Source organism: Rhodococcus sp. NPDC054953 (assembly GCF_053609225.1).
In genome coordinates this window covers 1-40447 of the sequence record NZ_JBSGXD010000030.1, presented here as the reverse complement: position 1 = coordinate 40447, position 40447 = coordinate 1, and the positions used below count along the sequence as shown (strand labels likewise).

General features: G+C 71.4%; 35 protein-coding genes, 2 tRNA genes and 1 other RNA gene. 13 read left to right on the top strand and 25 right to left on the bottom strand.

Annotated elements, in window-relative coordinates:
• Positions 1-102 precede the first annotated feature (102 nt).
• Together ACWF62_RS18280 and ACWF62_RS18275 are read right to left on the bottom strand one after the other, a co-directional pair.
• The gene (locus ACWF62_RS18280) at positions 103-852 is read right to left on the bottom strand and encodes a DsbA family protein (RefSeq protein ID WP_378571149.1); all 750 of its coding nucleotides are present in this window, start codon (positions 850-852) and stop codon (positions 103-105) included.
• A gap of 70 nt (positions 853-922) precedes the next feature.
• Positions 923-1429, bottom strand: coding sequence for a MauE/DoxX family redox-associated membrane protein (locus ACWF62_RS18275; RefSeq protein ID WP_452630874.1), 507 nt, complete (start codon positions 1427-1429; stop codon positions 923-925).
• A 65-nt stretch (positions 1430-1494) separates the two neighbouring features.
• Here ACWF62_RS18275 and ACWF62_RS18270 point away from each other — a divergent pair, with 65 nt between their 5' ends.
• Positions 1495-2256, top strand: coding sequence for a VIT1/CCC1 transporter family protein (locus ACWF62_RS18270; RefSeq protein WP_378571145.1), 762 nt, complete (start codon positions 1495-1497; stop codon positions 2254-2256).
• Here ACWF62_RS18270 and ACWF62_RS18265 read toward each other — a convergent pair.
• The 6 genes from ACWF62_RS18265 to ACWF62_RS18240 form a co-directional block, all read right to left on the bottom strand.
• A complete protein-coding gene (locus ACWF62_RS18265; RefSeq protein ID WP_452630873.1) occupies positions 2173-3444 on the bottom strand; it encodes an MFS transporter in 1272 nt (423 codons plus the stop codon). The two genes, ACWF62_RS18270 and ACWF62_RS18265, sit on opposite strands and share 84 nt — an antisense overlap.
• Positions 3445-3541: 97 nt before the next feature.
• Complete coding sequence (gene pgm / locus ACWF62_RS18260; protein ID WP_452630872.1) at positions 3542-5182, bottom strand: phosphoglucomutase (alpha-D-glucose-1,6-bisphosphate-dependent); 1641 nt, start codon at positions 5180-5182, stop codon at positions 3542-3544.
• Positions 5183-5225: 43 nt separating this feature from the next.
• A complete protein-coding gene (gene crcB, locus ACWF62_RS18255; RefSeq protein WP_452630871.1) occupies positions 5226-5615 on the bottom strand; it encodes a fluoride efflux transporter CrcB in 390 nt (129 codons plus the stop codon).
• A complete protein-coding gene (locus tag ACWF62_RS18250; protein WP_452630870.1) occupies positions 5612-5968 on the bottom strand; it encodes a DUF190 domain-containing protein in 357 nt (118 codons plus the stop codon). The genes crcB (ACWF62_RS18255) and ACWF62_RS18250 overlap by 4 nt, the downstream gene beginning before the upstream one ends.
• A gap of 1 nt (position 5969) precedes the next feature.
• Entirely contained in the window at positions 5970-6383 is a 414-nt protein-coding gene (gene crcB / locus ACWF62_RS18245) for a fluoride efflux transporter CrcB (protein WP_378571136.1), read from the bottom strand.
• A 22-nt stretch (positions 6384-6405) separates the two neighbouring features.
• Complete coding sequence (locus ACWF62_RS18240) at positions 6406-7044, bottom strand: LON peptidase substrate-binding domain-containing protein (RefSeq protein ID WP_452630869.1); 639 nt, start codon at positions 7042-7044, stop codon at positions 6406-6408.
• A gap of 73 nt (positions 7045-7117) precedes the next feature.
• Here ACWF62_RS18240 and ACWF62_RS18235 point away from each other — a divergent pair, with 73 nt between their 5' ends.
• On the top strand, positions 7118-10342 hold the full coding sequence (locus ACWF62_RS18235) for an arabinosyltransferase domain-containing protein (protein ID WP_452630868.1): 3225 nt from the start codon (positions 7118-7120) through the stop codon (positions 10340-10342).
• Between the two features lie 190 nt (positions 10343-10532).
• On the top strand, positions 10533-11720 hold the full coding sequence (locus ACWF62_RS18230) for a lipase family protein (protein ID WP_378571130.1): 1188 nt from the start codon (positions 10533-10535) through the stop codon (positions 11718-11720).
• Here ACWF62_RS18230 and ACWF62_RS18225 read toward each other — a convergent pair whose 3' ends face one another.
• Both ACWF62_RS18225 and ssrA read right to left on the bottom strand, forming a co-directional pair.
• Positions 11721-12053 (bottom strand): hypothetical protein, encoded by a 333-nt coding sequence (locus ACWF62_RS18225; protein WP_452630867.1) that lies wholly within the window; start codon positions 12051-12053, stop codon positions 11721-11723. It abuts the gene before it with no gap.
• Between the two features lie 72 nt (positions 12054-12125).
• Positions 12126-12496: a transfer-messenger RNA gene (ssrA, locus tag ACWF62_RS18220) on the bottom strand.
• A 188-nt stretch (positions 12497-12684) separates the two neighbouring features.
• Here ssrA and ACWF62_RS18215 point away from each other — a divergent pair.
• Both ACWF62_RS18215 and ACWF62_RS18210 read left to right on the top strand, forming a co-directional pair.
• Positions 12685-14775, top strand: coding sequence for a peptidase (locus tag ACWF62_RS18215; protein WP_452630866.1), 2091 nt, complete (start codon positions 12685-12687; stop codon positions 14773-14775).
• Between the two features lie 111 nt (positions 14776-14886).
• A complete protein-coding gene (locus ACWF62_RS18210; protein ID WP_452630864.1) occupies positions 14887-16938 on the top strand; it encodes an elongation factor G in 2052 nt (683 codons plus the stop codon).
• Here ACWF62_RS18210 and smpB read toward each other — a convergent pair.
• The 6 genes from smpB to prfB form a co-directional block, all read right to left on the bottom strand.
• A complete protein-coding gene (smpB, locus tag ACWF62_RS18205) occupies positions 16935-17411 on the bottom strand; it encodes an SsrA-binding protein SmpB (RefSeq protein WP_378507012.1) in 477 nt (158 codons plus the stop codon). The two genes, ACWF62_RS18210 and smpB, sit on opposite strands and share 4 nt — an antisense overlap.
• Positions 17412-17479: 68 nt before the next feature.
• Positions 17480-18385 (bottom strand): permease-like cell division protein FtsX, encoded by a 906-nt coding sequence (gene ftsX, locus ACWF62_RS18200; RefSeq protein ID WP_378507011.1) that lies wholly within the window; start codon positions 18383-18385, stop codon positions 17480-17482.
• Between the two features lie 43 nt (positions 18386-18428).
• On the bottom strand, positions 18429-19118 hold the full coding sequence (ftsE, locus tag ACWF62_RS18195) for a cell division ATP-binding protein FtsE (protein WP_378507010.1): 690 nt from the start codon (positions 19116-19118) through the stop codon (positions 18429-18431).
• 67 nt (positions 19119-19185) lie between these two features.
• Positions 19186-19770 (bottom strand): hypothetical protein, encoded by a 585-nt coding sequence (locus ACWF62_RS18190; protein WP_452630863.1) that lies wholly within the window; start codon positions 19768-19770, stop codon positions 19186-19188.
• Positions 19767-20657, bottom strand: coding sequence for a mechanosensitive ion channel family protein (locus tag ACWF62_RS18185; protein WP_378507008.1), 891 nt, complete (start codon positions 20655-20657; stop codon positions 19767-19769). Before ACWF62_RS18185 ends, ACWF62_RS18190 begins: the two co-directional genes overlap by 4 nt.
• Positions 20658-21761, bottom strand: coding sequence for a peptide chain release factor 2 (gene prfB / locus ACWF62_RS18180; protein WP_378507007.1), 1104 nt, complete (start codon positions 21759-21761; stop codon positions 20658-20660).
• A 70-nt stretch (positions 21762-21831) separates the two neighbouring features.
• On the opposite strand from prfB, the gene hisN reads away from it, so the two are divergent.
• Together hisN and ACWF62_RS18170 are read left to right on the top strand one after the other, a co-directional pair.
• Positions 21832-22614: a histidinol-phosphatase gene (hisN, locus tag ACWF62_RS18175; RefSeq protein ID WP_378507006.1), complete on the top strand. Its 783-nt coding sequence runs from the start codon at positions 21832-21834 to the stop codon at positions 22612-22614.
• Between the two features lie 317 nt (positions 22615-22931).
• Positions 22932-24470 carry a multicopper oxidase family protein gene (locus tag ACWF62_RS18170; protein ID WP_378507054.1) on the top strand — a complete coding sequence of 513 codons (1539 nt, stop codon included), beginning with the start codon at positions 22932-22934 and terminating at the stop codon, positions 24468-24470.
• Positions 24471-24477: 7 nt separating this feature from the next.
• Here the strand turns inward: ACWF62_RS18170 and ACWF62_RS18165 are convergent, their stop codons facing one another.
• The 5 genes from ACWF62_RS18165 to ACWF62_RS18145 form a co-directional block, all read right to left on the bottom strand.
• Positions 24478-25119, bottom strand: a complete 642-nt coding sequence (locus tag ACWF62_RS18165; RefSeq protein WP_378507005.1) for a response regulator — start codon at positions 25117-25119, stop codon at positions 24478-24480.
• On the bottom strand, positions 25116-26288 hold the full coding sequence (locus ACWF62_RS18160; RefSeq protein ID WP_452630862.1) for a sensor histidine kinase: 1173 nt from the start codon (positions 26286-26288) through the stop codon (positions 25116-25118). The genes ACWF62_RS18165 and ACWF62_RS18160 overlap by 4 nt, the downstream gene beginning before the upstream one ends.
• Positions 26289-26364: 76 nt before the next feature.
• Positions 26365-27852 (bottom strand): DUF4153 domain-containing protein, encoded by a 1488-nt coding sequence (locus ACWF62_RS18155; RefSeq protein ID WP_452630861.1) that lies wholly within the window; start codon positions 27850-27852, stop codon positions 26365-26367.
• A gap of 97 nt (positions 27853-27949) precedes the next feature.
• Positions 27950-28963 carry a HAMP domain-containing sensor histidine kinase gene (locus ACWF62_RS18150; RefSeq protein WP_378507002.1) on the bottom strand — a complete coding sequence of 338 codons (1014 nt, stop codon included), beginning with the start codon at positions 28961-28963 and terminating at the stop codon, positions 27950-27952.
• Positions 28960-29640, bottom strand: coding sequence for a response regulator transcription factor (locus ACWF62_RS18145; protein WP_378507001.1), 681 nt, complete (start codon positions 29638-29640; stop codon positions 28960-28962). The genes ACWF62_RS18150 and ACWF62_RS18145 overlap by 4 nt, the downstream gene beginning before the upstream one ends.
• Positions 29641-29789: 149 nt before the next feature.
• Between ACWF62_RS18145 and ACWF62_RS18140 the strand changes: the two genes are divergently transcribed.
• The 4 genes from ACWF62_RS18140 (at position 29790) to ACWF62_RS18125 (ending at position 34652) form a co-directional block, all read left to right on the top strand.
• A complete protein-coding gene (locus tag ACWF62_RS18140) occupies positions 29790-31190 on the top strand; it encodes an acyl-CoA dehydrogenase family protein (protein WP_452630883.1) in 1401 nt (466 codons plus the stop codon).
• Positions 31191-31218: 28 nt separating this feature from the next.
• Positions 31219-32424: an acyl-CoA dehydrogenase family protein gene (locus ACWF62_RS18135; RefSeq protein WP_378507000.1), complete on the top strand. Its 1206-nt coding sequence runs from the start codon at positions 31219-31221 to the stop codon at positions 32422-32424.
• Positions 32425-32565: 141 nt separating this feature from the next.
• Positions 32566-32919, top strand: coding sequence for a VOC family protein (locus ACWF62_RS18130; RefSeq protein WP_378506999.1), 354 nt, complete (start codon positions 32566-32568; stop codon positions 32917-32919).
• Between the two features lie 104 nt (positions 32920-33023).
• Positions 33024-34652, top strand: coding sequence for an acyl-CoA synthetase (locus ACWF62_RS18125; RefSeq protein WP_378506998.1), 1629 nt, complete (start codon positions 33024-33026; stop codon positions 34650-34652).
• On the opposite strand, the gene ACWF62_RS18120 is transcribed toward ACWF62_RS18125, so the two are convergent.
• The gene (locus ACWF62_RS18120; RefSeq protein WP_378506997.1) at positions 34638-35594 is read right to left on the bottom strand and encodes an NAD(P)/FAD-dependent oxidoreductase; all 957 of its coding nucleotides are present in this window, start codon (positions 35592-35594) and stop codon (positions 34638-34640) included. The genes ACWF62_RS18125 and ACWF62_RS18120 overlap by 15 nt on opposite strands.
• A gap of 132 nt (positions 35595-35726) precedes the next feature.
• Positions 35727-36530, bottom strand: a complete 804-nt coding sequence (locus ACWF62_RS18115) for a CPBP family intramembrane glutamic endopeptidase (RefSeq protein WP_452630859.1) — start codon at positions 36528-36530, stop codon at positions 35727-35729.
• 162 nt (positions 36531-36692) lie between these two features.
• Here ACWF62_RS18115 and ACWF62_RS18110 point away from each other — a divergent pair, with 162 nt between their 5' ends.
• Positions 36693-38867 (top strand): LuxR C-terminal-related transcriptional regulator, encoded by a 2175-nt coding sequence (locus tag ACWF62_RS18110; protein ID WP_452630858.1) that lies wholly within the window; start codon positions 36693-36695, stop codon positions 38865-38867.
• Between the two features lie 64 nt (positions 38868-38931).
• On the opposite strand, the gene ACWF62_RS18105 is transcribed toward ACWF62_RS18110, so the two are convergent.
• Both ACWF62_RS18105 and ACWF62_RS18100 read right to left on the bottom strand, forming a co-directional pair.
• Positions 38932-39005: transfer RNA gene (locus ACWF62_RS18105), tRNA-Met, on the bottom strand.
• Between the two features lie 225 nt (positions 39006-39230).
• Positions 39231-39304 (bottom strand) — tRNA-Met (locus ACWF62_RS18100).
• A 503-nt stretch (positions 39305-39807) separates the two neighbouring features.
• Here ACWF62_RS18100 and ACWF62_RS18095 point away from each other — a divergent pair.
• The gene (locus ACWF62_RS18095; protein ID WP_452630857.1) at positions 39808-40401 is read left to right on the top strand and encodes a transglycosylase family protein; all 594 of its coding nucleotides are present in this window, start codon (positions 39808-39810) and stop codon (positions 40399-40401) included.
• Positions 40402-40447: the final 46 nt, after the last annotated feature.

Sequence of the window (40447 nt, the reverse complement as noted above, 5' to 3'; positions counted from 1 at the left end):
CCTGCACTATTGAGCGCGCTAGCATCTTCAGCTATGCATGGGCGACCGGGCTGCTCGTGCAGGGCCAGACCGTTGTCTTGGGCCCCCCCACCCGGTCGGCGGTCAGTTCAGCTTGGAGACCCAGTTCGGGTCGCCGAGCGCGTCGACGACGGTGCCGTCGCTGAGGACCACCGCGGGGGTGCCCGCTGCGCCGGTCGCGGCGAGGGCCTCCCGGCCGGTCTGCGCGGCAGCGGCACCCTGCTCCACCTTCGCGCCGTCGGCGATGCAGGCGGCGGTCGGCTCGTCGGCGCCCGCGTCCTTCGCGAGCTGCGCGAGGTCGGCGTTGCTGTGATCCGTCTTGCCGTTCTCGGCAGGCTGATTGTCCGGCGAGAACAGCGCGGTGTGGAACGCCGAGAACGCGATCGCGTTGCCGCTGTCCGCGACGCACAGCAGTGCCCCCGCGGCGCGCGACGAGTAGTCGCCGCTCGCCGAGAGCCGGTTCAGAAAGTCCAGGGTGTGGTATCGGACCGCGAGCTGGCCCTCGTCGATCTTCTGGGCGACCTCCTGCCCGTTGGTGTGCTCGAGTTCCGCGCAGTACGGGCACATCGGGTCCTCGAACAGGTCGATGGTGGTGGGCGCGTCGGGGACGCCGAGCCGGACGACGCCCTCGGCGTCGGTGCTCACCTGCACCGCCGCGTTGGACACTCCGCCGTAGCCCTCGTTGCGCGGCTTGCTGCGGTTGCTGCTCCACAGCACGCCGCCGATCACGACCGCGGCGATCACCAGCACCGCGATCCCGCCGAGGATGTAGGTCGATCGACTCGACGTCGCCTGCGGCGCCGCCGTGACGGGCTTGGTCTTCTTCGTGCTCACTGCTGCGGTCCTCCGGGGATAGTCCGTGTGACAGGCGTCGGTGCACCCGCCGCCACGTCACAGTGTGGCCTTACTCTGCCACCTTCGGCTGAACGGGAACTGAGTGTCCGGCCCTCGAGCCGGGACCCAACGCGAGGGGGCTGCGGGGATAAATGATCAGCCACGCCGCGAGCACCAGGAACCCGACGTCGCGGAGGATCTCGCGGCCGTAGTCCCAGCCGTCGACGTCGGCGGCGCCGCCCCCACCGAAACAGCCGCAGTCGATCGACAGCCCCCGCGCCCACACCGAGACGATCACCGCGATCAGCAGCAGCAGCAGCGCCGCCGACGCGACCGCCGTCCAGCGCACCGCCAGCCCGACCAGCAGCAGCAGACCCAGCGCGATCTCGGCCATCGGCAGGACGGCGGCGACCGGCCGAACGAGCCCCTCGGGCAGCAGCTGGTAGGCGCGCACCGCGACCACCGTCTGGGTGGGATCGGCCAACTTGATGCCACCCGAGATCAGCCACACCGCGGCCAGCGCGACCCGGGCGAGCAGGCTGACGATCGACGTCCAGGGAACTGCACGGTTCGACACGGCCCTCACGCTACCGCCGGCGCGCATCCGGCACCGCCATCGTCGCCGCGCGTAGATTCACGGTCATGAGCGATGCGCCGCACCCGCGCGCCGGCGAGCCCGGATCTCCCCTGCCCCACGGTGCGCTTCCGCACGAGTTCGATCACCGGCACGCCAACGTGTCCGGTGGGTGGTTGCGGGCGGCCGCGTTCGGGGCGATGGACGGCCTGGTGACGAACACCTCGCTGCTCGCGGGTGTCGGCGGCGCGGGTCTGGATGCGCACGCGATCGTGTTGAGCGGGGTCGCCGGGTTGGCGGCGGGCGCATTCTCGATGGCGTTGGGCGAGTACGCGTCGGTGTCGACGGCGAACCAGCAGATCGACGCCGAGGTGCGGGTGGAGGCGCGGGCGCAGCGCAAGCATCCGGTCTCCGAGCAGACCGAACTGGTGGGCACATTCGTGGAAATGGGGATGTCGGAGGCGACCGCGCGGGCGGCGGCCGAGGAGGTGCACCGCGATCCCGAGCAGGCAGTGACGATCCATTTGACACACGAGTTGGGTGTCGACCCGACCGAGAAGCCGTCCCCGTTGGTCGCGGGCGCGTCGTCGTTCCTGATGTTCGCGATCGGGGCGATCATCCCGCTGATTCCGTACCTGCTCGGCTTCGAGTCGCTGATCGCCGGCCTGACGGTCGGGTGCGTCGGCCTGCTGGTGGTCGGTGCGACGACCGCGCACCTGACGTCGCGGCCGCTGGTGTGGGGCGGGCTACGACAGTTGCTGTTCGGGCTCATCGCGGTCGGGGCGACGTACCTTGTCGGCCTGGTGATCGGGGTGGGTGTGCCCGGCTGATCGACCGGCCAGCAGCCAGGCCGCGATCGCGGGGACCGTCAGCGCGCCGGTGACGGCGAACGCGGTGCCGTAGGTCAGTTGCTCGGCGAGCACCCCGGCGACGAGCGGGCCGACGACGGAGCCGACGTCGGATGCCATCTGGAAGGCGGCGAGGACCGGCCCGCCGCGGGCCTTGGATCCGATGACGTCGGCGACGGCGGCCTGCTGCGCGGGGTTCATCAGTCCGGATCCGACGCCCGCGATCGCGGACAGCGCGAACAGCACCCACAGGTTGGGGCTGAACCCGAGGCCCGCGGTGCACAGTCCGCTGACGACGAGCCCGGCGAGGACGAACGGTCGCCGCCCGTACGCGTCGGAGAGGCGCCCTGCCTGGATCTGGACGAGCGCGTTGCCGACCGCGAAGACGGTCAACGCGATGCCCGCGTAGCCGTCGCTGGCGTGCAGCGCCTGCACCACGAACAGCGGCACCAGCGCGACCCGCACCCCGAAGACCGCCCAGCCGTTGGCGAAATTGGACAGCAGCGCCGCCCGGTACACGGGCAGCCGCACGGCCTGACGGAAGGTCATGGTTGCCGCGTCGCTCGACGTCTCGGGGGTGGCGAGCGCGGAGTTCTTGAGCCGGAAGTACACGACGGCCGCCGCGATCAGCAGGGCAACCGCGTAGATGAGGAACGGCACCCGCAGCCCGAACCCGACGAGGGCGGCGCCGACAAGGGGGCCGCCGATGCTGCCGAACAGGAACGAGGTCGCGTACAGGCCGGAGACCCGGCCCCGGATGTGCGGCGGGGTGATCCGGATCAGCAGCCCGAGCGCGGAGACGGTGAACATGGTGGAGCCGATGCCGCCGATCCCCCGGAAGATCAGCAGTTGCCAGTAGCTCGACGCGAACGCGACCGCCCCGGTGGACGCGGCGACGATCAGCAGCCCGGTCAGATAGGTGGGGCGTTCGCCGATCCGCTGCACCAGCGACCCGCTGGCCGGCGCGAACACCAGGCGCATGAACGCGAACGACGAGATCACGACCGTCGCGGCGAACGCGCCGACGCCGAAGCTGACCGCGAACTGCGGCAGCGCGGGCGCGACGATGCCGTAGCCGAGCGCGATGACGAAGCTCGCGCTCACGAGAACCCAGATCTCGCTGGGGAGTCGGGTGTCCCGGGAGTCGGGGGCGGATTCGGCTGCAGTCATGACCGATCCAAACTAGTCCGTCGACCGGCGGGTTCCGTAATGTCACATTCGGTCACGTGGCGACCGCCAATGTGACATTACGGAACCAACGGCGACGTCAGCCCTCGCCCAGCGCGCGGGACACCAACTCCCGCGCCGCGTCCTGCACCTGTCTGAGGTGGTCCGCGCCGAGGAAGGACTCGGCGTAGATCTTGTACTTGTCCTCGGTGCCGGACGGCCGGGCCGCGAACCAGGCGTTCGCGGTGCACACCTTCAGCCCGCCGATCGGTGCTCCGTTGCCCGGCGCCGCGGTGAGGGTCGCGGTGATCGCCTCGCCAGCGAGGTCGGTCGCGGTCACCGCGTCCGGCGTGAGCGCGGCGAGTGCCGCCTTCTGCGTGCGGTCGGCGGGCGCGTCGACCCGCGCATACACCGGGTCCCCGTACCGGTCGGCGAGGTCGCGGTACCGCTGCGACGGGGTGCGGCCGGTGACGGCGAGGATCTCGGCGGCCAGCAACGCGAGCGCGATCCCGTCCTTGTCGGTGGTCCAGACGCGGCCGTCGCGGCGCAGGAACGACGCGCCCGCGCTCTCCTCCCCGCCGAACCCGAGCTCACCCGACGCCAGGCCCGGCACGAACCACTTGAAGCCGACCGGCACCTCCGTCAGGTCGCGGCCCACCCCGGCGGCGACGCGGTCAATCATCGAGGAGCTGACCAGGGTCTTGCCGACCCTGGCCCCCGCGTCCCAGGCCGGGCGGTGCGGGTACAGGTAGTCGATCGCGACGGCCAGGTAGTGGTTCGGGTTCATCAGCCCGGCGTCGGGGGTGACGATGCCGTGCCGGTCGGCGTCGGCGTCGTTGCCGGTCGCGAGGTCGTAGCGGTCGCGGGCCCCGATCAGCGAGGCCATCGCGTCCGGGGACGAGCAGTCCATCCGGATCCGGCCGTCGGTGTCGAGGGTCATGAACCGCCACGTCGCATCGACGGCGGGGTTGACGACGGTCAGATCGAGGCGGTGCCGCTCCGCGATCGCACCCCAGTAGTCGACCGCGGCGCCGCCCATCGGGTCGGCGCCGATCCGGATGCCCGCGGCCCGGACGGCGTCGAGGTCGACGAGGTTCGGCAGGTCGTCGATGTAGGTGGCGAGGTAGTCGTGCGGGTGCGCTGCGGTCGCGAGTGCGGTCGCTAGCGGCACCCGGCGCACCCCGGTGAGGCCCGCGGCGAGCAGTTCGTTGGCGCGGCGCTCGATCACCGACGTCGCGTCCGAGCTGGCGGGCCCACCGGTCGGCGGGTTGTACTTGAAACCGCCGTCGCGGGGCGGGTTGTGCGACGGGGTGACGACGATTCCGTCGGCGAGGGCGGACGGCGCCTGCGCGTTGTGACGCAGGATCGCGTGGCTGACGGCGGGGGTCGGGGTGTACCGGCCCGCGGCGTCGACGAACACGTCGACGCCGTTGCCCGCGAGGACCTCAAGGGCACTGGTCCATGCCGGTTCGGACAGCGCATGCGTGTCCCGGCCGAGGTACAGCGGTCCGGTGTGGCCGCGGCTCGCCCGGTACTCGACGATCGCCTGCGTCGTCGCGAGGATGTGGGCCTCGTTAAACGCACCGTCGAGGCTCGACCCGCGATGCCCGGAGGTGCCGAACGCGACCCGCTCGTCGGGGTTGCCCGGGTCCGGGATCCGGCTGTAGTAGGCCGTCACCAGGTGGGCGAGGTCCTCAAGGTCCTCGGGGCGTGCGGGGGTGCCAGCGCGGGGGTGGGCCATGGCGTCAATTCGACCATGCGGTCCGTTCGCGGGCGGCATTCGATCAGGCGAGCAGGTGGCCGAGGGTGAACCCGACGGCCGCCGCGCCGACCCCGGCGACGACGGTGACCACGACGTTGACCACCGCGTACAGCCGCGCCCGGTCCTCGAACAGCCGGACGGTCTCGTAGCCGAAGGTGCTGAACGTGGTCAACGCGCCGCAGAAGCCGGTCCCGAGCAGCGTCCACAGCGCACTGTCGTGAGCGGTCGCGGCGCCGGCGAGGACACCGAGGATCAGCGATCCGATCACGTTGACGCACAGCGTCCCCCACGGGAAAGCGCTGTCGTGCCGGGACTGCACCGCCCGGTCGAGGAGGTAGCGGGCCGGTGCCCCGAGCGCCCCGCCGAGCAGGACGAGCAGGACCGGGGCGAGCGATGCGCCGGGCGCGGTCACTCCGGTCGGTCGCTCATGTGCAACCGTTCGACCCGGTCGACGGTGACGGTCGCCCGGGTGAGCAGTTCGGCGACGGCCGCGACGAACGCGCGGATGCGGGGCTCGTCGTCGACGACGACCACCAGCACCGGCAGCCCGTCGGCGAGGTCGAGGAGGCGGGTGGTGTGAATGCGCGAGGACGCGCCGTAGCCCTCGATGCCGCGCCAGACGCTGGCGCCTGCGAGTCCCGCGTCGCGGGCGCGGCGGACGATCTCCTGGTACGTCGGGCGGTGGTGCCACAGGTCGTCGAGCCCGAGGATGATCGACAGCCGCAGTTCGGACCGGGAGTGCACGGTGTGCCGGTCGGTGGTCATGTCAGGTTCCCTTCCCGACGCGCGCGCCGACGACGGCCCGCGCGATCCACAGGCCGGCGAGGACCGCGGCCAGTGCCGCGAGGACGCTGCCGGCCAGGTAGGTGACGGCGAGCGGGGTGCGCCCGCCCGCGAGCAGTTCCCGGACCTCCACCGCGTAGGTGGAGAGGGTGGTGTAGCCGCCGAGAACACCGACCCCGAGGAACGGGCGCAGCAGCCGATGCCCGGTCCACACCTCGGTGACGACCACCATCAGGATCCCGATCAGGAAACAGCCGGTGACGTTCGCGATCGCGGTCGCCACCGGCAGCTGCCCGGGTGTTGGCGGGATCGCCACCGTCAGCGCGTACCTGGCGAGCGCACCGAGCGCGCCGCCCGCCGCGACCACGGCGATCACCGGGACGTCCTCCCGCGTCACCCGCCACCTCCTCCGGTCCCCGCTACCCGCGCCCGCCGAGCCGGAACCGCAGGGCCGCGACGACGTCGTCCACGGCCCGCGCCAGCACCGGCACCCGCTCGGCCGCGGTCGGCGCGGTCAGCACCCGCAGCTTGTCGAGCGGGCCGAGGGGCAGCACCCGGGCCAGCGTGAACAACCGATCCCCCGCCGATCCGGTCAGCTGCGACCAGTCCGGGGCCCGCGGCGCACCAGCGACGGTCGATCCCAGGTCGGTGAGTTCGGTGATCCGGTCGGTGAGGGCGGCGACGTCGTCCGCCGACGGCTCCGACTGGTCGTCCGGCCACGACCGCACCCGCGCCAGCGGGTAGGGGGCGTCGGGCAGCCACTCGTCCACCCGGATCCGCTCCTCCCCCACGCAGCCGAGCAGCAGCCTGCCGGGCGCGCGGCGGAGCGAGGTGATCCGGGCGACGGTCCCGACACCGGTCCGCTCGTCGCCGCCGCCGACCTCGTTGCCGCGGGCGATCAGCACCACCCCGAACCGCATCCGCTCCGGGGACGCCGTGCAGTGCTCGATCATCGCCAGGTACCGCGGCTCGAACACCTGCAGCGGCAGCACCTCGCCGGGCAGCAGCACCGCACCGAGCGGGAACATCGGCAGTTCACACGTCTCACCCGGCGCCATCTCGTCAGGCTAACAAGGGTCCCGACCTGCGGCTCTGCAGGTGCGCCCTGCCGAGTCGTTAGCATGTCGAGCCGTGACGGACACCAAGACGATCGCCGACCCCGCGGAACGGGCCACCCCCGCCCCGCCCTCCCGGCTCCGCGGGCCACGCCTGGTCGCGGCGGTCAGCGCGCTGCTCGGCATCGTTCTCGCCGTCTCCATCCCGTTCCTCCCGGTCCGGCAGACCGCGGCGACGGTGTCCTGGCCGCAGAACGGGGCGACGACCGGTGTCACGGCACCGCTGGTGTCGTATGCGCCGATCGACCTCGACGTCGCGATCCCGTGCGCCGCCGTCGGCCAGCTGCCCGACGGCGGGGTGCTGGTGTCGACGGCGCCCATCGGGAGCCGGGACGCCGAGCGGTACGGCCTGGTCGCGAAGGTCGTCGCCGACCCCGACCCGCGGCTGGACGTGATCGTCCGGGACCGGGTGCTGGTGTCGACCCCTCTGGACGACCTGACCGCCGGATGCACGATCACCGTCCGCTCCGACCCGGCGGGGACCACCGCCACCGTCGGCGAGGTCACGGCGACGCTGGCCGAGGACCTGCGTCCGCAGCTGGTCGGGGTGTTCTCGCAGCTGCCCGACACCGCCGACGGATTGTCGGTGACCGCGCAGCTCGACACCCGTTTCAGCACCGCCCCGACCCCGCTGAAGCTGGCCGCGATGCTGCTCACCGCGCTCGCGACCGCGGTCTCGCTGGTCGCACTGCACCGCATCGACGCCGCCGACGGGCGGCGAACCCGACGATTCCTGCCCGCCCGGTGGTGGAGCTTCACCCGGATCGACGCGCTCGTCGTCGGCACCCTCGGCCTGTGGCATGTGATCGGCGCGAACACCGCCGACGACGGCTACCAGCTCGGCATGGCCCGCGCCGCGGGCGAGGCCGGCTACATGGCGAACTACTTCCGCTGGTTCGGTGTCCCCGAGGCCCCGTTCGGCACCCCGTTCTACGACGTCCTCGCCTGGATGACCCATGTCTCGACGGCGAGCATCTGGATGCGGCTGCCCGCGCTGTGCGCCGGGCTGCTCGGCTGGTGGCTGATCAGCAGGGAGGTGGCGCCGCGCCTCGGCGCCGCGGCGCGCGCGTCGCGGGGCCCGCTGTGGACCGGAGCGCTGGTGTTCCTCGCGTTCTGGCTGCCGTTCAACAACGGCCTGCGTCCCGAACCGATCGTCGCGGTCGGCGTCCTCGCCACCTGGTGCTCGGTCGAACGCGCGATCGCGACGCGGCGGCTGCTGCCCGCGGCGGCCGCGATCCTGGTCGGCGCCGTCACCGTCACAGCGGGCCCGTCGGGCATCATCTGTTTCGCCGCCCTGATCGCGGGGGCCCGCCCGATCGCCCGCATCATCGCCGACCGGGCGCGGGCGGTCGGCTACGCCGCGACCCTGCTGCCGCTGATCGCGGCCGGCGTGTGGGTGCTGGCGCTGGTGTTCGCGGACCAGACCCTCGCCGCGGTCCGGGAAATGCAGCAGGTGCACGCCATCGGCCCCGCCGACCCCTGGTTCATGGAGTACATGCGCTACCAGTGGCTGCTGCAGATCAGCGTCGACGGATCCCTCTCGCGCCGCTTCGCGGTGTTCACGATGATCCTGTGCCTGGTCACGGTGATCGTGGCAATTCTGCGGCGCGGCGGGCAGATCCCCGGCACCGCGCAGGGGCCGAGTCGCCGGATCGTGGGCATCACCCTCGGCGCGATGGTGCTGATGATGTTCGCGCCGACGAAATGGACCCACCACTTCGGCATCTACGCCGGGCTCGCCGCGTCCGTCGCGGTGGTCGCCGCGATCGCGGTCTCGCCCGTCGTGCTGCGGTCGCGTCGCAACCGGGCCCTGTTCGCGGCGGCGGTCACGTTCCTGGTCACGATGTCGTTCGTCAGCCAGAACGGCTGGTGGTACGTGTCGAGCTACGGTGTCCCGTGGTGGGACAAGCCGCCGTCCGTCGCTGGCGTCGGTTTCGCGACGCTGCTCCTCGGCGCCACCCTCGCGCTGCTCGCGGTCGCCGCCTGGTACCACGTGCACCCCACCGCGGACCGGCGACGCGACCCCGGGCGGCTGTGGTCGATCCCGCCGCTGACGGTGGCCGCCGCCGCGCTGGTCCTGTTCGAGGTGCTCTCCCTCGCGAAGGGCGCGGTGGCCCAGTACCCGGCGTACTCGGTGGCGCGGTCCAGCATCGACTCGATCACCGGCAACAGCTGTGGCCTCGCGAACGACGTTCTGCTGGAAACCGATCCGAACGCGTCCACGCTGCGGCCGCTGTCGGGTGACATCGCAGCCGGGCTCACCGCGGGTGGCGGGGACGGGTTCACCCCGAATGGCGTCGCCGCCGACCTGACCCCCGACGAGGAGGATCTCGCCGCAGGCACCGCCAACACCATCGACCGCACCGGGGACTCCGGTGACACCGCCGGCGCGGGAACCGCGGGCGGATTCGGCGGCGAGGGCGTCAACGGCTCCACCGTCGCGTTGCCGTTCGGTCTCGCGCCCGCGTCCACCCCGGTGCTCGGCAGCTACGGCGCGTCCGGCGCCGCGCAGGTGACCACCGACTGGTACCGACTGCCCGACCCGGACAGCGAGGGTTCGCGCGGCGACCTGATCTCCATCGCCGTCGCGGGCCGCATCCACTCCGTCGACGCGGACGGCATCGCCACCTACGGCCAGCGGCTCGACGTCGAGTACGGCGTCACCGACGCAGTCGGGGTGCGGATGCTCGGCTCGACCACCCCGATCGACATCGGCCCGGTCCCGTCGTGGCGGAACCTGCGGGTCCCCCTCGACCGGCTGCCCGCCGAGGCCGACGTGGTGCGCATCGTCGCCGCCGACACCGACATCGCGGGCGACCAGTGGCTCGCGTTCACGCCGCCGCGGGTCCCGGTCACGCAGACGCTGCAGGACGTCGTCGGGACGCAGACACCGGTGCTGCTGGACTGGGCCGTCGGCTTGAACTTCCCGTGCCAGGCGCAGATGCTGCACCGCAACGGCGTCGCGGAGGTGCCCGAGTACCGGATCCTCCCGGACCGGCACGGTGCCATCGCCACCGGACGCTGGCAGGACCACGCCGGCGGCGGGCCGCTCGGCTGGACCGGCATGCTGCTCGGTGCCCGCACCATCCCGTCCTACCTGGCGCACGACTGGGACCGGGACTGGGGGTCCATCGAGCAGTTCGTCCCGATCGACCGCGCCGCGGGCCCGGCCCGGGTCGACACCGCAACGGTGACCCGGTCCGGGACGTGGACCCCCGGCCCGATCATCACCGCCTGGTAGCGCTGCGCGCCCGTGCAGATGAGGCGGCTCCGCTGCGCTGCGCGCCGGTGCAGATGTGGCGGCTCCGCTGCGCTGCGCGCCGGTGCAGATGTGGCGGCTCCGCCGCCGTGCGTGATTTTTACCCCAATAGTGGTGAAAATCACGCACGGACCGCGAAGCGGTTTACGCTGTAGGGCGGAAAGGGACTTCCATGCGCATTCTGCTCGGGCGGTCCGTGGCCGCCGCACTCGCAATGCTCGCCTGCCTGCTCTTCGCCACTCCCCCCATACAGGCCCAGCCCACGACTCCGGTCGCCGACCCGGACCCGTTCTACTGGGCGCCGCCCGACCTCGCGGCCCGCGCCAACGGGGAGGTGCTGCGCACCCGCCCCGTCGACGTCTCCCGGTACGGCAACGCCGACGGCTGGCAGGTCCTGTTCCGATCCACTAACTCATCGGGCGCGCCGATCGCGGCCGCCACGACGGTGATGGTGCCGCGCGGCGGCGTCGACCGCCCGCTGGTGTCCTATCAGGCGATCATCAACTCGCTCGGCACCCAGTGCGGGCCGTCGCACACCCTCTTCAACGGGCAGTTCACCGAGGCTCCCGCGCTGGCGCCGCTGCTGCTGCGGGGCTGGGCCGTCACGATTCCCGACCACCTCGGACCGACCAGCGCGTACGGCGCCGCCCGGCTCGGCGGGCAGATCGTGTTGGACGGGATCCGCGCGGTCAAACACCTGCCCGAACTGCGCCTGGTCCGCAGCCCGGTCGGCCTCGTCGGCTACTCCGGCGGCGGCATGGCCACCGGCTGGGCCGCCGCGCTGGCCCCGACATACGCGCCCGACCTGCCGATCGTCGGGGTCGCGCAGGGGGGTGTCCCCACCAATCTGATCGAGATGGCCGCCGGTCTCGGCCCGGCCCCGCACCCGCTGTTCGGGCTGGCGTTCGCCGCGACGCTCGGCCTCGAGCGGGAGTACCCGAACCAGATCATGGTGTCGCCGTTCCTGACGCAGGAAGGCAGGTCGCTGCGCGATCGGATCGTCAACGCCTGCTCACAGCAGATCATCGACGACGGCGCAGGCCACAGCACCGGTGAAATGACGCAGGACCCGAACCGGGTGCTGCAACCCCCGATGCGCACAGTCTTCGACGAGAACAGCCTGCTGACCTATCCGGGCGCCCCGACCGCTCCGGTGTTCGCGTGGCACGGGGCGGGCGACCAGCTGGCACCGCTCGATTCGACGTCGGCGACGATGAGCCGCTGGTGCGCGTCCGGCACCCGGGTGTTGTTCAACGTGCTGCCCGGCGATCACGGACCCGCCGCGATCGAGGGCATCCCCGGCGTCTTCGGCTACCTCGGTGACCGGTTCGGGGGCGTGCCCGCTCCCAGCAACTGCTGACTACGGCGCGGGCCACGGCGGCAGCGGCGGCTTGACCCAGGTGATCTTCTCGTCGGCGTGCGCGGGGACGGCGCGCGGGTCGCCCGGATGGGCCGCGGCCCAGCGGTTCTTCTCGTCGAGCAGGTCGGCGACCACGGTCCACGTCTCGTGCGTGCTCGGCGGGTTCGCGCCAGCGGCGCGGGCGAGCTTGCGGAGCCGCTCGTCGGGCATCGCGAGCAGGTCGGCGCTGCCGATCCCGAGGTCCCACACGAACCGCGCCAGCCCGAGCGCCTTGTCGCGGCGCCGCCGCGAGGCCGCGTCGGTGTGCGCGAAGTCGACGTCGCCGGTGTCCACGACGACCAGCGTAGCCGCGGCAGGGCCCGGAAACGGGGCGAGGCCCCGGACCGTGTGGTCCGGGGCCTCATGCGGTGGAGCTGCCGGGAATTGAACCCGGGTCCTACGCAAATTTGCCTGGGCTTCTCCGTGTGCAGTTCGCTATGCCTCTACTTGGATCTCCCGGTCTCGCGAACAAGCCGTGATGACGATCCCAGTCACTGTTGGATGTCCCGCCCGACTCCGTGACCGAGCCGTGCGGTAAAGCCCTCTAGCTGATGCCAGTACCCGACCCGAGGGCGAGATCGGACTGACAGACACGCTTCGCTACTTAGGCAGCGAGAGCGTAGTCGCGCTGATTGGAATCGGCGCTTAATTGGTTGCATCGACGCTTACGGTGGTCTCTTGCCTGCACCGACACGCTTCCCCAAACTAAACGTACGCAGTCGAAACCGTTCAGCCCCGTACGTACCCAGCAACCTGCTGGGACCACACACTGTAACGCGCCGCGGCGGGGAAATCATCCCCATTTTCCGGTCGGCGTGTCGACGCACCCAAACCTGGACATATGTCCAGCTACCGCCTACGCTGCGAACCCACCCGCCCGATGATTCAGGCCACACCCACCCGACCCGGGAGACCTCGGACACACATGACCCTCGCCGCCCGCCTTCGCCGTGTCCTTCCCGCGCTCGGGGTCGCCGCCGCACTCGTGGTCGGCGGCGCGACCTCCGCTGGTGCGGCCCCGGAGCCCGCGCCCACCGGTCCCGGCGACGACCCCGTGTTCGGGCTCGCGAACGGCTGCTACGCCCTCCGCTCCGAGCAGACGGGAGCGTTCGCCCGGCTCACCCCGGACGGCTACCGGATCGACGCGGGCACCGCAGCCGAGGCCGAGGCATTCCGGTTGCACGCCGCACAGCTGGGTCGGTTCATGTTCTACGGCCGCGGCGGCGACCTGCTCGCCACCGACGACACGCCTGCGGGCCCGGCGATCGTCGCGACCCGCGACGCCACCCCCGCGACCGACTGGACCCTGACGCACACCGGCGGCGTCTACAGCATCGTCTCCACCGACACCGGCGACCAGCTCACCGCCAACGAGGGCAGGTTCTTCTCCACCGACCCCGGGATCGACCCCGACGGCGGCCGTTTCACGCTGGTCCCGACGTCGGGGTGCGCCGACTTCCCCGACTCCGAGGTGAACGCGACCGGAACGCCGCTGGCCGGGACCGGGCCGAACGGGGAGGTCCGCGGGTTCATCGACGCCCACGTGCACCTCGACGCGAACCTGTTCATCGGCGGCCAGGTGCACTGCGGCACCCCGTTCGACCCGCAGGGCATCACCGCCGCCCTGCGGGATTGCGCCGACCACGGCACCGACGGCCTGCCCGCGCTGCTGGAGAACATCCTGTCCCACGGCTCCCCGGTCGCCGAGCACGACACCGTCGGCTGGCCCACCTTCCGGGACTGGCCGCACCCCGATTCGCTGACCCACGAGCAGACCTACTACCGCTGGGTCGAACGCGCCTGGCGCGGCGGCCTGCGAATCTTCACCAACCTGCTGGTCAACAACCGGGTGCTGTGCGACATCTACCCGCTGAAGAACCGGTCCTGCAACGACATGGACACCATTCGCGCGCAGGCGCAGCAGGTGCACGAGATGCAGGACTACATCGACGCCCAGTACGGCGGTCCCGGCCGCGGCTGGTTCCGGATCGTCAGCTCCCCCGCCGAGGTCCGCGAGGTCGCCGCCGCGGGCAAGCTCGCCGTCACCCTCGGCGTCGAAACGTCGGAACCGTTCGGGTGCAGCATCCGGGACGGCGTGCCGCAATGCACGGCCGAGGACATCGACCGCGGCCTCGACGAGGTGTACGCGATGGGGGTGCGGCAGATGGTCGTCACCCACAAGTTCGATAACGCGTTCGGCGGCGTCCGGTTCGACCCGGGCATCCAGGGGGTCGCGGTCAATGTCGGCAACTTCATCGGCACCGGACGGTTCTGGGAGGCGGAGCCGTGCACGACCCGGGAACGCGACAACGAGCTGCTGTCCGTCGGTGACGGACCCGCCGCTGCGCTCGCCGCGCTGCCGCCCGGCGTCACGACACCGGTGTACCCGTCCGGACCGCTGTGCAACACCCGCGGCCTGACCGACCTCGGCGAGCACATGGTCCGCGGCATGATGGCCCGCGGCATGATCGTCGACGTCGACCACATGAGCGTGAAGACCGCAGCGGACACCCTGACGATCCTTGAGGAGGCCGGGTACTCGGGTGTGGTGTCGAGCCACAGCTGGACCGACCCGCTGAACTACGAGCGGATCTACGCGCTCGGCGGATTCGTTGCGGCCTACGCGTCGACCCCGCAGGCCGACCCGACGCAGGACGACTTCGTCTCCGCGTGGCGGGAGGCCCGCGGGATGCGCAGCGACGACTACTACTTCGGCTTCGGGTACGGCGCGGACACCAACGGTTTCGGTCCGCAGGCGCGGCCGCGGACCGACGCAGCGACCAGCCCGCTGCGCTACCCGTACACCACCTTCGACGGCGGCACCGTGATGGACCGGCAGCGGACCGGGGAGCGGGTCTTCGACCTGAACGTCGACGGGGTCGCGCAGTACGGGCTGATCCCCGACTGGATCGAAGACATGCGGATCCACGCGGGCGAGGACGGGGACCGGATCATCGAGGACCTGAGCCGCGGCGCCGAGGCGTACCTGCAGATGTGGGAGCGCGTGGACCGCTGACGCGGGCGGCGGGCGGCCGAATCGTCCGGCCGCGGCGAGGGTTCGGGCCTAGACTCGACGACGAGCCGACACCGTCACCCCAGGCGGCACCGCCACCGTGAGGAGGCCATCGTGGCCGACCGAACCTCGTCCCGCTCGACGCCCGCCGCATCGGTCACCGGACCGGACCGGATCCGCAACGTCGTCCTCGTCGGATGCAGCGGGGTCGGGAAGACCACCCTCGCCGAATCCCTCGCGCTGGCCGCCGGCGCGATCGGCAGGGCGGGCCGCGTCGCCGACGGAACCACGGTCTCCGACCACGAGGACATCGAGCACCAGCAGCAGCGGTCGGTGCAACTGTCGGTGCTCCCCCTGGACTGGGCCGGGGTGCGGATCAACCTGCTGGATCCGCCGGGACATCCCGACTTCGACGCCGAACTCCGCGCCGGGCTGCGGGCGGCGGACGGCGCGGTGTTCGTCGTCTCCGCGACCGACCCGGTCACCGCGCCGACCCGGGCGCTGTGGCGGGAGGCGTCCGACGCGGGCGTGCCGCGGGCGATCGCGGTCTCGAAGCTCGACCTCGCCAGGGAGGGCTTCGCCGAGATCCTCGCCGCCTGCCACGACGCGTTCGGCCTCGGGCCCGACACGCTGCGGGCGATGTTCGTTCCGGTGCCCGACGACGGCGGCGCCCCCCGCGGGTCGATCGACCTGCTGACCGGTCGCGGATACGGGGACACCGAGGGCGCGCCCGACACCAGCGCCGCACGGGACAGCCTCGTCGAGGCCATCTCCGGTCTCGACGACACCCTGATGGAGCGGTACCTCGGCGGTGAGGAACTCGACACCGACGCGCTGTTCGCCGGGCTGCGGCACGAGATCGTCGACTGCACTTTGCATCCCGCGCTCGCCGTCACCGACTCCGGGTTCGGCGCCGCGGAGCTGCTCGACCTGATCGCCGGGGCGTTCCCGGATCCGACGCATCGGGTCGGGCCCGGCCCGGCCGCCGACCCGGCTGCCCCGCTGACGGCCCAGGTCATCCGGATCGTCGGCGACGCGTACGTGGGCCGGATCAACCTGGTCCGGGTGTACGCGGGCACCCTGCGCCCGGACACTCACCTGTGGGTGCTCGGGGAGCAGACCACCGAGGAACGGGTGACGACGCTCGCCGGCCCGTTCGGCAAGACCACGCATCCGGTCCCGGAGGCGGTGGCCGGCGACCTCGTCTGCGTGCCGAAGGTCGCGGCGACGCACATCGGCGACACCCTCACCGACGACCCGGCGACGACACCGATGCCCGCCTGGCCGCTGCCCGCGGCGCTGCTGCCGATCGGGGTCGAGGCACACAGCAAGGCCGACGAGGACAAGCTGTCGCAGGCGCTGACCCGGCTCACCGTCGAGGATCCGGCGTTGCGGCTCGAGCAGGACCCGCAGACCCACCAGCTGGTGCTGTGGTGCACCGGCGAGGCGCACGCGGAGGTGACCCTCGACCGGCTGCGCAGCAGGCACGGCGTGCACGTCGACACCGTGCCGTACCGGGTCGCGCTGCGGGAGACGTTCGGCGCGCGGTCGTCGGGGCACGGCCGCCTGGTCAAGCAGTCCGGCGGGCACGGCCAGTACGCGATCTGCGACCTGGAGGTCGAACCGCTGCCCGCGGGCGGGGGCTTCGAGTTCGCGGTGCAGGTGGTCGGCGGGTCGGTGCCGAAGAACTTCATTCCGTCGGTGGAGAAGGGCGTCCGCACCCAGCTGCTGTCCGGGGTCGGCACCGGCCACCCCCTCGTCGACGTGCGGGTCACCCTGGTCGACGGGAAGGCGCATTCGGTGGATTCGTCGGACGCCGCCTTTCAGACGGCGGCGGCGCTGGCGCTCAAGGATGCCGCGAGCCGCACCGAGATCCGGTTACTCGAACCGGTCGCCGCGGTCCGCGTCGTCCTGCCCGACGACTACCTCGGTGCCGTGCTCGGCGACCTGTCGGCGCGGCGCGGGCACGTGCTCGGGACGGAGACCACCGAGCCGGGGACCACGCTGCTGCGCGCCGAGGTGCCCGAGATCGAACTCGCCCGCTACCCGGTCGACCTGCGCTCGCTCACCCACGGCACCGCCGACTTCGCCCGCGCGCACCTGCGATACGAGGTGATGCCGACCGCGGTCGCGTCCCGCTACGCAGGCGGCGGCGACGCAGGCTAGCGGCTCATCCCCTTCACGCGGCGCCCGATCTCCCGGGTCACCTCGCGTTCCGCAGTGCGCCGGGCGATGTCCTGACGCTTGTCGTAGTCCTGCTTGCCCTTCGCCAGCGCGAGCTCGACCTTCACCTTGCCGTCGCTGAAGTACATCGACAGCGGCACCAGCGTCTGGTTGCCCTCCCTGGACTTGCCGACGAGGTTGTCGATCTCGCGGCGGTGCAGCAGCAGCTTGCGGGTGCGGCGCGGCGAGTGGTTCGTCCAGCTGCCGTGCCCGTACTCGGGGATGTGCAGGCCGCGCAGCCACACCTCGCCGTCGTCGACGGTCGCGAACGCGTCCACCAGCGACGCCTTCCCCTCGCGCAGGCTCTTCACCTCGGTGCCGACCAGGGCGATGCCCGCCTCGAAGGTATCGAGGATGGTGTAGTTGTGCCGCGCCTTACGGTTCGTGGCAATGACCTTGCGGCCCTTTTCCTTCACGTCCGGGCCCCTTCGAAGTACCTCGGCAATGTCACGTACAGACCAGGATAGTGCGCCCCGGCAACCGGTTATTCCCGCACGTACAGGCGCAGCGTCACGTAGGCGGTGACGGCGGCCATCCCGACCCCGACCAGCGCCAGGATCGGCGACACCAGCAGCACGTCACTGTTGGAGATGCGGGCGACGATGTTCGCGTCGTACACGTCGGTGAGTACGTCGTCGATGAACATGTTCTTCGCCGTGAACAGGCCGGCGATCGCGAGGCCCGCACCGACCAGGGCAGCGACGACCGCCTCCAGCAGGAACGGCAGCTGGGTGTACCAGCGGGTGGCGCCGACCAGGCGCATGATCCCGACCTCGGTGCGGCGAGTGTACGCGGCGATCTGAACCATGTTGGCGATCAACAGGATCGACGCGATCGCCTGCACGATCGCGATCGCGAACGCCGCGTTGCGAATACCGCCGAGGACACTGAACAGCCGCTCGACGAGGTCCCGCTGGTTGAGCACGCTGTCGACGCCGGGCCGCTGCGCGAACGCGTCCTCGACGGCACCGAACTGCATCGGATCCGACATCCGCACCTTGAACGATGCGGGCAGTGCCTCCGGGCTGACCATCGAGGCGAGCTCCGGCTGGTCCTTGAACACCCGCTCCTTGGCGTCGGCGACCGCGTCCTCGCGGCTGAGGTACTGCACCGACACCACCGCGTCGGTGCCCTCGAGGTCCTCGCGCAGCCCGCGGCAGAGGTCCTGGGTGCAGCCGGGGTCGGTGGCGGACACGTCCTCGGTGAGGAAGATCTGCACCTCGACCCGGTCCAGGAAGATCTGCTGCGTCTTGTCGGCCATCTGCACGACGAGCAGGCCGCTGCCGAACAGGCCGAGGGAGATCGCGGTGGTGAGGACCATCGCGACCGTCATGGTGATGTTGCGGCGCAGTCCGGTGAAGACCTCGCCGAGGATGAAGCTGACGCGCATCGGGTGGTGTCCTTCGTGTGTCGGGGCGGGACGGCGGGGCGGGCTAGCGCCCGACCCCGTACACGCCCCGTGCCTCGTCGCGGACCACGCGACCGAGGTCGAGTTCGACCACCCGCCTGCGCATCGAGTCGACGATGTGGTTGTCGTGGGTGGCCATCAGCACCGTGGTGCCGGTCCGGTTGATCCGTTCGAGCAGCAGCATGATGTCGCCGCTGGTGTCGGGATCGAGGTTGCCGGTCGGCTCGTCGGCGAGCAGCACCAGCGGGCGGTTGACGAAGGCCCGCGCGATCGCGACCCGCTGCTGCTCGCCGCCGGACAGTTCGTGCGGCAGCCGATCCGCCTTGCCGGACAGGCCAACCAGGTCGAGCACCTCGGGCACGGTCCGCTCGATCATGTCCCGCGGCCTGCCGATCACCTCGAGCGCGAACGCGACGTTCTCGGACACCGTCTTGCTCGACAGCAGCCGGAAATCTTGGAACACGCACCCCATCGACTGCCGCAGCTTCGGCACCCGCCGCGCGGGCAGCCGGTTGACGTGGAAGTCGGCGACGTGGATCTCGCCAGCCGTCGGGGTCTCCTCCCGCAGCAGCAGCCGCATGAACGTGGACTTCCCGGACCCGGAGGCTCCGATCAGGAAGACGAACTCGCCCTTGTCGATCGAGACGCTGACCTTGTCCAGGGCGGGCCGTGAGGACGCCTTGTAGGACTTCGACACACTCTCCACGCTGATCACGAGGAGCCAGTCTAGACATGCCGGGCGATGCGGCAGCGAGGTCCGACATGCCCGCAGGTGACGCCCGTCAGGGTGTGCTGGTTGCCGGTGTCGGCGTGACCGTCCCGCTCGGCTGCTCGGTGGTCTCGACGGCAACCCCCGGCGGCAGTTCCACACCGGACGGGACCAGACCCGGCGGCAGCACGATCAACGGCTCCGTCGTCGGTGTGGTGCTCGCCGCGGTGCCCGTCCCGGTCGCCGACCCCGACGGGGTCGGGGTGGTGGTCGGCGGGGTGGATGTGGGCGGCCGCGTCGTGGTGTTCGCGGCGGGCGGGGGTGTCGGGGTTGGCGACTCGGTCCTGGCGGGCGCCGGACGCTGCTGCGCGGGCAGCTCCGGGTTCAGTTCGCCGTGCAGCACGGCGGTCGCGGCGAACGCGACGGCGATCAGCACGGTCGAGGTCCTGGCCCGCCCCAGGTGGCCGGGCAGCCGCCACTGCCGCACCCGATGCCACCAGCCGGACCGCTCGATCCGGCGCAACCAGGCGCGTTTGGTGTCCCCCGCGTCCGCGGCGGACGGCCGCTCCGGTGCCGGCGTCGGGTTCTCGGGGGCCGGGTTCTCGGGGGCCGGGTTCTCGGGGGCCGGGTTCTGCGGGGTCGGCTCGTCCGCGGTCACGTCGCGTCCCCCTGGTCGACGGTGAGGTCCGGGCCGACGAAGATGCCCTCCCGGCGCAGCGCGGCCGCGACCCGGATCCGCAGGGCGCGCCCGACCTCGAACTGCTTGCCGGGCAGGGTGCGGGCAACGACCCGGATGTTGACGGTGTCGACCTCGATCGACTCGACGCCCATCACGGTCGGCTCGTCGAGCAGCAGCGGCTCCAGGTCGAGGTCGGCGAACGCCTCCCGGCACACGGTCCGCAGCACGTCGTTGACGTGGTTGAGGTCGGCGGCCGCGGGGATCGGCACGTCGACGACCGCGCGCGCCCAATCCTTGGACAGGTTGACGGCCTTGACGATCTGCCCGTTCGGGACGGTGATCACCTCACCGTCCGAGGACCGCAGCCGGGTCACCCGCAGCGTCACGTCCTCGACGGTGCCGTATGCGTCGTCGCCGGAGCCGGTGATCGCGATCTTCACCACGTCCCCGAAGCCGTACTGCTTCTCGGTGATGATGAAGAAGCCGGCGAGGATGTCCTGCACGATGCGCTGCGCGCCGAAGCCGAGCGCGGCACCGAGAACGGTGGCTGGCGCGACGAGGCTGCCGATCGCGAAGCCGAGCCGCTGCAGCACCTCGATCGCGACGAGCACGTAGACGATCGAGATCAGCACCCAGGTGATCACCTGGGCGAGGGCGTGCCGATGCTTGGTGGCCTCGGACCGCACCAGGGCGTCGCCCTGGCTGTAGCCCAGGTCGATGCGGTCGGTGATCCGGCCGCCGCCCCAGCTGATGAACCGCGCGATGAGGATGCCCCCGAGCACGTACAGGACGATCTCGAGGCCGCTCGACGACAGCCATCTCCGGAATCCCGTGTCCGGGATCCAGTCGAGCGCGAGGGCGGTCAACTAGTCCTGCTCTCCGCGCATCCGCCACCGGATCCCGGACTCGATGAACCCGTCGATGTCGCCGTCGAGGACGGCGGACGGGTTGTTCACCTCGTGCTCGGTGCGCAGGTCCTTGACCATCTGGTACGGGTGCAGCACGTAGGACCGCATCTGGTTGCCCCACGAGCTGCCGCCGTCGCCCTTGAGGGCGTCCATCTCGGCGCGCTCCTCCTGCCGCTTGCGTTCGAGGAGCTTGGCCTGCAGCACCCGCATCGCGGACACCTTGTTCTGCAGCTGCGACTTCTCGTTCTGGCAGGTGACGACGATGCCGGTCGGGACGTGCGTCAGGCGGACGGCGGAGTCGGTGGTGTTCACGGACTGCCCGCCGGGGCCGGACGAGCGGTAGACGTCGACGCGGACGTCGTTCTCGTCGATGTCGATGTGGTCGGTGGTCTCGACGACCGGCAGCACCTCGACCTCGGCGAACGAGGTCTGCCTGCGGCCCTGGTTGTCGAACGGGCTGATCCGCACCAGGCGATGCGTGCCCATCTCGATGGACAGGGTGCCGTACGCGTAGGGCGCCTTGACCGCGAACGTCGCCGACTTGATGCCCGCCTCCTCGGCGTACGAGGTGTCGTAGACCTCGGTGCCGTAGCCGTGCTTCTCCGCCCAGCGGATGTACATCCGCATCAGCATCTCGGCCCAGTCCGCGGCGTCAACGCCGCCCGCGCCCGCGCGGATGTTGACCAGCGCGTCGCGCTCGTCGTACTCGCCGGAGAGCATCGTCTTGACCTCCATCGCGGCGATGTCCTCGCGCAGCTGGGCGCGTTCGGCGTCGGCATCCGCGACGGCGTCCGCGCCGTCCTCCTCGGCCAGCTCGTACAGCACCTCCATGTCGTCGAGCCGGGAGCGGAGTTCCTCGACGCGCCGCAGTTCGGCCTGCGCGTGCGAGAGCTGACTGGTGACCTGCTGGGCGTGTTCCTGGTTGTTCCACAGGTCGGGGTCGGCGGCCTGGTGCTCGAGCTCGTCGATGCGTCGACGCAGCTCCTCGACGTCGAGCACCGTCTCGACGGTGGTCAGGGTGGTGTCGAGTTCGGCGAGGTCAGCGGAAACGTCGGGATGCACGAGAATCAAGGCTACCGGGTGTGCGGAGTGCCCCGGAGTCGGGAGGCCGCCGCCGGTAGCCTGTACCCCCGTGACCGATCTCGCTGCCGACCTGCTCCTCGCCCTGCGCATCGCCGACGCCGCCGACGCCATCACCCGGGACCGGTTCGGCGCCCTCGACCTCAAGGTCGACGACAAGCCCGACCTGACGCCGGTGTCCGACGCGGACCTCGCGGTGGAGCAGCGGGTGCGGGCGATCCTCGACCAGGAGCGCCAGGGCGACGCCGTGCTCGGCGAGGAGTTCGGCGGCGAGGCCCGCTTCGAGGGCAGGCAGTGGGTGGTCGACCCGATCGACGGCACCAAGAACTTCGTCCGCGGGGTGCCGGTGTGGTCGACGCTGATCGCGCTGCTGCAGGACGGCGTCCCGGTCGTCGGCGTGATCAGCGCGCCCGCCCTGTCCCGACGCTGGTGGGCGTCCGCGGGCGCCGGCTCCTTCACTTCCTTCGACGGTGCGGCACCGAGGCGGATCGCGGTGTCCGCCGTCGACCGTCTCGACGCCGCGAGCCTGAGCTTTTCCAGCCTGAGCGGCTGGCGCGACCTCGGCATCCGGGACCGGTTCCTCGACCTGACCGACGCGGTGTGGCGGGTCCGCGGCTACGGCGACTTCCTGTCCTACTGCCTGCTCGCCGAGGGGGCGCTGGAGATCGCCGCCGAACCCGAGGTGTCACTGTGGGACCTCGCCCCCCTCGACCTGCTGGTCCGCGAGGCGGGTGGCCGGTTCACCGCCCTCGACGGCAGCGACGGCCCGCACGGAGGCAGCGCGGTCGCGAGCAACGGCCTGCTGCACGACGAGGTGCTCACCCGGCTGCGCTGAGCCGGGCCCTCCCGCCCCCGGCAATCCCCCTGTGCACACGCCGATTGCGGTGTGCGCGGGAGTGTTGGGCGCCGAACACCCCTGCGCACGCGCGAGGAACCCTGTGCACACGGCGTCCCGGCGCAGCCTCTAGCACCTCACCGCCACCTTCCACAAGGGCCGCGGGGAGGAATTTCACCGGCGATCTCCGGCCTCGGGGCGGAGGTCGCGCGCGCCGGGACCGCGAAGACTGGGGACGTCCCGCACCGCCGCGCCCGAGGAGTTCCGTGAACCGCCCGCCCACCGCACCGCTGACCCGCCGCGCCGTCCTGATCGGGATGGCCGCGGCCCCGCTCGCCCTGTCCGTCGGGTGCGCTCGCGGGCAGTCGACCCCGGCCGACGCGGACCCCGCCGCCGACGCGTCGGGCCGCAGGCCGCTGCCGGTTCCCCCGCTCGCCGACTCCAGCGTCGACGCGGCCGGGGTCCGGCACTTCACGCTGACCGCCGCGGCGGGCCACACGGAGATGGTTCCCGGGAAGTCCACGCCGACCTGGGGATTCAACGGATCGGTGCTCGGCCCGACGATCCGCGCCCGGCGCGGCGAGCGGGTCGCGTTCGCGATCACCAACGACCTGCCAGAGGCGACCACCGTGCACTGGCACGGGGTGCATGTCCCGGCCCGCTTCGACGGCGGACCGCACCAGACGATCGACCCCGGCGCCCGGTGGGAACCGGCGTGGACGGTCAACCAGCCCGCCGCGACCCTCTGGTACCACCCGCATCCGCACGGCTCCACCGAGAAGCACGCGTACCGGGGGCTGGCCGGCATGTTCCTTGTCGACGACGACGAGGCCGACGCCCTCGGCCTGCCGAATACCTACGGCGTCGATGACATCCCGCTGGTCATCCAGGACCGCCGGTTCACCGCGGACGGCGCCCTCGACGAGTCCGATCCCACCGACGTCGGCCTGCTCGGCGACACCATCGTCACCAACGGGATCGCGGGCGCCTACCTGAAGGTGGGCACCGAATCGGTGCGGCTGCGGCTGCTCAACGGGTCCGGCGGCCGGATGTACAACCTCGGCTTCGCCGACGATCGCGAGTTCACGATGATCGCCAGCGACGGCGGGCTGCTGGCGAAGCCCGCCCGGATGCGGCGGATCACCCTCAGCCCCGGCGAGCGAGCCGAGATCGTGGTCGCGGCGGGCACCGACCCGGTCCTGCTGCGCGCGTTCCCGTTCGAGGACCGCGCCGGGCTCGACCGGGGCACCGCCGCCGAATACGGCTTCGACGACACCTTCGACATCCTCGAACTGCGCCCGTCCCGCAGCCCCGGACGGTCCGCGCCGCTGCCCGCGACGCTGACGACCCTCCCCCGCCTCGACCCGTCGACCGCCGTCGCGCAGCGGAGCTTCGAGTTGCAGTGGTTCATGATCAACGGCGAGCGGATGGACATGAACCGGATCGACTTCAGCCCGACCGTGGACACCACCGAGGTGTGGACGGTCCGCAACGCCGACAACTGGCCGCACAACTTCCACGTGCACGACACCCAGTTCCGGATCCTCGACATCGACGGGGCGTCGCCGCCGCCGGAGCTGGCCGGCTGGAAGGACACCGTCTACACCCCGCCGGGCGCCACGATCCGGCTGGTCCTCCGGTTCTCGGAGTACACCGACCCGACGTTCCCGTACATGTACCACTGCCACCTGATGCTGCACGAGGACCAGGGGATGATGGGCCAGTTCCTGGTCCTCGCGCCGGGCCAGAAGCCGGAGCCGATGACGATGCCCATGACCGGGATGGATCACGGTGCGACGCCGCCGAGCACCGGTGGGCAGGCGCCGGGCACGGCGTCCGGGCACGGCGGACACTGAGGACAGCTCAGGCGTGCCGGTGCGCGAACACCGCCAGCCGCACCCGGTTGTCGCAGCCGGTCTTGTCCATCAGGTTCGACACGTGCGTCTTGACGGTGGAGACCCCGAGATGCAGGCGGTCGGCGATCTCCTGGTTCCCGAGGCCCTCGCCGACCAGGGTCAGCACCTCGCGTTCCCGGTCGGTCAGCTCGGGTCCCCGGTCCGGGCCGCCCGACCCGGCGAGCCGGGCCGGGTCGACCGCGCGTTCCACCAGCCGCCGCAGCACATCCGGGGAGAAGGGCAGCTCCCCGGCCGCGAGCCGACGGATCGCGGCCAGCAGATCCGCCGGGGCGGTGTCCTTGACCAGGAAGCCAGCCGCCCCGGCGGCCAACGCCGGATACAGGTGATCGTCATCGTCGAAGGTGGTCAGTACCAACACCTTCGGTGACGCGCCCGGCCCGGCGATGCGCCGAGTGGCCTCCACCCCGTCCATGCCGGGCATCCGCAGGTCCATCAGGATCACGTCCGGGGACAGTTCGGCGGCCAACCGCACCGCCTCCACCCCGCTCGCACCCTCACCGACCACTTCCAGGTCGTCGGTGGAGTCGCACAGCATCCGCAGCCCGGCCCGCACCAGCCGCTGGTCGTCGACGACGAGCACCCGGATCATCGGTCGCCCTCCCCCGCCGCGACGGGCAGCCACGCCCGCACCCGCCAGGTCCCGTCCACGGGACCAACATCGAGGCTGCCGCCCGCGAGGGTGACGCGTTCGGCCATCCCGACCAGGCCGTGCCCACCCGATGGTGTTGCCGTGCCTGCCCTGACGCGGCTGGCGACCTCGGCGGTGACACCGGCACCGGACCGGGCGACGACCACCGACACCGGTCCCCCCGGATCCGCATGCCGCATCACGTTGGTCAGCGACTCCTGCACCACCCGCAGCAGCGTGAGCCTGCCGATCGCGTCGAGCCTGCCGAGGTCGGAATCGAGTTCGACGGACACCGCGAACCCGGCGGCACCGACCCGGTCGGCGGCGGCGGTCAGCTCGGCCGGCACCGCGTCGGCCTCCACCAGCGCCACCTCCCCGAGGACCGGGTCACGCAGCGCGACGAGCAGTCCGCGAATGTCGGCGAGCGCGTCGGACGCCGTCGCGTGCACGTCGTCGAGGACCGCGCGGGTCCGCGGATCCTCGTCGGCGACCACGTGCCTCGCGACCCCGATCCGCAGCACGATCGACGCCATGTGGTGGGCCACCAGGTCGTGCAGCTCCCTGGCCAGCGCGCCCCGCTCCGCGGCCCGGACCCGCGCCGCCTCGTCCGCGCGCCGCGCCTCGGCCGCGGCGGCGCGGGACCGGTACGTCGCGGCGAGGTCCCGCTGCGCCCGCAGATACAGCCCGAGCAGCAGCGGCAACCCGACCACCGCGACGGTCTCGACGGCGGTGGCGGGTCGCCAGAACTCCTCGTAGCTCGAGGTGGCGATGCCGGCGAGCACCGCCGCCGCCCAGCAGACGGTCGCCGCCACGATCGGTGCGGCCGCGTGGGTCCGCATCGCGACCTCGGCAACGGCAACGGCCCCGAGGTACGGCACCAGCCCGGCCAGACCCCACGCGTGCGCCGCGAACATCGGCACCGCAAGCGCGGAGAGGGCCAGCGACACCGGGAGCGGCCACCGGCCGCCGAGCAGGAAGACCGCGGCAGCCGCCACCGCGACGACCCAGTAGCCCGCGGGCACCCGGTACGCACCGGGAAACGTGCTGGCGAGCAGCAGCAGCGGCACCAGCACCAGGGGAACGATGCGCCCCAACGACGACAGGTCGCGGCGCGCGAGAGTTCCGTTCACCCGTCCACGGTAGGCGCCGACCGGATTTCGGGACCACTCCCCGGGCCGGATCGCCCGATGTCCTCACTCACCTCGGCTACCACGTGGCGTCGGGGCCCGCGCAGACCGCGTTCCGGTCGACGGGTCGCTCGCGCAGGATCTGCCGCGCCGCGGACCGGGCGGCGTTGACCTGATACCAGGGGTCCGCCGGCACCGACGTCCCGATCAGCGCGCACGAGCGCACCGGTTCCGGCAGCCGGTCCAGCGCAGGCACCGCGTCCGTCGACAGGCCGCGCAGGTAGCCGATGTCGATCGCGCCGGTCCGCTGGTACCGGTCGACGTTGCGCTCGGCGATGTATCCGTCCGGGTTCAGTGCCGCGAACGCCAACAGCGCGGCCACCCCGGAGCCGAGCACGAGGCGAGGCAGCCGCCCACCGCGCATCCGGATTCCGGCCAGCAGCAGGAGCAGGAACACGCCGCCGAGCCACAATTCGACAACCGAGACCCCGAGCCGCAGCCGAGTGAACCCGAAGGCGCTCTGGTACAGCGACATTCGATGCAGAGCCGATGCGACGACGACGAGCGACAGCAGGCACAGCGCCCCGAGCAGGAGGCGGGCGAGCATCCGGTCACGGGCCGCCCGCCGGTCGATCCGGCGGACCGCGACGGCGATCACGATCAGCGTCAACACGCTCACCGCGCACAGCTGCCAGAATCCCTGGCGCGCATAGTTCGCGTAGGTCAGGTCCGCGGTGCCGCGCACGTGCCCGTCCCCGCCGAACAGCACCCGCGCCTGCACCGCGACGAACACACCGAACAGCACATCGAGCGCCGCGAGCGGTACCGCCCACTCCCACCGCGGCACCGGTCGTCCCGCGGCCGGGGCGAGCGCGTCCAGCCGCGGTGGGCGGCGCCGCAGGTAGGTCACGGCGAGCGTCGCGCCCGCGATCAGCAGGCCGAGCAGGATCCGACCGACCGGGGCATCGACCCGGACCGTCGGCACCGCCCCGGACAGCAGCCTGCCGAACTCGGGGTCGGCGCCGGCGAACAGTGCCCCGAACAGCGCGACAAGCAGGGCCGTCAGTGCCGCCACCGCCGCCGCCCTGCCGTACCGGGTTCCGCCACCGGGCGCGGCGCGGCGCCGCGCGCGTCCGCGCCGGACCCAGCCCCCAACGCGGGGCAGCGCCCGCGCTGCCGCGGTCGGCGCCAGCGCGACCCCGGTCCAGGTGCGGACGTCGAGCAGGGCGACGGAGGCGACCGTCCAGGCCGCGACAACGCACGCGGCGACAAGGATGCCGTTGTCGCGCACCGTCGCAACGGCGAGCAGCAGCACGGCGACCGTCGCCGCGAGCAGATGCGTGCGGGTCGGGCGCGGGCGCACCGCCGCCAGCGCGGTGGCCGCGACGGCGAGGCCGGTGATCGGGTAGGCGATGCTCGGCGCGCCGAGCGTCGCGGCCGCGAGGACGCCCGCGCCAGCGGCGCCTGCGACGGCCGCCGCTGGCGCAACGGAGGTGCGGTCGGGGCGCCACGCACGCGACGCGGCGCGTCGGCGTGCCGGTGCGGATGCGAGTGCGGGTGTGGTCATGGTGGGCTCCATTTCTCCCACCCCGGCCGGGAGCCGGGCAGGGGTCATCGCGGGACGTGCGGCCCGAACGGGTCACGCCCCGAGGTGTTCTCGTGTCTCAGGCCTGCACGATGCGCCCGGCCTTCGCCGGCGCCGGGACTTCCACTCGGATGCAGCATCCGGTCTCGGTGTCGAGCACCCCGATCCGGCCGCCGTGCAGTTCGACGGCCCAGCGGGCGATCGCGAGGCCGAGCCCGGTGCCGCCCCCGCTCGCCCCTCCGCGGCTGAACCGTTCGAAGACGCCCGCCCGGTCCTCCGGCGCGATGCCGGGGCCGTCGTCGTGGACGTCGACGATCAGGGATCCGGCCGCCGCGCCCGCCGTGGCGCGCACCAGCACCTGCGTTGCCGCCCCGTGCCGCAGCGCGTTGTCGATCAGGTTCGCGACAACCTGGTGCAGCCGGGCGGTGTCGGCGCTCGCCCGCAGCGTCACCGGGCGCACGTCGAGCCGGATGTCCACCGGGACAGTGGGATCGGCACGCTCGTCGATCACCGCGCGGAGGAAGGGGGCGATCTCAACGCTGTCGCGGTGCACCGGCACCACACCGGCCTCGAGCCGGGACAGGTCGAGCAGGTCGCGCACCAACGCGCCGAGGCGCTCGGTCTGGTCGAGCGCGCTGCGCAGCGTGGCCGGGTCGGGTGCGGCGACGCCGTCGACGACGTTCTCCAGCACCCCCTGCAGCGCCGCGATCGGGGTCCGCAGCTCGTGCGAGACGTTCGCGATCAGCTCGCGCCGGTAGCGGTCGTCGGCCTCAAGGTCCTCCGCCATCTGATTGAACGCCCGTGCCAGTTCCCCGATTTCGTCGCGGGAGGTGGCCCGGACCCGGCGCGACCAGTCGCCGGTCGCCATCGCTCTCGCCGCCGCGGTCATCTCGCGCAGCGGCGACGTCATGCCGTGGGCGAGGACCTGGGTGACCACGAGCGAGACGAGCAGCGCGGCACCGAGCGCGAACCGGAACTGCCAGTCCGAGGCGAACCAGAACGTCACCGATGCCGCGAAAACCGACGCCACCACCAGCAGCCCGGTCTTCACCTTGAAGGAGCCGAACGGGTCCAGCGGCCTCGGCAGCCTCATCGCGGCACCTCGACGGCATAACCAACGCCGTGCACGGTCCGGATCAGGTCGCCGCCGAGCTTGCGGCGCAGCGCCTTGACGTGACTGTCGACGGTGCGGCTGGTCGCGCCCCCACCCCACCCCCACACGTGTTCGAGCAGCGAGTCCCTGGCCATCGCCGCGCCGGGTCGGGCGGCGAGGTGCGCGAGCAGGTCGAACTCGGTGCGGGTCAGGTGCACCTCGTCGTCGCCGCACCGCACGCGCCGGGCGCTCAGGTCGATGGCCACCGCGCCGACGGTGAGGACCTCGACGTCCGGTCCCGGCGTCGCCCGCTCCACCCGTCGCAGCAGCGCGGCAACCCGGGCCACCAGGACCCGCATGCTGAACGGCTTGCTCAGGTAGTCGTCGGCGCCGACGCCGAGCCCGATGACCATGTCGGTCTCCTCGGCTCGGGCGGTGAGCATCAGCACCGGAACCGGCCGCTCGGCCTGGATCCGCCTGCACACCTCGAGGCCGTCGAGGCCGGGCAGCATGACGTCGAGGACGACGAGATCCGGGCGCAGGGACGCGCACTCGCGCACCGCCGCAGGCCCGTCGTACACCGTCGACACCGTGTACCCCTCGGCCCGCAGGCGGGCGGTGAGGGCGTCGGCGATGGTCCGGTCGTCCTCGACGACGAGCACGGTGCGCTGGGTCATGGTGTCGACGGTATCGCCCGGATGTGGGAATCCCGGGCGGGAGTTGTGAAGGTTCGGTGGAGGCGCGGCCGCGATTCCGGTGTACTCTCGACGCCACTCCTTACTCCAGAGTAAGATAACGACCGTCCAAGACCGAACACCGGGAAATGGTGATCATGAGCAAGCAAGACGTTGTGAGAATGAACGGCGCACCCCGCGACACCTCCGCGGTCGGCCTGAATCCGGTCAAACGCGACGCGATGGGCGCCGCCATGCGCGTGCTGACCAAGATCACCGGCTCCGACCTTGCCGAGAAGTACAACCTCCGCGAGCCGATCAACCGGGTCACCTACGAGGGCACCAAGACCGGCTTCAAGACGCTCGGCGCGGCGACCCGGACGTTCGCCAAGGTCTCCGGCGGCGGCAAGCCGACCCGGCTGCCCGCAGGCGAGGCGAAGAAGGCCGACTACTTCGACCTGACGCCGACCGACGAGCAGCAGATGATCGTCGACACGGTGCGCGACTTCGCCGCCGAGATCCTGCGCCCCGCCGCGCACGACGCCGACGAGGCTGCCGCCTCGCCCGCCGACCTGGGCAGGCGGGCCGCGGAACTCGGCATCACGCTGATCAACGTCCCCGAGGAGTTCGACGGCGTCGCCACCGAGCGCGGCGCGGTCACCAACTCACTCGTCGCCGAGGCCCTCGCGCACGGCGACATGGGCCTGGCCCTGCCGATCCTCGCGCCGAGCGGTGTCGCGGTCGCGCTGACCCAGTTCGGCTCGCAGGCCCAGCAGCAGACCTACCTGCCGTCGTTCACCGGCGAGAACGTCCCCGCGGCCGCCCTGGTCGTCACCGAGCCACGCGCCCTCTTCGACCCGTTCGCGTTGCAGACCAAGGCCGTTCGCTCCCCGAGCGGCTACCGGCTCAACGGCGTCAAGTCCCTGGTCCCCGCCGCAGCAGACGCCGAACTGTTCATCGTCGCCGCCGAACTCGACGGCAGGCCCGCCCTGTTCATCGTCGAGTCCGACGCGAAGGGGCTCGTCGTCGAGGCCGATCCGAGCATGGGGCTGCGGGCCGCCGGGCTCGGCCGGTTGAACCTGACCGACGTCGCGGTCCCCGAGTCCGCGATCCTCGGTGAGGGCGACGCGGACCAGCGGATCGCCGACTACGCCGACGCAATCCGTCTCGCCCGCCTCGGTTGGGCGTCGCTCGCCGTCGGCACCGGGCAGGCCGTCCTCGACTACGTGATCCCCTACGTCAACGAGCGGGAAGCGTTCGGCGAGCCGATCAGCCATCGGCAGGCGGTCGCGTTCATGGTCGCCAACATCGGCATCGAGCTCGACGGCCTGCGGCTGGTCACGCTGCGTGGCGCGTCCCGCGCCGAGCAGGGCCTGTCGTTCGGCCGGGAGGCGGCGCTGGCCCGCAAGCTCGCCACCGACAAGGGCATGCAGATCGGCCTCGACGGGGTGCAGCTGCTCGGCGGCCACGGCTTCACCAAGGAGCACCCGGTCGAACGCTGGTACCGGGACCTTCGCGCCATCGGCGTTGCCGAGGGCATCGTCCTCATCTGAGCCGAACGCCGCCACAGGAGAACAGATCATGATCAATCTCGAACTTCCCAAGAAGCTGAAGGCCTCCGCCAACCAGGCACACCAGGTCGCCGCGCAGATCCTGCGCCCCGTCTCCCGCAAGTACGACCTCGCCGAGCACGAGTACCCCGTCGAACTCGACACGATGGCGGCGATGGTCGAGGGACTGAACGACTCCGGCACCGGGGCCTCGGGTGCCGCGCTGGGCCGCGGCGACGCCCCCTCGGTGATCGGCAACGCCAACGGCGGAAACATGGCGTCGCTGATGAACGTCATCGAAACCTGTTGGGGCGACGTCGGCCTGACGCTGTCCATTCCCTATCAGGGCCTCGGAAACTCCGCGATCGCCGCGGTCGCCACCGACGAGCAGTTGGAGCGGTTCGGCAAGGTGTGGGCCTCGATGGCGATCACCGAACCCGGCTTCGGTTCCGACTCCGCCGCCGTCACCGCGACCGCCGTCCTCGACGGCGACGAGTGGGTCCTCAACGGCGAGAAGATCTTCGTCACCGCCGGCGAACGGTCCAGCCACATCGTGGTGTGGGCGAGCGTCGACAAGTCGAAGGGCCGCGCCGCGATCAAGTCGTTCGTGGTGCCCCGCGACGCCCCCGGCCTGTCCGTGGCCCGGCTTGAGCACAAGCTCGGCATCAAGGCGTCCGACACCGCGGTGCTGCTGCTGCAGGACTGCCGGATCCCGAAGGACAACATCCTCGGCGACCCGGAGGTCAACGTGGAGAAGGGCTTCGGCGGGGTCATGCAAACCTTCGACAACACCCGCCCGATCGTCGCGGGCATGGCGATCGGCCTCGGCCGCGCCGTCCTTGAGGAACTGCGCGGCATCCTCGCCGAGGCGGGCGTCGAGGTCTCCTACGACATCCCGGCCAACAACCAGCACGCCGCCGCCGCCGAGTTCCTCGCGATGGAGGCGGACTGGGAGGCTGCGTACCTGCTGGCACTGCGCGCGACCTGGATGGCCGACAACAAGAAGCCGAACTCGCTCGAGGCGTCAATGTCGAAGGCGAAGGCGGGCCGCACCGGCACCGCGGTCTCGCTCAAGGCCGTCGAGCTGGCGGGCACCGAGGGCTACTCGCAGCGCCCGCTGCTGGAGAAGTGGGCCCGGGACAGCAAGATCCTCGATATTTTTGAGGGAACGCAGCAGATCCAGCAGCTGATCGTGGCGCGGCGACTGCTCGGCAAGTCGTCGGCCGAGCTGAAGTAGCCGGACCCGACCTCCTTGCGCATCCTCCTTCGCCGCGGGCGACGGAGGATGCGCCGTCGGCGGGACACACCGTTCCGCCGACCCGCGCCTCAGGCGATCGCCGCCTAGCCTGGATCTCACATCGATCCGAGGAGGCGCCACATGAGCGACCACGACGTCCGAATGATCATCCTGTCGACCGACGATCTGGACGAGTCGATCCGGTTCTACCGCGACACCCTTGGCATGCCACTGAAGTTCCGCGACGGCGCCCACTTCGCCGCCCTGGACGGCGGGTCCGTCACCCTCGCCCTCGCGACCGCCGTCGACCACCCGATCCACGGGCAGGTCGTCGTCGGCATCAAGACCGACGACGTCGACGCGGCGGCGCGGGCCGTCGAGGCCGACGGCGGCGGAATCGTTAAGGGGCCCTATGACGACGCCCACGAACGCCGTGCCGTCGTCTACGACAACAAGGGCAACGGGCTGGTGTTCTACAGTCCACTGCCCCGCTGACCACACGGACACCGCGCCGCACCCTGCCCGGCCTGCCTCCACAAGGTGCGGGCACCGACTACCCTGTGACCCGACCCACACCGGATCGACTCTCGGGAGACGCGATGCCAGCCATCCTGACCAAGCTCACCGATTCGCTCGGCGCCGTCCGGGTGATGATCCGGTCGGGTCTGGTCCCGATTCCCCGACTCGACCACGGCATCGCCTCCATCCGCGCGGTCCACCGGTACGGACCGTTCGCCGGGCCGGTGCACGCGCATGCCGCCGCCGGGCTCGACGCCGTCGCGCTGGTCGACGAACGGGGGCAGGTCACCTACGCGCAGCTCGAGGCGCAGTCGAACGCGCTGGTACGGGCCTGGGCCGCGGACGGGATCACACCCGGCGCCGTGCTGGGCGTGATGTGCCGCAACCACCGCGGTCTGGTCCTGACGATGCTCGCCGCCGCGAAGCTCGGCACCAAGCTGGTGCTGATGAACACCGGATTCGCGGCCCCCCAGCTGGTGGATGTCGCTGCCCGCGAACAGGTTCGGGCCTTCATCCACGACGAGGAGTTCGCCGTGGTCGCGGCGGGGCTCCCCGACCAGGTGCGACGCTACCTGGCATGGTGCGAGGGCTCGGAGTCCGCGGCAACGCCGAGCCTCGACACCCTGATCGACGGGCGGCCCACCGACCCGGTTCCAAGCCCGCCGGTGCACGGCAGCTTCGTGCTGCTGACCAGCGGCACCACCGGCACCCCGAAGGGCGCGCCGCGGGAGCGAACCTCCCCGCTCGCCTCGGCGCAGTTCCTCGACCGGGTCCCGCTGCGTCCCGGCCAGACGATGGTGATGACGGCACCGGCATTCCACGGCACCGGCATCTCCCAACTGGCGCTGGCACTCTCGCTCGGACAGACGGTGGTGCTGCAACGCCGGTTCGACCCGCTGCAGACGGTGAAGTTGACCGCCGACCACCGGGCCGACGTGCTTGTCGTGGTCCCGACCATGCTGCAGCGGATCGTCGACCTCGGCCCGGACGTGCTGGCCGGGTACGACACGACGAACCTGTCGATCGTCTTCGCGGCAGGGTCGGCGATCTCCCCGGACCTGTGCAGGCGCACCACCGAGGCGTTCGGGCAGGTGCTGCACAACCTGTACGGGTCCACCGAGGTGGCGGTCGCGACGGTCGCCACCCCGGCGGACCTGGCGTTGGCCCCCGGCACCGCGGGGCGTCCACCGGTCACCTGCCACGTCGCGCTGTACGACGATGCGGGCGAACGGATCACCGAACCCGACACGGTGGGCCGGATCTTCGTCTCCAGCGGACTGAGCTTCAACGGGTACACCGACGGGCGGGACAAGGAGCGGATCGACGGGCTGCTGTCCACCGGCGACGTCGGGCACATTGACCGGAACGGACTGCTGTTCGTCGACGGCCGCGACGACGACATGATCGTCTCCGGCGGCGAGAACGTGTACCCACTCGAGGTGGAGAACCTGCTCGCCGAGCACCCGGATGTCGCGGACGCCGCGGTGATCGGCGTCGAGGACGCCGAGTTCGGGCATCGGCTGCGCGCCTTCGTCGTCTCGGCCTCGGGCGCCGAACCCGACGCCCAGGCCCTGCGGACCTTCGTCAAGGAACACCTCGCGCGGTACAAGGTGCCGCGCGAGGTGGTCTTCCTCGACGAGCTGCCCCGCAACGCCACCGGCAAGCTGGTGCGGCGGGACCTGTACGAGCGGGAACTACCCGACGCGTGACCGGTCGAGGGCGGCCTCGACGTCCTGCTCGATCAGCGCGGCGTTGATCATCGCCCCGGTCTGCACACCGCTCGCGGCGGCCGAGATCACCTGCGCGCGTGGGTCGATGACATTGCCCGCCGCCCACACGCCCGCCACCGGCGTCGCGCCGGTGGGGTCCACCGCAAGATGGGTTCCCAGCACCTCGCCCGCCATCTCCTGCGCGACCGGTTTGATGCCGAGGCTGGCCAGGAAGTCGACGCGGGCGGTGAACCGGGGCGGAACCACGACCGCATCGCGGGCGACCGGGCCGCGCCCGTCGACCAGGACCGCGGTGAGCCGGTCGTCGGCCACCTCGAGTCCCGCGACGGCACCGTCGATCACCTCGATGCCGCGGGCGGCGAGGCGGTCGAGATCGGCACCTGCGAACGCGGGCGCGGTGTGGGCGAACACCACCACGTCGGCGCTCCATTGCCGCCACATCTGCGCCTGGTGCGCGGCGAGCGCCGGGTGGGTGGCCAGGATGCCGATCGCGCGGTCCCGCACCTCCCAGCCGTGGCAGTACGGGCAGTGCAGCACGTCCCGCCCCCAGCGGTCGCGCAGCCCCGGCACGTCGGGGAGCTCGTCGACGAGACCGGACGTGACGAGCACCTGCCTGGCCGCGACCTCGCCGCCGTCCGCGAGCACCACCCGGAACACCCCTCCGGCACGGCGGACATCGACCACCGCGCCGGAGATGAATTCGCCGCCGTACCCGGCGATCTCGCCGCGACCGATCCGCAGCAGGTCCAGCGGGTTGGTGCCCTCGCGACCGAGGTAGTTGTGCATGTGCTCGGCCGACGCGTTGCGGGGTGCGCCCGAGTCGACCACCAGCACCGACCGGCGGGCCCTGGTGAGCGAGAGCGCTCCCCCCAGGCCGGCGGCCCCGCCGCCGACGATCACCACGTCGTAGCTGTCGTTCATGTGTCCTCCCTTTGCCGTGATTCACCCCCACTCTCCGCGGGACGAATCGCTTCGGCAAACCGGCTTGCTGAAAGAGCAAGAGGAGGGTGTGAGAACCGGCGCCCCATTCTCACGGGTGGTCGTGGCGATTGATCACAGGGCGATCAGTGCCGCGCCGCCGACGATGGAACCGGTGAACATGGCCCAGTCGTTGATGATGTGCGCGCCGGTGGAGACCCACAGGTTCTTCGTGCGGATGTAGGCCAGCGTCAGGACGAGCCGGGCGCCGCCGATGACGATGAGCGCCTGCGCGAAGTTCCAGTCGTAGGTGGGCAGGTGTGCCGCACCGAACCAGACCGCGCTGATCAGCCAAGCGAGGACGATCGCGGTCTTGCGGCTCACCTTCGCCTTCGCGTACAGGAAGTACAGCAGCGCGAGGAACGGCAGCATCGTGAAGATCTCTTCGCCGAGCAACTGGATGCCGGTGCCGAGATAGAACGCGGCGATGTCGAGCGCGCCGCCCATGTTGTCGGTCGCCTGATTGGCCGACGAGCCGAACAGGGCCTTCACGATCAGCCCCAGGGCTCCCGTCACGACGAGGTTGAGGGCGGCGAAGCCAAACATGAGGAGCACGTCGCGTCCGGTGACCCGGCGGAACAGGGCGGTCCAGTGGTCGCGGGTGACCAGGGCGAGCACGGTCAGCGGGATCACAACGAACAGGATCCGAGGGATCAGGCCGACGATGTTGTTCGGGGTGGGAATCTGGGTCAGGGCGACAAAGCCGACCGCAACGGACACCCACACGGCGATCCACTGACCGACCGTTATGGTCGTCGGCTTCCCGTTGTAGAACGGGAAGTCGGCGTCGTCGTCGCGTTCGATCCGGCGTCCGAATCGCTCGGTGGACGGCGCCGACTCGTGACGGGCGTGTTCTGCGGACTGATGCGTGTTGCTCACGGGGTCCCTCCTGAATTCCGCTCCCGGCCCGATGTTCTCGATCATGTCGGGCTCACCTGTGAGCGTAGGGCGCATCCGCGACGTCGACCCCACCCTGGAGCAGCAATCACCCAGGTGATTCCCGAGCAGCAACACCCTGGAGAATGTGCCGTGATGTATCCCGTGACGAAATTCCGCCCGCCGACCACCGGCCCGCGGTCGATCCTGCGCCTGGACGTACTCGCCCTGCTGGACCGCCCGGCGCGGGCGGTGGTGGTCCGCGCACCCGCGGGCTACGGCAAGACTACGGTGATCACGCAGTGGCTCCACCATCGGAACACGACGCGGCCAGTGTGGGTCAGCCTCGATGACGACGACAATGATCCGGGCGTGCTCTGGGGCGCCATTGCCGCGGCCGCCTCGGCGGCCGGACTCCACACCAAGGCGGATGCGAGTTCCGGCGAAGTACGGGCGAACATGATCGTGCCACTGCTCGACGCGTTCGCCGGATCACCCGGCAGGTGGACTCTCGTCCTCGACGACGCCCACCTCATCACCCGGGAGCAGACGCTCGCGAGCCTCGACTGGTTTCTCGGCCGAATCCCGGAGAACCTCACCGTGGTCGTCAGCACCCGGGTTCCGCTCGAACTTCCCACGTTCGCGCGCCTGCGGGCGCGCGGGGACGGCATCGAACTCTCGTCGGGGACGCTGCGCCTCGGCACCACGCAGATCGCGGATCTCCTCGGCGGCGCCCACGACCTGCACTTGACCGCCGACGACGTGCAGCGCATCGACGACGCGACCGACGGCTGGCCCGCCGCCGTCTCGCTCATCGGATCGGCCATGTCCCATGGGCAGTCTCTGTCCCGCGTGGTGTCGCAGCGGCCGGACGACGACGCCGCGCTCGGCGCCCTGGTCCGGGAGGGGTTGGCGGGCAGCACCCGCGACGACTACGACCTGCTCCGCCGCATGTCGGTATTCGAGCGGTTCGACGCGACGATCCTCACCGAGATCCTGCAGAGCGACCGAGCCTGGACGGTGGCGATGGACGTCGCCGACGCCACCGGTCTGATCGCGGCCCTGGACGACGACGGCTGCTGGTGGCGACTGCATCACCTGGTCCGGGAGCGCCTCCACGCCGAACTCGGTCGGGTGGACCCGGCCGGACGGCGCGAGTTGCACCGGCGGGCGGCCGGGCACTTCGAGCGGGCCAACGACGTGACCGCGACGATCCATCACCTGCTTGGCGCCGAGGACTACGACACGATCGCCGACATCCTGTCCAACGTGCGCGCCAACTCGGTCGTGCCGCGGCAGTCACTCGGATTGAGCTGGCTTGAGCGGATCCCCGTGTCGGCGCTCGAACGCGATCCGCGCCTGGCGTTCTGGGAGGCGTGGGCAAGCGCGACCGGGGGTGACGCGGCTCGCCGCGATCGCGCCCTCGCCCGGGGCCGTCTCGCGTCCCCGACTAGGCCGGTCGACGCCTTCCGCAACTGGGACGACGTCGAGGACTTCATCCATGGGTCCGCCTGCTACGACGACGTCGGCAGCGCCCGGCGGGCCGGGGAGCGGTTCCTCTCCCGATACGACCCCGCCGTCCCACTGGTCCCGTTGGCAGAACTGCGGCTGGCGACGATGCTCTACCTGGAGGGCCGCTGCGCGGAGGCACTCGAGGTGCTCGACCGACTGGACCAGGGACCTCCCCTCACTCGTCCGCTGCGGCTGTTCGTCCCCGCCTACCGCGCGTTGTGTCAGCTCGAGCTCGGCGACCGCGCGGCGGCGGCCGTCGCGGTCGAGCGATGCGCCCAGGCCCGCATCGCGTTCCGCATCGGCCCCGACCCCGTCTACCTGCCCGCCGAGCATGCCCTGGCCCGGCTGCAGATCGAGCGGGGCGATCCCACGCTCGGACTCACCACGGCCACGAGCGCCCTCGAATGCGCGCGTAGCGGCGGGGGCGACACGGTGCTCGTCGTGCCACACCTGCTGATCGAGGTGGCGCGGGCACACCTTGCGTTGGGGAACCGGGACGAGGCGACCGTCGCACTCGGTCGCGCGGAGGAACTGTGCACCGGCGCCGTCGATCCGGGCGCCCTGCCGGCTCGGATCGCGGCGCTGCGCGAGAGGTTCCGACTGCACCGCACCGACCTCGGCCACCGCGAGGCCCTGAGCCGTCGCGAACTGGAGGTTCTCGCGCTGCTGCCTACCCCACTGAGCGCCTCGGAGATCGCCTCGGAACTGTTCGTCTCGGTCAACACCGTCCGCAGCCACGTGAAGTCGATCCACCGGAAGCTCGAGGTGACGTCGCGGGCCGACGCGGTGGTCGCGGCGCGGCGCGCTGGCCTCGTCGGCGCGCGGTAGCGACCAACCGACAGCGGATACGACGAAGGCCCGGTCTCGTAGTGAGACCGGGCCTTCGTCTTCGTAGCGGGGACAGGATTTGAACCTGCGACCTCTGGGTTATGAGCCCAGCGAGCTACCGAGCTGCTCCACCCCGCGCTGCATTGACCACTGTACACGAGTTCCAACCGGCTCCAAATCGCCCCGCCCCCGCCGGCAAAACCCCTGTGCACAGACCTTTCCCCGCACCAACACCGAGGATCGACGCCCAACACCCCCGCACACCCCGCAGAACCCGTGTGCACATGACTTCGCGCGCACACCCGGGCCATGCGCCAACAACGACGAAGGCCCGGTCCTACTGGACCGGGCCTTCGTCTTTCGTAGCGGGGACAGGATTTGAACCTGCGACCTCTGGGTTATGAGCCCAGCGAGCTACCGAGCTGCTCCACCCCGCGCTGCAGAAACGAAGTTACACGGTCGCATGAACGGAACACAAATCGCCTGGACGCCGTCACCCGAATCGCCCGCCCGCCCGACAATCCGCGCCGCGCGGCCCGGTCGAGACCCGAAACCCTGTGGCGCACTTCACGAGAACCGGGTGATCCCCACCACATCACGACGAGGAAACGGTGCGGGCACGGATTCGCAACCCGCCGGGATGACCAGGCGAAATCACCGCTACTCGGTTGACTTGCCTTGCGGCAGCCCGAAGTTCGACGGGGATGCCCCGCAGCGAATTGTTGGCTAGCGTCGCCGTCGGCCCGAAACGACCGGGCCCAGCCGACCCGCCGCTGCTCGACATCTGCCCCGCGGGATCGGAACCCCGAAACCTTCGAGGGGCAGGGACGGCGAGCCAATCGCGACGCCTGGCGACGAACAGCAGTCTGTCCGCCACGGCCGTTCGATTTCCAGCGCACTGGCGCGGCCCCGTCGGCACGCGCGGAGAGGATTCACCCGCATGACTCGCTTCACCCCCGCCCGCACCCTGGGCGCCGTCGCCGCGACCGCTGCCCTCGCCGCGCTCCCGATGGCAGTGGGCACCACCACCGCCTCCGCCGCCGCCTACGACTGGGACGGCGTCGCACAGTGCGAGAGCGGCGGCAACTGGTCGACCAACACCGGCAACGGCTACTACGGCGGGCTGCAGTTCTCGCAGAGCACCTGGGCCGCGAACGGTGGGTCCGGCTCGCCGCACAACGCGTCGAAGGCCGAGCAGATCCGGGTCGCGGAGAATGTGCTCGCCACCCAGGGCGTCGGCGCATGGCCGCACTGCGGTCAGTACCTGACCACCGCCGCCGCTCCCGAGCCCGCGCCCGCTCCCGCTCCCGCGCCGGTACCGGCACCGGCACCGGCACCGGCACCCGAGGTTCCCGCCGCTCCGGCCGTCGGAACCCTGCCCGCCCTGCCCGAGAACTTCCCCGCCCCGACCGCCGACCAGGTGCAGCAGGCCTCCGACGCGGCCGTCGCGGCGGCCGACCGGTACGGCTACGGCAACCAGGTGCGCGACCTGATCGCCGCCAACAGCATCTACCTCGCCGGGCTCACCCGCTGACGCAACGGCCACACGACGAAGGGCGCCCCGCCGATCCGATCGGATC

Coding starts and splice junctions, on each gene's coding strand:
- ACWF62_RS18265 (WP_452630873.1), bottom strand. CDS start 3,444: ATGACTGCAGCCGAATCCGCCCCCGACTCCCGGGACACCCGACTCCCC.
- ACWF62_RS18230 (WP_378571130.1), top strand. CDS start 10,533: ATGCGCATTCTGCTCGGGCGGTCCGTGGCCGCCGCACTCGCAATGCTC.
- pgm (WP_452630872.1), bottom strand. CDS start 5,182: ATGGCCCACCCCCGCGCTGGCACCCCCGCACGCCCCGAGGACCTTGAG.
- ACWF62_RS18155 (WP_452630861.1), bottom strand. CDS start 27,852: ATGACCACACCCGCACTCGCATCCGCACCGGCACGCCGACGCGCCGCG.
- ACWF62_RS18270 (WP_378571145.1), top strand. CDS start 1,495: ATGAGCGATGCGCCGCACCCGCGCGCCGGCGAGCCCGGATCTCCCCTG.
- ACWF62_RS18130 (WP_378506999.1), top strand. CDS start 32,566: ATGAGCGACCACGACGTCCGAATGATCATCCTGTCGACCGACGATCTG.
- ftsX (WP_378507011.1), bottom strand. CDS start 18,385: ATGCGCGTCAGCTTCATCCTCGGCGAGGTCTTCACCGGACTGCGCCGC.
- ACWF62_RS18170 (WP_378507054.1), top strand. CDS start 22,932: ATGGCCGCGGCCCCGCTCGCCCTGTCCGTCGGGTGCGCTCGCGGGCAG.
- ACWF62_RS18215 (WP_452630866.1), top strand. CDS start 12,685: ATGACCCTCGCCGCCCGCCTTCGCCGTGTCCTTCCCGCGCTCGGGGTC.
- ACWF62_RS18095 (WP_452630857.1), top strand. CDS start 39,808: ATGACTCGCTTCACCCCCGCCCGCACCCTGGGCGCCGTCGCCGCGACC.
- ACWF62_RS18165 (WP_378507005.1), bottom strand. CDS start 25,119: ATGATCCGGGTGCTCGTCGTCGACGACCAGCGGCTGGTGCGGGCCGGG.
- ACWF62_RS18250 (WP_452630870.1), bottom strand. CDS start 5,968: ATGACCACCGACCGGCACACCGTGCACTCCCGGTCCGAACTGCGGCTG.
- ACWF62_RS18240 (WP_452630869.1), bottom strand. CDS start 7,044: ATGGCGCCGGGTGAGACGTGTGAACTGCCGATGTTCCCGCTCGGTGCG.
- ACWF62_RS18135 (WP_378507000.1), top strand. CDS start 31,219: ATGATCAATCTCGAACTTCCCAAGAAGCTGAAGGCCTCCGCCAACCAG.
- ACWF62_RS18125 (WP_378506998.1), top strand. CDS start 33,024: ATGCCAGCCATCCTGACCAAGCTCACCGATTCGCTCGGCGCCGTCCGG.
- ACWF62_RS18145 (WP_378507001.1), bottom strand. CDS start 29,640: ATGACCCAGCGCACCGTGCTCGTCGTCGAGGACGACCGGACCATCGCC.
- ACWF62_RS18150 (WP_378507002.1), bottom strand. CDS start 28,963: ATGAGGCTGCCGAGGCCGCTGGACCCGTTCGGCTCCTTCAAGGTGAAG.
- ACWF62_RS18120 (WP_378506997.1), bottom strand. CDS start 35,594: ATGAACGACAGCTACGACGTGGTGATCGTCGGCGGCGGGGCCGCCGGC.